Source organism: Kingella bonacorsii (assembly GCF_016623605.1).
GTDB lineage: Bacteria > Pseudomonadota > Gammaproteobacteria > Burkholderiales > Neisseriaceae > Kingella_B > Kingella_B oralis.
Map to the genome: position 1 here is coordinate 708,974 of NZ_JAEHNZ010000002.1, position 40,817 is coordinate 749,790.

Sequence of the window (40,817 nt, forward strand, 5' to 3'; positions counted from 1 at the left end):
CTGAAACACAATTATCAAGGAACGCATGATGACCACTTCTCCCATCCCGCACACGAACATCGCCCTCATCGGCGCAGGCATTATGAGTGCCACGCTGGGCACTCTGCTCAAACAGCTTGCGCCCGAAAAAAGCATCACCGTGTTTGAACGGCTGGGCGCGCCCGCGCTGGAAAGCTCGCAAGAAAGCAACAACGCGGGCACGGGGCACGCCGCGCTGTGCGAACTCAACTACACCCCGCAAGCCGCCGATGGCAGCATCAGCATCAACCGCGCCGTTGCCATCAACGAAAAATTCAGCCTATCGCTGCAACTGTGGGCGCATTGGGCAAAGCAAGGCTGTATCCGGCAGCCTGAAAACTTCATCCGCCGCCTGCCGCACATCAGCTTTGTAACAGGCGAGCGCGACATGCAATTTCTGCGCGCCCGCCATACCGCGCTGGTGCAGCATCCGCTGTTTGCCGCCATGCAATACAGCGAAGACGAAGCCACGCTGCGCCAATGGCTGCCGCTGATGATGCACAACCGCCCCAGCAGCCAAGCCATCGCCGCCACCCGCATAGACCACGGCACAGATGTAAACTTCGGCGAGCTCACCCGCCAGCTTTTCGCCCACCTTGCCGAGCAGCAAGCCGAGTTTCATTACAACACCGAAGTAACCGCCATCAACCGCACCACCGAGCAAAAATGGACGATTGCCAGTCTAAAAGACGGTGTATTGCAGCAACACACCGCCGATTTCGTGTTTATCGGCGCGGGCGGCGGCAGCCTGAATTTGCTGCAAAAAACAGGCATCCCCGAAAGCCAACACATTGGTGGCTTCCCCGTGAGCGGCTTGTTCCTCGTGTGCCGCAACGAAGAATTGATTGCCCAACACCATGCCAAAGTGTATGGCAAAGCCAAAGTGGGCGCGCCGCCGATGTCCGTTCCCCATTTGGACACGCGCTATATTGACGGCAAAAAAGCCCTGCTGTTCGGACCTTTTGCAGGCTTCACCACCAAATTCCTCAAACACGGCTCAATCTGCGATTTGCCTGCCTCGCTCAAACCGCACAACTTGCGCACCATGCTCACCGCAGGCATCAAAAACCGCGCCCTAACCCAATACCTGATTGGGCAAGTGTTGCTCAGCAAAGAACAGCGCATCCAAAAATTGCGCGAATTTATCCCCGATGCACGAGAAGAAGACTGGGAGCTTGCCCAAGCGGGGCAGCGCGTGCAAATCATCAAAGACACCGCCAACGAACACGGCAGCCTGCAATTTGGCACGGAAGTCATCCACGCCCAAGACGGCAGCCTTGCCGCCTTGCTCGGCGCATCGCCGGGGGCATCCACCTCGGTTGCCATCATGCTGGAAGTGCTGCAAAAATGTTTTTCAGGCAGCCTGAAAGACTGGGAAGGCAGCCTGAAAACCATGATACCGTCTTACGGGCAAACCCTTGCCGACCAGCCCGAACTGCTCGCCCGCGTGAACGCGGAAATTGAGCAAGCCTTGTTTGCCAAGCAGAATTAGAACGGTTAAAGCAAAAACAGCCTGAAAACGCCATTTCACGTTTTCAGGCTGCCTTTATTTCACCTCAAATCAATCAAGCAAAAACCAACTCCCCATCGCGCGCTTCCACGCGAATGGTGCTTTCAGGCGCGTAACGCCCTTCCAGCAATGCTTTTGCCAACGGGTTTTCAATCTCGGCTTGAATCGCCCGTTTGAGCGGACGCGCGCCGTAAACAGGGTCAAAGCCCGCTTGCGCCAACACATCCAACGCCGCTTCCGAAACCTCCAAGCGCAGGTTTTGTTCCGCCAAACGTTTTTTCAGGCTGCCTAATTGGATTTGCGCGATGCTGCGGATGTTCGCCGCGTTCAAGCCGTGGAACACCACCACTTCGTCAATACGGTTAATCAGCTCGGGGCGGAAATACGCTTTCACATCTTCCATCACCGCCGCTTTCACCGCATCGTAATCCGACGTGTCGCCCATCGCCTGAATCGCTTGGCTGCCGATGTTGCTGGTCATCACGATGACCGTGTTTTTAAAGTCCACCGTGCGCCCTTGTCCGTCGGTCAAACGTCCGTCGTCCAACACTTGCAGCAGAATGTTGAACACATCGGGATGCGCTTTTTCCACCTCGTCCAGCAAAATCACGCTGTACGGTTTGCGGCGCACTTGCTCGGTCAGATAGCCACCTTCTTCGTAGCCCACATAGCCCGGAGGTGCGCCGATTAAACGCGCGATGCTGTGTTTTTCCATGTATTCCGACATATCAATGCGGATAAGGTGGTCTTCGCTGTCAAACAAGAAGCCTGCCAACGCTTTGCACAGCTCGGTTTTGCCCACGCCGGTTGGACCTAAAAACAGAAAGCTGCCGTAAGGCTTGTTCGGGTCGGCCAAACCGCTGCGGCTGCGGCGGATGGCATCGGACACCGCGCGCACCGCTTCGTCCTGCCCCACCACGCGGCGGTGCAGCACATCTTCCATTTTCAGCAGTTTTTCGCGCTCGCCTTCCATCATTTTGGACACGGGAATGCCCGTCATGCGCGACACGATTTCGGCGATTTCTTCCGCGCCCACTTCGGTGCGGAACAGCGTGTTGGTTTTTTTCAGGCTGCCTGAACGCTCCGCGTCTTTCAGTTGCAGCGTTAATTTGGGCAGCTCGCCGTATTCCAGCTCGGAAGCCAAGCCATAATTGCCCGCGCGTTTGGCTTGCTCGATTCTGGTTTTCAGATTGTCGATTTGCGTTTTCAAATCGCTCATGCTCACGGAAGACGCTTTTTCCGCTTTCCAGATTTCGTCCAAATCGGCGTATTCTTTTTCCAAGCCCGCAATTTCCTCGTCAATCAACGCCAAGCGTTTTTTGCTCGCGTCGTCCGTTTCTTTGGCAACGTGCATTTTTTCCATTTTCAACTGGATAATGCGGCGATCCAGCTTGTCCATTTGCTCGGGTTTGGAATCAATTTCCATTTTGATGCGGCTGGCGGCTTCGTCAATTAAATCAATGGCTTTATCGGGCAAGAAGCGGTCGGTGATGTAGCGGTTGGATAACTCTGCCGCCGCCACAATCGCAGGGTCGGTAATATCTACGCCGTGGTGGATTTCGTAACGCTCCTGCAAGCCGCGCAAAATCGCAATCGTGTCTTCCACGCTCGGCTCGTTCACCAACACTTTTTGGAAACGCCGCTCCAACGCCGCGTCTTTTTCAATGTATTGGCGGTATTCGTCCAAAGTGGTCGCGCCGATGCAGTGCAGCTCGCCGCGCGCCAGAGCGGGTTTGAGCATATTGCCCGCGTCCATTGCGCCGTCGGTTTTGCCCGCGCCCACCAGCGTGTGGATTTCGTCGATGAAAATCAGCGTGTTGCCGTCGTCTTTCGCCAAATCGTTCAACACTGCTTTCAAGCGTTCTTCAAATTCGCCGCGATATTTCGCGCCCGCAATCAACGCCGCCAAATCCAGCACCAGCAGGCGTTTGCCGCGCAGGCTTTCGGGCACTTCGCCGTTTACGATGCGCTGCGCCAAGCCTTCCACAATCGCGGTTTTGCCCACGCCCGGCTCGCCGATGAGCACGGGGTTGTTTTTGGTGCGCCGTTGCAGCACTTGAATGGCGCGGCGGATTTCGTCGTCGCGCCCGATAACGGGGTCGAGCTTGCCGTTGCGCGCGCGTTCGGTTAAATCGGTGGTGTATTTTTTCAACGCCTCGCGTTGGTCTTCTGCGTTTGGATTGTCCACAGTTTGTCCTTGGTTGAGTTTTTCAATCGCTTGGTTGAGCTTGGCTTCGGTTACGCCCGCGTCTTTCAAAATTTTGCCGGTTGCGCCGTTTTCTTGGATTAAACCCAGCAAAAACAATTCGCTGGCAATATAAGCATCGCCGCGTTTCATCGCCGCTTTGTCCATCAGATTCAGCGCGTTTTGCAGCTCGCGGCTGGGGAACATTTCGCCGCCTTGCCCCGACACTTTCGGCAGCGCGTTTAGGGCAGCCTGAACGCCTTGTTTAATCTGCGTGATGTCGCCGCCCGCTTGCACCAAGAGCGCCGCCGCGCCGCTGTCGTTGTCGTTTAACAGCGCCTGCAAAACGTGCACGGCTTCCAAATAGCCGCAATCGCTTGCCATCGCTTGGCTTTGCGCCTCTTGCAAGGCAGCCTGAAATTTGGTGGTTAATTTGTCGTATCTCATGTTTCGTTTTTCCTTAATTAGAATGATTGCATGAATACGATATAAGGCTGGTCTGGCAAAAAAACAAGCGCGAATTTTCAGGCTGCCTGAAATTTGTTTTGTTTGAAAACATGGCGTTGGCTTTTTCAAGCCTTGCCACCTAAAATTTCCTTGCCAGTAATTGTAAAAATTGGTATAGTTCGCCGCTTCAAGACGGAGGTGTGGCAGAGCGGTTTAATGCAACGGTCTTGAAAACCGTCGAGGGTTGATAGCCCTCCGTGAGTTCGAATCTCACCGCCTCCGCCAACAAAATTTTCAACCCCAAGCGGTTTTGCCGTTTGGGGTTTTTTGCGTGCGCGGGCCTCGGGTGGATGGATTAAGGCAGCCTGAAAATGGCGCGGGCGATTGGATTTCGCCCTTCCGTTTCCAGGCTGCCTCTGTGTGGTCAGGCAAAGGCTTCTTCGCTGATGTCCAGCTGGCGGGTGGCCGCCCATGCGGCAAGGCAGGCTTCGTAATCGGCAAGGGGGACGCGGAAAACAAGGCGGCAATCCAGCTGCAATTCTTGCCGGATAAGCGCGGCGCGGTGGGCTTTGCCGATGCGCAGGGCTTCGTTGAGCATGGGGTAACCGCAGCGCAGGTAAACGGTTTTTTCTATGTTTTTTTCCACGATGTCGGCAGCCTGAAACGCCATTTGGCTGGCGGTTTTGTAGGCATGGATGAGGCCGGGCACGCCCAGCAGCGTGCCGCCGAAATAGCGCACCACAATCACCAGCACATCGGTGAGTTCAAAGGAGTCAATTTGCCCGAGGATGGGGCGACCTGCGCTGCCGCTGGGTTCGCCATCGTCGTTGGCGCGAAATTGGTTGCCGTCTGTGCCGATGCGGTAGGCGTAGCACCAATGGCGGGCTTTGTGGTGGGCTTGCCGCTGGGCTTCAACGTGGGCTTTGGCTTCTTCGGCAGTGCGCACGGGATAGGCGTAGGCGATGAAGCGGCTGCCTTTGTCTTTGAACTCGGCGCTGACGGGGGCGGCTAGGGTGCGGTAGGTGGTAGGCGGTGCGGGCATAATGGCTGTTTTCAGGCTGCCTCTGATGGATAGGGCAGCCTGAAAAGGGGAATAACGGTAATAAAAGGCAGCCTGAAAATGACTTGCGTGTTTTCAGGCTGCCTTGATGGGAGGGATTAGTGGTGATGCCCGTGTGCGCCATGCACATGGCCGTGTGCGATTTCTTCTGCGCTGGCTTCGCGCACGGCGGCAACCGTGCCTTTGAAGCGGATTTTCATGCCTGCGAGCGGGTGATTGCCGTCCACCACGGCTTTGCCGTCGGCAACGTCGGTTACGCGGTAGATAATCACGCCGCCGTGTTCGGGGTCGTCGGCTTCAAACATCATGCCGGGCTCCACTTCCACGGGGAACACTTTTACGTCTTCAATGCGCACCAGCTCGGGGTCTTGCTCGCCGAACGCGTCTTCGGGCTGCATGGTGATGTCCACTTCGTCGCCCACGTTTTTATCGTGCAGGGCTTCTTCCACCAGCGGGAAAATGCCGTCGTAGCCGCCGTGCAGGTATTCGATGGGTTCTTGGGTTTTGTCTAACAGGTTGTTATCCGCGTCGTACATTTCGTAGTGCAGCGACACAACGGAGTTTTTTTGGATGCTCATGGGGTTTCCTTTGGGCGAATGCTTGGTTTCAGTTTCGCGGTTGCGAAGCGACGGAGTATAACATAGGCGGATGGGCCGCGCTGGATGTTGCGCGGTGGCAACAGGAACGGCGCGCGGATTGGGTTTGATTTCAGTCGATTATTTCCGCATCGGCGTGTTTTTATGCGGACAAAATCTGTTTCAACACAAATAAATATACGATTTGATTGCGCAGTAGTCTAATTTCATGCACAATGCGCGAGTTTTGTGGCAAGCGAGTAGCTAAATAACATTCATTTTGCTGACTCGTTTTGCTTTTTATTCAACGATAAAAAATATTTGAAGGTGTTAAACATGAAAAAATCACTACTGTCTGTTGCTTTGATGTCTTTGTTGCTGGCTGCTTGCGGCGACAACAAACCTGCTGCCAGCCAAGCGGCTTCTGCGGCGCAAGAAGCGGCTTCTACCGTAGCTGCCGAGGGCGCGTCTGCTGCTTCTGCGGCACAAAACGCGGCTGTTGAAGCGGCTTCTAACGCGCAAGCGGCCGTTAATTCTGCTGCTTCCGAAGCCAAAGGCGCAGCTTCTGATGCGATGTCTGCGGGTGCTTCTATGGTGGAAGCAGCGGCTTCTAAGGTGGCTGCAGCGGCTTCTGCTGCTAAATAATGCAGAAAACCCGTATTCGCGGCTTGCTGTTGAATAGGGGTTTTTAGCTGGTAACAGCTGCGATGCAAAGGCTGGATACTTTTGGGTATTCAGCCTTTTGTTGTTTGGGAAGGGGAGGATGGGCAGCCTGAAACCTTTGCAAAACCCGCAACCCATGGAGCGGCGGCTTGCCGATGTTGCCAACCGGTGAAGCCCTGTTGAATACGCCATTGGGCAACGAGCCGTCGCTGTGCCATTTTGGATTTCAGGCTGCCTCAGGGTTTTTGCAAAGGCGGCAGCCTGAAAAAAGGGATGGTGGCGGATTATGGGTTGGCGGCGGAATGATTGTAAAATGGCAAGTTTGTAGGGGATTTCGGGCGCAATGGCTATTTTGCCAGCAGGATGTTCGGATGCTTGCGGCGCGGGGGATGATGGTTTCGCGGGAAACGGTTGATTGCATGGTTTTCTGCGGATGTTTGTTTAATTTAATGGATTTCAGGCTGCCTGAAATCTTTGCCAAGCGGTTTTTTGGATGGAGGCAATGCGTATTGCAATCCGTCCTTGTCGGCGAGCCGCCGACGCTCCATTGTGTGTTTAAGACTCTTTGGCAAAGATGGTTTCAGGCTGCCTTGCGGTTTAAGGAAGTTGGTATGTTTAAAAATTTGATAAAGCGGGTGCTGCCGAAAAAACGCGCGGCGGGCAAGGTGCATTGCGTGCGCCATGCGGTGAAGCTGGCTGTGCGCAATCAGGCGGCTTTGCGGGTGTTGGAGAGCTTGCATCGGGCGGGGTTTGAGGCGTATTTGGTGGGCGGTGCGGTGCGCGATTTGCTGCTGGGCATCGAGCCGAAGGATTTTGATGTGGCAACCAGCGCCACGCCCGAGCAGGTGCATCGTTTGTTTCGCCGCAGCCGGATTATCGGGCGGCGGTTTCAGATTGTGCATGTGATGCAGGGCAGCGAGACGATTGAGGTGAGCACGTTTCGCAGCGGCGGGCGGGTGATGCAGAATGCGAGCGGGCGGATTATGCGGGATAACGCGTATGGCTCGTTGGAGCAGGATGCGATGCGGCGTGATTTCACCTGCAATGCGCTGTATTACGATGTGGCGGCGCAGCAGGTGCTGGATTTTCACGGCGGCTGGGAGGATGTGGCGGCGCGGCGCTTGGTGATGATTGGCGATGCGGCGGAGCGTTATCAGGAAGACCCTGTGCGGATGCTGCGGGCGGCGCGCTTGTCGGGGAAACTGGGCTTTGCGGTGGAGGCGGCAACGGCGGCGCCGATTGGGGAGATGGGGCTGCTGCTGCGGCATGAGCCTGTGGCGCGGTTGTTTGATGAATTGTTGAAAATTTTGTTGTCGGGCAATGCGGCGGGCTGCTTGGCTGCCTTGCGGCGGCTGGGCTTGACGGAGGCGGTGCATCCTTTGCTCTCGGCGATGTTGCGGGCGGCGGATGGCGGGGCGCAGCATGTTGGGCTGCTGGCTTTGCAGCAGACGGATGCGCGGCTGGGGGCGGGCAAATCGGTGTCGGTGGGGTTTATGCTGGCGGCGTTGTTTTGGCAGGATGTGGACGGGCGCTGGCAGGCTGAAATGGGGCGTGGCACGGGGGCGGCTGCGGCGATGGGCGCGGCGGTGAACGGCTTGCGCGATGATATGGAGCGCGGCTGGGGCGTGCCGCAGCGGTATTCGGCAACAATGCGCGAGATTTGGCTGTTGCAGCCGCAGTTTGCGCATCAGCGGGGTGGTCGTCCGTTTCGCTTGCTGGCGCAGGCGCGGTTTCGCGCGGCGTATGATTTTTTGCTGTTGCGCGCGCAAATGGATGAGGATTTGCAGCCGCTGGCGGATTGGTGGACGCGCTTTCAGCACGCTTCGGATGCGGACAAGCGGGCGATGGTGGAGGCGGCGGGACAACAGAGTGGCGCGGCTGCTGGGGCGGGCGGGGCGAAGAAGAAACGGCGGCGTAGGAAGAAAAGCAGCGGGGAGTAGATGCGTTTCAGGCTGCCTTTGGATGCAGAGGCAGCCTGAAATTTAAAATGGAGCGGCGACGGCTCGTCGCCAAATGCTTGGTTCAACAGGGCTTTACTGATTGGAAAAATGTCGGCGAGCCGCCGACGCTCCATTGGCTGCAAGTTTTGCAAAGGTTTCAGCCCGAAAAGGCTTGAATTGAATGGATTGAGGCAGCCTGAAAACGGTTATACGGTTTTCAGGCTGCCTCAAATTTCGCTTTTAAAATCAAGACAAGCATGGCAAGCAAAAATAAGCCCACGATAATAAATGCCAATCTTTTGTACCAAAGGCTGGCTCGCGCTTCTCGTTTTTCAACGGCGCGCATCTCGTCTTGAAAGCGTTTGAGTGCGTGGTCTGTATGCTTTATTTCTGCGTTCAGCGTTTCTAATATTGCTTGCAGGCGTTGTTCTATTGCTTCTAATTCGCTTGTAATTTGGCGAATGTCGTTGTCGTTTTGGCTGGAGGTGTTCATTTTCTGTTTTTTGTTGATTGGAAACAGGCAGCGGTTGGCTTAAAGCTGTTTATTGCCCGCCATTAAGGCAGCCTGAAAACGGTTTGCGGTATCCAACGCGCGTTATCCGTTTTCGCTTCGCTGAAGCCTTGGGTCTTAGCTTCGCTGAAACTCGCTTCACTCGTTTTCAGGCTGCCGATACACGCATTCGCTGCCCAAGCCGTCCAAATAGGCTTCGTGGGCGGCGGCTTCGTCGGCATCGGCGTGCAGCACGATGAGGCTATCGGCGCGGAAGACGGGCGCGGGGGTGGCGGTTGTTTGGGCGGCGGGCGCGGCGGTTTCTGCTTCGTCTTCCAGCCCGTCGGTCAGGCTGAATTGGTTGCGCGTCATGGCAAGGTACACGCCGCCGAGCAGTTCGCAGTCGATGAGCGCGCCGTGCAGCACGCGGCGGCTTCTGTCCACGCCCAAGCGGTTGCACAGCGCGTCTAGGTTGTTTTTTTGCCCCGGGTATTTGTTGCGCGCCATTTCCAGCGTGTCGATGACGCTGCACACGCTGTCAATCGGGGGCAGCCCGACGCGGGCGAATTCGGCGTTGAGAAAGCCGATGTCAAATTTGGCGTTGTGGATGATGAGTTCTGCGCCTTTGAGAAAGTCAAAGATTTGCTGGGCAACTTGGGCGAAAACGGGCTTGCCTGCGAGCTGGTCTAGCGTGATGCCGTGGATGGCGGCGGCTTCGGCGGGGATGTCGCGCTCGGGGTGGATGTAGAGATGGAGGCTGTTGTCGGTGAGCTGGCGGTTTACCATTTCTAGCCCTGCGAACTCGATTAGGCGGTCGGGGTTTTCGGCGGCGGAGTGGTAGAAGCCTGTGGTTTCGGTGTCTAGGATGATTTGGCGGGGGTGGGCTGGGGTCATGTTGTGTGCTTTCTTGGTTTTGCAGAATGTTGATAAATCGTTTTCAGGCTGCCTAAGTGGGGATGTAGGCAGCCTGAAAACAGGTTGGGGGTTATTGATAGGGGTTTTCTACGCCGGCGACGAGTTGCTGCAAGTAGTCGCGCAGTTGCTGTTCGCTGCATCCCATCAGGAGTGCGTCTTCAAATGCGTCTTGCGCGGCTTGGTAGAGTTCGTTCATGTTTTGGTTCATCACTTTGATTTTTTCGGTGCAGGAGACGGGGCTGCCGTCGTCGCTGAACCATTTGGGCATGGTGGGTTGCGGCATGGTGTGTCCTTGTGGCATTGGGGCAGCCTGAAAACGATAAACGGGCGCTTGGGCTGTTTATGGTTTTCAGGCTGCCTATTGTTATGTGGATTGTGTTATGCGGATTGGGTTTGCCCGAAGCGTGGCAATCGGCTTTCAGGCTGCCTAATTGCGGATGTAGCTTTGCGCGTTGTTGCGTTTCACGCGGCGGGCGGTGGCATAGCGGGCGTTCCAGTATTTGCTGGATAGGCTGGTGATTTCTATGCGTTTGCCTGTGCGCGGGGCGTGGATAAAGCGGTCGTTGCCGATATACATGCCCACATGGGAGATACGCGAGCCGTGGGTGCGGAAGAATACCATGTCGCCAGGGCGCAATTCGCTGCGGCTAACATAGCTGCCCACGGAGGCTTGCGCGGCGGAAGTGCGCGGGAGATTGACGGCAAAGGCTTTGCGGAACACATATTGCATAAAGCCGCTGCAATCAAAGCCTGTGGGCGAGGTGCCGCCGAAGCGGTAGGCTACGCCGATAAAGCCCATGGCGTTGGAGATGAGTTCGTCGGCATCGGCGCGCCCCATTGGCTCGACGTTGGATTTGGGTTCTTCGCGGGTGGCAACGGGGGGCGTTGCCACTTGGGCTTGCTGTTGTTTTTGCTGGATGATGCTGCCGATGGCATCGTGTGAGGGTTGATTTTGGGCGACGGCGGGCGGGGTTTTGCGTTGGATGATTTTGCCGATTTCGTCGTGGTTGGATGGGCGCGTGTCTTTTTTGCTTTCGTGTTTGCTTGTGGCTTTGGCTTCGCGTTTGGTTTCGTGTTTACTGTCGCGCTTTTGGGATTCGGCTTTTTTGTTGTTGCGGCTGTCGCTGGGTTTTTGTTTGTCTTTGATGATTTTGCCGATGGGGTCGGTTTTGGATTTGGATTTTTCTTTGGGTTGATTTTTGTTGGATTTGTCGGATTTGGCTGGGGCGGATTTGCTGGTGGCAGCTTTGGGAGCGGGTTTGGCTTTGGGGGCGGCTTGGGCGATGCTGCCATACGCCAACAGCAGGGCGAGGGCGGCAGTGCGGAGAAGTCGGTAGGTCATAACGGGAATGGGGTTGATACAAATGTGGGGCATTCTAACCGATTTGGGCGAGGAGGCGTAGGGCTGTGTAAGCAAGATTTTGCAAAGGTTTGGGCGGGTTAAGTTAGGTTAGAATGGGAGTACTAGGCAGCCTGAAAAAGGGTTGCTGCTTTGTGGTTGGTTTTGAGTGTAGTTTTACCTTTGCGCCTTATCGCGGCGCGGGCGACTTACTTTCTTTGCTTCGCCAAAGTGTGAACCTGCATTCATCATCCGCGCGACAGCTTTTGCGCCCTAAAAGCATGGCTACGGCGTTGCAAATGCTCGCAAGGTATCCAACCTTGCTGTGCTTTGCGCCTTGTATCCATGCTTTTATGACGCAAAATCTATTCACGCGGATAATGAACACAGGTTCAAAGCAAAAGAAAGGCGACCCCGACGTGCAGGTTTGGCTGCGCCAAACTTCCCTCACTCCGCATCCTTTTTTCGGCGCGTGCGAACTAGTCGCGCTTTGCGCGTCGTCGGACAAGCGCACGCTTTTTCCCGAAAAAAGGATGCTGTGTTCGGCTGGACGTAGGGGAGGGAGCAGTAGCATCAATCGTATCTGATGGATTAGGCAGCCTGAAATCCAAGCTATCCAGCAAAAACCGCGCGGCAGAACATCAAACGGTTTTGTTTTTTTCAGGCTGCCTTTGGCTGTTTAGATGGGTGCTGGTGTTTTTTGCTTGCAAGACAATAAGGCAGCCTGAAAACGCATCAAGCACGTTTCAGGCTGTCTTTGAGGTTGGGTGGGCAGAGGGCATTGGGTTGATATGGCATTGAGGCAGCCTGAAACCGCTTGCTTGACGCTTGCCCCGCGCTATTTCACCAATTTCAGGCTGCGTTTTTTGGTCGGCTCGCTGGTTGCGCTGTTTTCGCTGGCAGGCGTTTCGGGCTGCGTGGGGGCTTCGCTTGGGGTGTAGGGTTCAACTTCAAAGCCCATGCCTTCGCCTGTTTCTTTGGCAAATAGGCTAATCACGTGCCCAATGGGAACCCAGATTTCGTGCGACACGCCGCCGAAGCGGGCATGGAAGTTCACCCATTCGTTGTCAATAAACAGGTCTTTGGTGGCGGTGGGGCTGATGCTGAGCACGATTTGGTCGTCTTGCACATATTGCGCGGGCACGCGGGTGTGTTCGTTTACCCATACGGCGATGTAGGGGGTGTTGCCGTTGTCCAGACACCATTCGTATAGGGCGCGGATAAGGTAGGGCTTGGTGGAGGTGGATTGGGTCATGTGGGTCTCCTGTGAGTATGCAAAACCCCTTTGCGGGTAACAAAGGGGCAGCCTGAAACTTAGAACCTGCATTCACTATTTTCATAGGTATCTTTTATGTCCTAAAAACGCGGCTACTGCGTTAAAAATGCTCGCAAGGTGTCCAACCTTGCTGCGCTTTTTGCCTTGTATCCGCGCTTTTATGCCATAAAATCTACCTATGCAAATAATGAATACAGGTTCTTATTTGCGCATGGCTTTTTCGGCGGGGGTGAGGGCTTCGGCAAACGCGGGGCGTTGGAAGATGCGCTCGGCAGATTTGAGCAACGGCGCGGCGGATTTGCCCAGTTTGATGTCGTAGTGTTCCAAGCGCCAGAGCAGGGGGGCGAGGGCAACATCAATCATGGAGAAATCGTCGCCCAGCACATATTTGTTTTTGGCGTAAGCAGGGGCAATCATGGTTAGACCTTGCGCGATGGCTTCGCGGGCTTTGGCTTGTTCTTTGGCGGTGGCGGCTTGGTTTTCCAGCGTGGCAACGTGAACAAACAATTCTTTTTCTAGGCGGAACAGCACCAGCCGCCCGCGCCCGCGCATCACGGGGTCGGCGGGCATGAGCTGCGGATGGGGGAAGCGTTCGTCTAGGTATTCGTTGATGATGTTGGATTCGTAGAGAATCAAATCGCGTTCCACCAGCACGGGGACTTGGTTGTAGGGGTTGATAACGGCGAGGTCTTCGGGTTTGTTGAAGGTGTCGATGTCTTTGATTTCAAAATCCATACCTTTTTCAAACAGCACAAAGCGGCAACGGTGGCTGAACGGGCAAGTGATGCCCGAATAGAGTGTCATCATGGGGGGATTCCTTGTGAATGGGATGAGGCAGCCTGAAACGCGCGTATCCGGTTCACGGCTGCCTATCGGTTTGACGAAATGCGATGGGGCATAATTATAGTCGATTGTAAAGACAAAAGCGAATTTTTGCGGGTAACGCCATGTTTTATCTAAATAAATAAGGCAGTCTGAAAGCGGATTGCGCTGTTTCAGGCTGCCTTTCGCGTGCGCCTGTTATTTGAAAAACATCATCACCGCCACGCAGCATAAAAACGCGCCAAACGCCTTTTTCAACACCGAAACAGGCAGCCGATTAGCCGCCCTTGCGCCAAAGCGCGAAGTAACCACGCTGGCGCACACAATGCCGATAAACGCGGGCAAATACACAAAGCCCACGGAATACGCGGGCATATCGGCAACATGGCTGCCGCTTAACATAAAGCTAACGGTTGCGCCGATGGCAAGCAGCACGCCGCAGGCGGAGGATGTGCCGATAGCGCGTTTCATGGCAAAGCCGCGACTGTTTAAAAACGGCACAATAAACGCGCCGCCGCCAATGCCCGCAAAGCTGGACAACGCGCCAATCACGATGCCCGCGACGATTTGCACGCGCGCGGTAAGCGGTTTGGCGGGCGGCGCGGTTTTTTGTTTACTGGCGATAAGCATTTTGATGGCAAGCAGCAGCATCATGGCGGCAAACATTTTCATCAGATGCGCTTTGGGCAAGCCTGAAACCAAGTAGCCGCACACAAACACCGATGCCATCAGCGCGGGCACAAGGTAGCGGAACACGCGAAAATCCACATTGCCCAGCTTGCGGTGTTGCCACGCGGATGAAATGGAGGTGAACACGATGGTGGAAAACGAGGTGCCCAGCGCCATCGCCATCACTTGCGCATCGGGCACGCCCGCTTGCGGCAACAAAATCAGCAGCATGGGCACGATAATTGTGCCGCCGCCAATGCCGAACAGCCCTGCGAAAAAGCCTGCGATGGCACCGATAATAAGATAGGCGAGAAAAAGCATGGTTGTGTCCTGTTTTTTAAGGTGAGATGAGTTTCAGGCTGCCTTTGGCGTTGCGATTGGCAGCGGCAGCCTGAAACGGGATTTATGCGAATACGATAATCGGCAACACCGCCGCCAGCGCGGTCGCTGCCCATGCGGTATGGCGCAGCGTGGGCGTGTCGGGATGCGGAAAGCCGTGGATTGGATATTGGGCAAGGGGTTGGCAGGCAGCGCCAAGCCGTAAACAAATTGCACCCAGCCCAGCGCAATCAACAGCAGGGCGGCTCTGGATGACAGCAGCCCGATAAACGCCAAGCCGATGCTGATTTTGAATAACCATTCGCCCACCGCCCAACCTCGCTCGGCATCGTTGCAACGGCGTTCCAGCCAGATATTTTGTTGGCGCAGCAGCGTGAAGGTTGCCAACACAAACATGCCCATCGCGCCGCCGATGCGCGGTCCAAACGACAAATTGCAGTCTTGGGCGCAGGATTGGTGTAGCCAAAAAAGCAGCTTTGCCAACACGCCCATGCCTATCCATAAGGGCAGGCGGCAGCAAAGCGGATGAGGCTGGCGCGGTTTTGGTTGAGCGGGTCGGGTTGGGTGTCGTATTCGGTTACGCCATCGGGGATGTAGGACATTTTCAGGCTGCCGTTTTAGTTTTGCAGCTTAGGCAGCCTGAAAACCTTAAATAGCCGCTAAATCACCGCCGTCCGTTCAATCAACCAATTTTTCGCCGCGCCGCTCACAAACGGCAGCAGTTTCTCGCGCACTTGGGCGTGGTAGGCGTTGAGCCAATCGCGCTCGTAGGGGCGCAGCAGCGTGGCATCCACCAGCCGCGTGTCAATCGGGCACAGCGTTACCGTTTCAAAGCAAAGGTAGTCGCCAAACTGGGTTTCTTGCGGCTGGGCAACAGGCTGGGCAACGACTAGGCTTTCTATGCGGATGCCCCATTGGTTCGGGCGGTAGAGCGCGGGTTCGTTGGATGTGAGCATCCCTTGGTGCAGCGCGTATTCGGGCGTGTTGGGCGCGAAGTAGGAAATGCGTTGCGGCGGCTCGTGCACGTTCAAAAAATAGCCCACGCCATGCCCTGTGCCATGCCCGTAGTCGCGCTGGGCTTGCCACAGCGGGGCGCGGCAAATGGCATCTATCATCGGCGCGGCGATGCCGTCGGGGAACACGGCGCGGGCAAGGGCGATGTGCGCTTGCAACACCAGCGTGAAATCGCGGATTTGCGCGGCGGATGGCGTGCCGATGGGGATGGTGCGCGTGATGTCGGTGGTGCCGCAATGGTATTGCGCGCCGCTGTCTATCAGCAATAGACCATCGCCTGCGATTTTCAGGCTGCCCTTGCCATTTAAATTGTCTGCGGGGGCGGAGTAATGCGGCATCGCGCCGTTGGCGTTGTAGCCCGCAATCGTGCCAAAGCTCTCGGAGACGAAGTGTTCGCGCTGGCTGCGGTGGTGCAGCAGCATTTCGCCGATTTGGTATTCGGTGATGGTGTCGTCTTGCGCGAGGCGTTGTTCCAGCTCGGCGAAAAAGCCGCATAGCGCAATGCCGTCTTGCAACATGGCTTGGCGGATGTTTGCCACTTCGGCGGCGGATTTTTCGGCTTTGAATTGGGTGCTGGGGTTGGCTTGCTCGCGCGTAGCAAGGCTTTGAGGCAGCCTGAAAACGGTAGCCACGGCAACTTTGGCGGGGTCATACATCAGGCAGCCTGAAAGCTGCGCCAGCGCGTCTGCCGCGTGTTCATAGGGCTGGATTTGGATGGCAGCGGTGTTTAAGGCAGCCTGAATGTTGGGCGAGATTTTATCGGGCGCAACAAACAGCGTTGCCGTGCCATCTGCGCCGATGAGCAGGTGCGAGAGAAACACGGGGTTGTAGGCGATGTCGCTACCGCGCAGGTTGGTGAGCCATGCGATGTCGTCGAGCGCGGAGATAAAGTGCCAATCTGCGCCTGCTTCGAGCATGGCTTGGCGCACGCGGTGCAGTTTTTCGGCGGCGGTTTGCGGTACAAACTCGGCTTTTTGCGCGAACACGGGCGCGGTGGGCAGGGCAGGGCGGTCGTTGCCCCATGCTTGGGCGGTGTAATCCAAATCGTGTTTGAGCGCGATGTTTTTCGGCGCAAAGGCAGCCTGAATGCGGCGCAGCTCCGCCACGGAGAGCATATCGGGCGTGATGCCAACGGCGGCGTGTTCGGGCAGCGTTTGCGCGAGGTGGGCGATGTGGTTGCGCCCATTTTCTTGTTTTTGCAACACGATGCCGCTGCCTGCCAACTCGGCTTCGGCTTGCGTCCAATAGCGCGAGTCTGTCCACAGTTGCGCGCTATCTGGCTGCACCACTAGCACGCCTGCCGAGCCTGTGAAGCCTGAAAAATATTGGCGCGATTGCCAATGCTCGGGGATGTATTCGGAGAGATGCGGGTCGGCGGTGGGGAGGATGAGCGCGGCGAGCGCGTGTTGGGAGAGGGTTTGGCGCAGAGGGGTGAGCATAGGGGATGTCCTTAGTTTGTAATCAGTAAAAACGGGGTTTCAGGCTGCCTGAAAGGATAAATGGAGAGCGGATTGGAATGGCGGGGAAACGTGGTTTGGCTTGATTGCGCAGATTGTTGGATGCAATAGGCAGCCTGAAAACGAGCGAAGCTAAAACAGCATTTATATTTTCAGGCTGCCTTATCCCCCTAAATCCGCGCCACGCTCGCCACGCCTTTCACTTCCGCCACGCCCGCCAACACGCGCGGCAATTCGTCCACCTTTTTCATTTCCAGCGTAACGCGCATACTCGCTTCCAAATTGCGCGTTTGCATCTGCACCGCGGTAACGTTCACTTTATAGCGCGCCAGCGCGTCCGACACATCGCGCAGCAAGCCATTGCGGTCATTGGCGCGGATTTCAATATCAATCGCAAACACTTGGTTGGCATCCAACACCGCCCAGCTGGCGGGCAACACTTTTTCGGGCGACTGCTTTGCCAAATGCTCAAAATCGCTGCACCCTTGCCGATGGATGGATACGCCGCGCTCGCGGGTAACAAAGCCGATGATTAAATCGGGCGGCGCGGGTTTGCAGCATTTTGCCAGCGTGGTCAGCAAGCCGCTTTCGCCGTCCACCAACACGCCGTTTTTGTCGCCCGACTGGATTTTGGATTTTTTCACCATGCTGGTGGCGCTAATCGGCGCAGGCGCGGGCTCAACCAACGCGCCGCAGGCTTTTTGGATGGCGCGCGGCGTGATTTCGCCTTGCCCCAACGCGGTAAACAAATCATCCAGCTGCTTGAAGCCCAGCTTTTCGCAAAGCTGCTGCTGATTGGGCTTGGGCGTGATTTTGCTGATGATTTTTTCAAACTGGTTTTTGCCTTCTTCGCGCACCGTTTCCGCATTTTGCGCGCGAATATAAGCGCGGATTTTGCTGATGGCGCGTGGCGATTTTACCCAGCCTTCGTGCAGCCAGTTCACCGATGGATGCCCTTCTTTGGCGGCGATAATTTCCACGCGCTGCCCGTTTTCCAGCCGTGTGGACAGCGGCACAATCTGCCCGTCCACTTTCGCGCCGCGGCAGCGGTCGCCCAAGCTGCTGTGCAAGGCGTAGGCAAAGTCAATCGGCGTTGCGCCCGCAGGCAGCGACAACACTTTGCCATGCGGGGTTAAAACGTAAATCGTGTCGTTAAACAATTCGGTTTTAAAGGCGGCGGCAAGGTCTTCTTTGCCGCTTTCTGCCATGTTTTCGCGCCAATCTAAAAGCTGGCGCAGCCATGCGATTTTTTGCTCATACGCGCTGTCGCCCTTGCCGCCTTCTTTGTAGCGCCAATGCGCCGCCACGCCAAATTCGTTGAATTGGTGCATTTCAAAGGTGCGGATTTGCACTTCAATGCTTTTGTCCTCAGGACCAACAATCACGGTATGCAGCGATTTGTAGCCATTGCCTTTGGGGTTGGCGATGTAGTCGTCAAACTCGCCGGGGATGGGCTGGAACAGGCTGTGGATGATGCCGAGCGTGGCATAACATTCGGGGATGGTGTTCACCAAAATGCGCACGGCGCGGATGTCGTATAGCCCATCAAAATCCAGCTTTTTCTTCACCATTTTTTTGTAGATGGAATAGATGTGTTTGGGGCGGCCCGCCACATCGTATTGAATGCCGACTTTGTCCATTTCGCTGCGGATGATGTTGAGAAAATGGTCAATGTATTCCAAGCGTTCGGTGCGCTTGTCTTCCAACAGCTTGGCGATGCGTTTGTATTCTTCGGGGTTTTGATGGCGAAAGCCCAAGTCTTCCAGCTGCCATTTGAGCTGCCACACGCCCAAGCGGTTGGCAAGCGGGGCGAAAATATCCAGCGTTTCTTTGGCAACGGCGCGTTTTTCGGGGCTGTCGGGCGTTTGCCCTAAAAACTGCATGGTGCGGGTGCGCAGCGCCAGCTTAATCAGCACCACGCGAATATCGGACACCATCGCCAGCAGCATTTTGCGCATGGCTTCGGCTTGGGCGGCGCGCTCTTCGGGCGTTGCCAGCGCGTCCACTTTGGCAAAATGGGTGAGCTTTTGCACTTCGTCTATGCCTTGCACCAGCGTTACCACCGTTTTGCCGCATTGCTCGGACAAGGTTTCTTGCCAGTTGGGCAGATAGCTGGAAATTTCGGCTAACACGGTGGCGGCAACGGCTTCGGGCAGCAAATCCATGTCGGCAACCATTTTGGCGGCGGCAAGCAGATGCTGTAACACGGGTTCACGGGCGATGTGGGTTTTGGCTTCGGGAGGATAATGCTGCGAGGCAAGTTGCAGAGCGGAGACAAGCAGTTTTTGCGCTTGGGGCGATTGGGCGGCGGTGTAGGCTTCGTAGTCTTGCTGGGCTTGGGCTAGGTCGGTGAGTTCGCTCATGGTGGGTTTCCTTTTTTGAGTGTGTGGGACTACATCGGGTCTTATTATAAAGGCAGCCTGAAAACATATTCCAGATGCCGTTTCAGCTTCGCTTGTTTTCAGGCTGCCTTGGGGGCAGTTAAGTATCCATCGCCACATCGTCCCAGTCGTCTTGTCCGTCTATGTCCAGCATCCACCAAAGCCCCGCGCGCCGTTCCATCACCACGCTTTCTTCCAGGCCTTGCAATGGTTCGCTGCCGTTCACCCGCGCATCCACGCACGCCCAGTGGTAGCGGTAAATCAAATCCGCCTCGTCCAAAATCTCGCTCACATCGCGCAGTTTGGCTGCCGCCACCATTTCGTCTAAATGCTTAAATTGCGCCACGATGCCGATTGCCGTTTTGCCGTCAACAATGTGGTCGGGAAAATCCAGCTCGTCCACAAAGCCCAACGCCCACACCAGCGTCCAATAGGCTTCGTATTTCCACACCGCGTTGATGCGCTCCTGCGCGCTCGCTTCGCCCGCGATGACCACGCGCTCGGCGGGCGTTAAGGCAGCCTGAACGCCGAAATCGTTGATTTTGGATTGGATGAATGCGCGCTCGTTGTCGTAATTGCCGTTTTCCTGCTCCAACGCTGCCAGCGTGGTAAACAGCGAAGCCACCGCCCGCGTGGCGATTTCGCGCGCGCTGCGGATTTTCACTTCGTTTTGCTCGTTCAGATAGGGCAGCTCGGGGGAAAAGTGAATGCCGCGCGCTTGCAATTTGGCGTTGTTTTCGGCGCGACGTTGGATGGCGGATTTCATTTGCGTGCTCCTTATAAGCGGGGGAATGGCGGGGAATATAGCATTGTTTGAAGGGGAAGGCAGCCTGAAAACGGGGGCGGCGGGTTTCAGCGCGGCGGTTATGTTTTGTTAAGACGAAATGATTAAAATATTTACCAAAATATACAATAATTAAATTAATTTAAAAATTAGATTTTTCAACCTAATCCGTCTTGTCCCGCAGAAAGGAAATCACCATGTCTTTAAAACAACTCGGTTCGCTCACTTTGGTTGCGCTTTGTTTGGCGGCGTGCAGCAGCGGCGGAGGCGGCAGCGGCAGTTCAAACAATCTTAATGTGCCGGGCACAAGTAACAACAATGCCAACAATAACCGCGCTGATTTCAGCGTGCCCAAGCTGGTTAAAGTTTCTGATATGAGAAATGATTTACAGGACTATGTGCAGAGTTATTTGGACCCATCAGCCAATCTATCTTCATACGCTTTTAAAATGAATGGGAAAACCTATACCAGCGGCAATATTGATTTGGCTACGCTGGGCAATGGTTTGAAACAGGTTGATTTTGTTGAAACCGCATCCGCCAAAATCAACGGGCAAACTCAAAACATAACCCAAACCGGCAAATTTCATCTGTATCAACAACTTTATTCGATTGTACTTTCTATGCCAAGAACAGGTGGTCAAGTTGGTAATTTGAGACAAATTGAAAAAGACGATTTTGAAGTTACTTACATGGATGGTCAGCCAACTAAAACGCTTCCCAGCGCAGGCTCGTTTAACTATAAAGGCGTTGCCTTTACCGAAAAAGAACAAGGAAATTTGAATTACACCATCAACTTTGACACTAAAAAAGGCGCAGGTTCCATTAGCGGCATCAATCAAACAGGCAACATTACGCTGCATGAAAGCGATATTGTGAAAGTTCAAGATGGTGTGGCATTTAAAAATAATTCCGCCTTTACTTATGGTGAGAAAAAAGATGTCTATGGTGTGCTCAATGGCGCAGCAACCACTGAAAAACAAGGCGTGGCAAGTTATGAATTGGGTATTTTTGGACCGAATGCCGATGAAGTGGCTGGGGCAGTTTTCCAAGAGCATGATGAAGGTACAGTCGGCTTCGGCGGCAAAAAACAATAACCCCTTATCGGCTGTTTAACTTTAAAAGGTAGCCTGAAAACGTGTTGCAAGCTGGGTTTTGGCTTTGCTAAAACCCACCCCGCACGTTTTCAGGCTGCCTTATGGCACTCCACACTCCCACCCAAATGAATAAACTCCCTTTGCTCCTGCTCCCCCTTTCCTTGCTTGCCCTTGCCGACACGCGAACCGCGCTGAACGGCGCGCCGCCTGCGCACCGAATCGCCAACGAACCGTCTGCCAACGCCCCCGCCCCCCTTTTCTTTGACGACCGCGAAATCGCCCTTATCCCCAACGAGATGCTGCCCCAGCCCGCCGCGCCGGCCGCAAGCCTTGCCGACAACGCGACCGAAGACGACAACACGCTGGAAGCGCAAATCAACCGCGCCATCATCGCCCGCGATTGGGCAACGCTGCCCGCGCTGCTGGAACGCTACCACGCCGAGCCGCAGCACGACCCAACGCTTTACGATTACGCGCTGGGCGCATTGCGCCGCTCGCAGTTGCGCCACAATGAAGCCACCGCCCTGTATCGCGGCATTGTGCAAAGGCAGCCTGAATTAGCCTATCCGCGCTTTGATTTGGGCGTGATGCTGTTTGAAGACAAGCAATACAACGAAGCCAAACGCGAGCTGGAACGCGCCAAGCCCGATTTGTCGCCCGCCATGCAAGCCGTTGCCGAGCGTTATCTTGCCGCCATTGCCCAAGCGCAAAATTGGCAGCCTGAAATGTCGCTGCAATACGAAACCACCGATAATGTGAACAACGCCGCCGATGCGCGCGAAATTGAAATCAACGGGCGCATTTGGCGCAAAACCGAAGAAAGCCTGCCGCAAAGCGCGCAAGGTTTGCGCTATGGCTTGGACGTGGAGCGCGAGCGCAATTTAGGCGGGCACCATTTTATTTATGGGCGCGTGCATGGCGATGGCGTGGCTTATTGGGATAAACATGAATACGACGAGCAAAGCGTGAATATCGCGCTGGGCTACAAAAACCGCACCGTCAAACGCGCGTTGGGCATCGTGCCGTTTTTTGAGCAAAACTGGCTGGGCGGCAGCCGATACAGCCACAACGCAGGCGTGCAGGTCGATTTTTCGCACCAGTTGGGCAAACGCTGGCGCGTGATGCTGAACGCGGGCTATGTTGCCAAGCGATACGATGAGCCCTCCACCGCACAGCGGTACAACGGCAAAATGCCGCTGGCAAGCGCCACACTGATGTATTACGCGCCGCAAAATTGGCTGCTGTATGGCGGGGTGGATTGGTCGCACGACATCACGCAAGATGCGGAGCAGGCTTCGGTGCGCAAAGGCGTGCGGCTGGGCATGGCAAAAACGTTTGCCAATGGGCTGGGGCTGCGCACCCATTTGCGCTACACGCAGCGCACGTTTGATAAGGCGGGAACGCTGGTTTATTTATACACGCGCAAAGATGATGAATATCAGGCGAATGTGTCGCTGTGGCACGATAAGCTGTCGTGGAAGGGTTTTACGCCGCATGTGAATTTCCGCTATTTGGCGATTGACAGCAATATGAAAGGGTTTTATTCGCGCAAAAACGCGCAATGGTTTTTAAGCGTGGAGCGGGGGTTTTAGCAATAGACGGATAGATAGAAGGCAGCCTGAAAACGCCTTGGGGCGGTCTTCATAGCGAAGCGGAGTGGCGATGCCAAGAATAAGAAATGCCGTTTTCAGGCTGCCGCAGACCCCATAAACGCAACAAAACCTAGCTTCGTTAAAAAAGCTAGGCTTTTGTATTTTTGGTCGGAGTGAAAGGATTCGAACCTTCGACCCCTTGCACCCCATGCAAGTGCGCTACCAGACTGCGCCACACTCCGACTGAAAGACGCGCATTATAAGCAAATCATCACGCGTTGGCAAGCGCGGAATCGATTTTCGCCAGCATTGAAGCCAACTCATCGCGCATTTCGTTCGCGCCAATCACGGGATTGCCGCGGCTGTCTAATGCGCCGCGGGCAAAATAATCGCTGATGCTGTGGCTCAACTGGCGCAGCTTAATCACATCCAAGCGGGTGAGCGTGTTTGCGCCTTTGCCCAACACATTGCCTTCTTGCTGCTGCCATTCATGCAACTGCTCCACATCAATCCCCGCCAGCCGGCAGGCTTCGGGGATGCTGAAATAACGCTTGGCAGGAATGGCAGGCAAATTTGCATTATTTATCATGTAGATGCTCCACCATGCCTTTTAATTTTTGGCTGGCATGAAACGTTACCACACGGCGGGCGGTGATGGCGACTTCTTCGCCGGTTTTTGGGTTGCGCCCAGGGCGTTGCGGTTTGTCGCGCAGCTGGAAGTTGCCGAAACCTGAAATTTTAATTTCTTCGCCGCGCTCCAATGTGGTGCGGATTTCTTCAAAAAACAATTCAACAATTTCTTTGGCATCGTGCTTGCTGATGCTGCTTACTTTTTCAACCAGAATATCGGCCAATTCTGCCTTGGTGAGAGTCATGTTTTTATTACCTTTGCGTTTCAAAAAATAAGGGCGGATTATCTTAAATAATGTATTAAAAATCAAGAGAGTAGTGGGATAAAATTTTCATCTTTACACAAAAAGCAGCCTGAAAATGCTTGATTTTACGTTTCAGGCTGCCTCCATTCTGTGGTGCAAAATCTCTAACGCAACTTCGCCCCCACGCCTTCCGCCGCTGCAATCAGCTTCGCCACAATCGGCTCAACGGCTTCATCGGTCAGCGTTTCGCTGTCGCTTTGCAGGATAATTTTTACTGCCATGCTCTTAGTATTTTCAGGCAGCCCTGCGCCGCGATACACGTCAAACAGCGCAATCTCACGGATTAGCGGGCTGCGTACCGTTTTCAGGCTGCCTTCCAGCTCGGCATACGACACGCTTTCGGGCAACACAAACGCCAAATCGCGCCGCGCGGGCTGGAATTTGGACACCGTCTGATAGCGCACCTTCTCGCACGCCAACACCGCCGCCATATCCAGCTCAAACACCAACGCCGCTTGCGGCAAATCGTATTTTTGCAGCCATTGCGGATGCAATTCGCCGATAAAGCCTACCGCCGTGCCGTCTACGCGAATTTCCGCGCTGCGGCCGGGGTGCAGGGCAGGGTGTTCCGCGCGGACAAATTCCGCCGTTTTGCCCGCGAGCAAACTTTCCACATCGGCTTTCAAATCGTAAAAATCCGCTGCCCGCGCCGCTACGCCCCATTGCTCGGGTAACGCGCTGCCATACACCAACGCGCCAAGGCGTTCAGGCTGCCCAGTCGGCGTTTCATCGCGGAAAATCCGCGCAATTTCAAACACGCGCACGCGGTTTTGTTTGCGGTTCAGATTGTTTTGCAGGATTTCAATCAAGCCGCCAATCAGCGTGGAACGCATCACGCTATACTGCGCTGCCAGCGGATTTTGCAGGCGCACGGGCGATGTGTTGGCGGCAAAATCGCGCTCCCAATCTTCGTTTACAAAGGCATAGCTCACGACTTCTTGGAAGCCGCGTTCCGCCATTTTGCGGTAAATCGCGGCGCGAGAACGGCGCGTTTCAGGCAGTGCAAGCATGGCTAATTTGCCCGCCGTGTGGTCGCTGGGGATATTTTCGTAGCCGTGTACGCGGGCGATTTCTTCAATCAAATCCGCTTCAATTTCAATGTCAAAGCGGAAGCTGGGCGAGCGCACGGTAAAGCCGTCTGCGCTGGCTTCGGGCTGCAAACCCAAGCCGCGCAAAATTTCGCCGATGCGTGCTGCGCCGATGTCCACGCCTAAAATTTGGGCAACGCGAGCCGTGCGCACGCTCACTGTGTGGTTTTCAGGCTGCTTACCCGCTGCGGACACGATTTCGCCCGCCGCGCCGCCGCAAATTTGCAATACCAATTCGCTGGCGCGTTCAATCGCATCGCGCTGAATTTGCGTGTCCACGCCGCGTTCAAAGCGGAACGAGCTGTCCGAGCCGAAGCCATATTGGCGCGATTTGCCCGCGATGATGCCGGGCGCGAACCATGCCGATTCCAGCACAATGTTTTGTGTGTCGTCCGATACCGCGCTGGCTTCACCGCCCATTAAACCCGCGATGCTCAACGCGGCGGATTCGTCTGCCACCACCAAAGTATTGTTCGCTAATTCAACGGTTTTACCGTTAAGGCACGCCAGCGTTTCGCCGTTTTGCGCGCGGCGCACGGTAAGGCAGCCTGAAAGTTTGTCTGCATCAAAAACGTGCATCGGCTGCCCAATTTCCAACATTACATAATTGCCGATGTCCACCAGCGCGGACACGCTGCGAATGCCGCACCGCGCCAAGCGTTGCACCAGCCAATCGGGCGAAGCGGCACGGGCGTTCACGCCTTCAATCACGCGCGTGAAAAACACGCCGCAATCATCGGGCGTGGCGATTTTGATCGCTTGCGTTTTGGCTGATGAAACAGGCATTTGCTTGATTTCAGGCTGCCTAAATGCGCAACCCGTGAGCGCGGCAACTTCGCGGGCGATGCCTTTAATGCTCAAACAGTCGGCGCGATTGGGCGTGATTTTCAGCGTGAACAGCGTGTCGTCCAAGTCCAAATAATCGCGGATATTCATGCCTACGGGCGCATCATCGGGCAAAATCAACAAGCCGTTTACGCCGTCATCGTTGCCTAACTCTTTGGCAGAACACAACATGCCGTTGGATGCCACGCCGCGCATTTTGGTCGACTTGATTTTGAAATTTTCAGGCAGCACCGCGCCCGCCAAAGCGCACGGCACTTTCACGCCCACGCGCACATTGGGCGCGCCGCACACAATTTGCAGCAGCTCACCCGTGCCCGCGTCCACTTGAGTAACGTTGAGGCGGTCGGCATCGGGGTGTTTTTCAACGGATTTGACTTCGGCAACGACTACGCCGCTAAATGCGGGCGTGGCAGGCGCGGTTTCTTCCACTTCCAAGCCCGCCATGGTGAGCAGATGGGCGAGTTGGTCGGGGGATAGGTTGGGGTTGGCGTGTTGGGTTAGCCATGAGTGGGGGAATTGCATGGTGTTGTCTCGGTAAGTTGTTTTATATTTGGTTTGAATACAATAATTTAATTTTGAACGGTTATAAATGAAAAGGACTGCATGGCAACTTAGAACCTGTATTCACTATTTGCATAGGCAGATTTGACGGCATCATCAAAGCGCGGATACAAGGCAAAAAGTGCAGCAAGGTTGGACATCTTGCGGGCATTTTTAACGCGGTAGCCACGTTTTTAGGACATACTAAAGATACCTATGCAAATAGTGAATGCAGGTTCTTAATATATCGCAAGCCGCCATAAATAAAGCCGCGCCTTTTTCGCAGCGCGGCATTATAACCGATTTCAGGCTGCCTTTTTCAGGCTGCGTGTAGCTGGTTTACGCGTTCCACTTCCTCTTTGCTGCCCAGTATTACGGCAACGCGCTGGTGCAAATCGCTGGGTTGTATGGACAAAATGTCTTGATGGGCGTTGCTGGCTGCGCCGCCTGCTTGGGCAACCAGCAGGCTCATGGGATTGGCTTCGTACATCAGGCGCAGTTTGCCCGCTTTGCTGGGGTTGCGGTTGTCTTTGGGGTAGAGAAACACGCCGCCGCGCATCAGGATGCGGTGGACTTCTGCCACCATGCTCGCCACCCAGCGCATATTGTAGTTTTTGCCGCGTGTGCCATCTTTGCCTGCGAGTAGCTCGGCGATGTAGCGCTGTGTAGGCGTTTCCCAATGGCGTTGATTGGATGCGTTGATGGCGAATTCGGCGGTTTGTTCGGGGATTTTTGGGGTGTGGGTTAGGATGAATTCGTTGTTTTCGTTTAGCGTGAAGCCGTATACGCCGTGTTTGAAGGTGAGCATCAGCAGGGTTTGCACGCCGTATAACACATAGCCTGCGGCGATTTGGGCATTGCCTTGCTGCAAGAAAGATTCGGTTTTCAGGCTGCCTTGTGGCTTGGGCAGGATGGAAAATATGGTGCCGATGGAAATGTTGACATCAATATTGGACGAACCGTCCAATGGGTCAAACAACACGAGATGGCTGCCGTTTTCGTTGCAGGCGATAAAGGTGTCTTCCTCTTCGCTCGCCAGCCCTGCCACGCTGGGCGTGGCTTGGAGCGCGGCAATCAACAGTTGGTTGGCGAGTACGTCTAAATTTTTTTGTGTTTCGCCTTGAATATTGCCCGTGCCCGCTTCGCCGAGCACGCCGGACAGCGCACCCAAGCGCACGCGCGCGCTGATTTGGGTGCAGGCTTGGATGATGCTGGAAACGGTGGCGATTAAATCGTGTGGGATGGCGTGTTGCGCGGCGTGGTCGCGCAGAAATTGGGCGAGTGTGGTCATGGTTTTGCTCGTGTAGTGAAATGTAGGAAGCGCGAGTATAGCATTTTCAGGCTGCCTTTGGCGGGCGGGTATAGGCAGCCTGAAAATCAGAAGCAGGATAAAATGTCCAAAAAATGCATACCTGTACAAATAGAATTCAAAATCTGCTTGCCAATTTGTCCAATTCTTGTATAATCTGCCCATCTTTATCACCTGTTAGACAAACCGCTATGCAATTAGACATTGACCGCTTAATCGCCTACTTTGGCGGCGTAAACGCGCTTGCCGAAGCCTTAAAACAACAAGACCCTGAAAACGCCGCTTCCACCGCAGCCATTTATAAATGGCGCACACGCGGCTCGTTGCCCTTGAATCAGTTGCAAAAATTAACCGCTCTGGCACAGGCACAGGGGCGGCCTTTGGATTTGAACGCTTTTATCCACCAACAAGCAGAATTGGAAAAAAACACCATGAACACAAACAACCGCGTCATCATATTCGACACCACCATGCGCGACGGCGAACAATCGCCCGGCGCATCCATGACCAAAGAAGAAAAGCTGCGTTTGGCGCGCCAGTTGGAAAAACTGGGTGTGGACGTGATTGAAGCGGGTTTTGCCGCCGCCAGCGAAGGCGACTGGGAAGCCGTGCACGAAATCGCCAAAACCGTGAAAAATTCCACCGTCTGCTCGCTGTGCCGCGCGGTGGAAAACGACATCCGCAAAGCAGGTGAAGCGCTTGCCCCCGCACCCAAACGCCGCATCCACACCTTCATCGCCACCAGCCCCATCCACATGGAACACAAGCTGAAAATGAAGCCGAAGCAGGTGGTGGAAGCCGCGGTGAAAGCGGTGAAAATCGCCAAAGAATATACCGATGACGTGGAATTTTCCGCCGAAGACGCCGTGCGTTCCGAACACGATTTCTTGGTGGAGATTTTTACGGCCGTTATCGAAGCGGGCGCCACCACCATCAACATTCCCGATACCGTGGGCTATTCGATTCCCTCTGCGTGGTATGAACGCATCCGCGCCATCATCAACAGCGTGCCTAACAGCAGTAAAGTCGTCTGGTCGAGCCACTGCCACAACGATTTGGGCATGGCGGTGGCCAATTCGCTGGCGGCGATTCAGGCGGGCGCACGCCAAATCGAATGCACCATCAACGGTTTGGGCGAACGTGCGGGCAATGCCAGCTTGGAAGAAATCGTGATGGCGCTGAAAGTACGGCATGATTTGTTCGGTTTGGAAACCGGCATTGACACTGCGCAAATCGTGCCGACCTCCAAACTGGTTTCCACGATTACGGGCTATCCTGTGCAGCCCAACAAGGCGATTGTGGGCGCAAATGCCTTCTCGCACGAAAGCGGCATTCACCAAGATGGCGTGTTAAAACACCGCGAAACGTATGAGATTATGTCTGCCGAAAGCGTAGGCTGGGCGGCGAATCGTTTAACCTTGGGCAAGCTCTCGGGGCGCAATGCGTTCAAAACCAAATTGCAAGAATTGGGCATTGAATTGGGCAGCGAAGAGGCTTTGAACGCAGCATTTGCGCGGTTTAAAGAGTTGGCAGACAAAAAACGTGAGATTTTTGACGAAGATTTGCACGCGTTGATTTCGGATGAAATGTCCAATTTGGCGCCAGACCGTTATAAATTCATCTCGCAACGCATTGTTACCGAAACTGGCGAGCCGCCCATCGCACAGATTGTGTTTAGCGTGGATGGCGTGGAACAACACGCCGAGGCAACGGGTTCTGGGCCTGTTGATGCGGTGTTTAAAGCGATTGAAAGCGTGGCAAACAGCGGCGCAACGCTGGAATTGTATTCGGTGAACGCGATTACCAAAGACACGGAAAGCCAAGGCGAAACCACAGTGCGCTTGTCTAAAAATGGCAAGATTGTGAACGGGCAGGGCGCGGATACCGATGTGTTGATTGCGACCACGCGGGCGTATTTGTCGGCGTTGTCCAAATTGGACAAAGACGCGAAAGTGAAAGCGCAGGGGATTTAGTTCTGTGATAGAGGCAGCCTGAAAATGAGTTTCAGGCTGCCTTTGGTTCTTTTTACTTTTACGTGAGCAATACCCCAATCGCAAACAGCGCATTCACCGCAAAATGCAGCATTACCGCCGCGCCCAATTCCGCGCCTGCTTCGGCTTCGCTGCGCGCGGCTGCCACGTGGCGGGCATGGTGCAGAATCATCGGCAGCGCAAGCAGCCACAGCAAACTTTGCCACGCAAACACGGCATACAGCGCGTAACACACCAATCCCGCCAGCAACAAGGCACGGTGCATTTTCAGGCTGCCTGAAAAGCCAAGTTTATTTGCCAGCGTGTGTTTGCCCGCTGCCCAATCGCTGGATAAATCGCGTATATTGTTGATATGCAACACATTTGCTGCCAATAATCCACTTCCTGCGGCGGGCAGCAACACGGCGGCAGGCAGCGTGTGCGTTTGCAAATACACATTGCCGCATACTCCCAGCAAGCCAAAACTCAAAAACACCGCCACTTCGCCCAAAGCGCGATAACTATACGGTCGCCGCCCCAAGGTGTATGCCAACGCTGCCGCAATCGCCAGCGCGCCCAGCAGCAAAAACACCAGCCAATCGCGCCAGCCATGCAAACACACCAGCAGCAACGCCACGCCACTTGCCGTTGCCGCCAGCGTAGTCGCCACCAGCCAACGCCGCACCGCCGCCGTGCCCAACTGCCCCGAAGCTACTGCCCGCGTGGGCGCATTTTGGCTGCGATTGGCATCTGTGCCGCGCAAGGCATCGCCGTAATCGTTGGCGATATTGGACAAAATTTGCAGCAGCAACACCGTGAGCAGCGATAGCGCAAACGGCAGCCACGCAAACGCGCCCATTGCCGCTGCCAGCGCGTGCGCCGCCAGCACTACGCCCAGCGTGAGCGGCAAAGTGCGCGGGCGAATCAATAGCCATAAAGCCATTATCTGCATTTCTTTTGTATTCCTTTTGCATCAAGGCGATATGTTACAATCCGCCCGTTTTTTTCAGCCGAAACCGCGTTTCAGGTTGCCTTTAAACTCAACGTAAATCCAAAATTGTACTGCTGTTATACAACAAGCGCGGTGCCATTTCCCGCCAGCCCGCAATAGGCAGCCTGAAAATGCGTTTCAGGCTGCCTTTTTGCTATGTGGCAGCCTGAAATTAAAGTCTAAACTCACATCCCTCCTCCTTTTGGTGTACACTCATTATTTTCAACCGCCTAGATAAAAGGAGTTAATCATGGCAACTTTCCGCAAAACCCTTATCGTCGCCGCGCTTGCCAGCGCATTTGCCGTCCCCATCGCCCAAGCCGCGCCTGTGTTGGGCGATGGCAATCCCGCCACGCCCGAAACCGTTTCTTTGAAAACCGCCAATTCTTGGCTAGAAATTGATGCCGCCGCGTTTGGGCGCAATTTGGAAGCCGTTAAAAAAATGCTGGGCGGGAAACAAAAAATTTGCGCCGTAATCAAAGGCGATGCCTATGGCAACAGCATTGAATTGTTGATGCCGCAAATCATCAAACACAAAATCCCTTGCGTGGGCATCACCAGCAACGATGAAGCCCGCGTGGTGCGTGCCAGCGGCTACAAAGGCGCGGTGGCGCGGCTGCGTACCACCACATTAGGCGAAATTGAAGACGGCTTTCAATACAACATTGAAGAATTGTTTGGCAACCTGAAAGCCGCCCAGCTTGCCGATGCTGCCGCTGCCAAACGGGGCAAAAAACTCAACATCCATCTGGCGCTTAACGCAGGCGGTATGGACAGAAATGGCTTGGCATTAGACACCGAATCGGGCAAAGCCGATGCGCTGGCGATTGCCAAGCTGCCGCATTTAAACATTGTAGGCATTATGACGCACTTCCCCGTTGAAGACGTGGCAGACGTGAAAAAAGGCGTGCAACGCTTTGATGAACAAAGCAAATGGCTGATTCAGGCTGCCAAATTAGACCGCAGCAAATTAACCCTGCATACCGCCAATTCGTTCACCACCGTTTCTGTGCCAGAAGGGCGGTTTGACATGGTGCGCCCCGGGGCATTGCTGTATGGCGAGCCGATTGGCGGCAAACAGTTGGAATATGTGATGGCGTTTAAATCGCGCGTGGGCAGCGTAAACAGCTATCCCAAAGGCTCGACGGTGGGCTATGACCGCACGTTCACGCTCAAACGCGATTCGCGCTTGGCGAATTTGCCCTTTGGCTATTCGGATGGCTACCGCCGCGCGTTTACCAACAAAGGGCACGTGTTGATTCGCGGGCATAAAGTGCCCGTGGTGGGCAAAATTTCCATGAACACCACCATGGTGGACGTAACCGATTTTCCCGACATCCAAGCCAATGATGAGGTGGTGATTTTTGGTAAACAGGGCAAGGCGGAAATCAAACAATCGGAGATTGAAGAGATTGCCGATGTGTTGTTTGCCGATATTTACACCATGTGGGGCAATTCCAACCCGAAAATTTTGAAGAAATAAGGGAATGCATTAAGGCAGCCTGAAAACGAGCGAAGCGAGTTTCTGCCAAGCTAAAACGCAAAGGCAGCCTGAAAACGCCATAAACACGTTTTCAGGCTGCCTTTTTATACGCGCCAACTGCTTATTTCTGATTGGCTTTAATCACTTCTTCCAACTGCGGCAACGGCGCAAAACCGCTTTGCACTTGCCCGTTGGGGAACACAATGGTGGGCGTGCCGTTAAAGCCAAAACTTTCGCCCAGCGCAGTGGTTTCGGCGACATGGTTGGCGCATTCTGCCACGCTGGCGGGCATTTTGCCCTCGCGCATCCATTCAATCCAAGCCTTGGTGGCATTGGGCTGGCACATAATCTGCACCGATTTGCGCGCTGCATCGGGGTGCAGCTGCGGAATCGGCATCATAAAGTTGTAGATGGTGATGTCGGTCATCTTGCCAAATTCGTGTTCCAGCTTTTTGCAGAACGGGCAATCGGGGTCGGAGAACACCGCCACTTGCAGCTTGCCATTGCCGCGCACTTCTTTAATCGCCTTGTCAAACGGCAGCTTGTCGTAATCAATCTTGTTCAACACGGCTTTGCGCTCTTCGGTGAGGCTTTTGCCATCTTGGGTGGAAATTAAATCGCCCACCAGCATATATTCCGCGCTCGCGTCCACATACACTAAGTTTTTGCCGTTTACCACCACTTCATACCAGCCTGCCACGGGCGCGGCGGCGATTTCTTCCACTTTCAATTTGCGATCGGCATAGCGCGATTCCAGCTTGCTGGTGATGGTTTTTGCCACATCATCGGGCACATTTTTATTGGAAACGGCGGCGGCTTCCGCAGGTTTGCTTGCAGCAGAAGCGGCTTTTGCGTTTGCAGATGCGGGTTTGCCATTTGCCGCAGGGGCTTCGCCGCAGGCTGTCATCGCTAAAACCACCGCAGCGGCAAGGGTTGAACGAAATTTCATGTGCTTTCTCTCGGGTGAATAAAAGGCGCGTAATATAACCAATAAAACAAGCAAATAGCAAATAGATTTGCTCAAAATATAGTGAAAACATATTTTAAGCAGCCTGAAAATGTGTTTGAATGCTGTCTAACCTTGTTTCAGGCTGCCTATCTTTATTTAAGCCATTTCACTCTATTTATCACAGAAAGCCCGCCATGACTCCCATCCTCGTTTTTGATATTGAAACCATCCCCGATATTCCCAGCATCCGCCTGCTGAACGAACTGCCCGCCGCGCTATCGGACAACGAAGTTGCCGAATTTGCCTTTCAACAACGCCGCGCTAAAACGGGCAGCGAATTTATGCCGCACCATTTACAACGCATTGTTGCCATTTCTTGCTGCCTGCGCTGGGGCGACAAAATCCACATCGGCACGCTGGGCAAGCCAAGCAGCGGCGAAGACGAAATCATCGCCGAATTTTTCAACCTCATCGCCAAATATACGCCCCAGCTGGTGAGCTGGAACGGCGGTGGCTTTGATTTGCCTGTGTTGCATTATCGCGCGCTGGTGCATGGCATCGCCGCCCCGCGCTATTGGGACATGGGCGAGGGCGATTTTCGCGACAGCCGCGATTTCAAGTTCAACAATTATCTGAACCGCTACCACACGCGCCATTGCGATTTGATGGATTTGCTGGCGATGTACACGGGGCGCGCCAATGCGCCGCTGGATGAGCTGGCGAAAATGTGCGGCTTCCCTGGCAAGCTCGGCATGGATGGCGGGCAGGTGTGGCAAGCCTATCAAAACGGCGAGATTGAAAACATTCGCGATTACTGCGAAACCGATGTGGCGAATACTTATCTGGTGTACCAACGCTTTCGCATGATGACGGGCGCGCTTTCGGGCGATGAATACGAAAACGAAGTGGAAAAGCTGCACGAATATTTGTTTTCGCTGTCCGAAGATAAGGAACATTGGGGCGTGTTTTTGGATGCTTGGGGGTAGGCAGGCTGAAAAAACCGTTTGGTGTTGCGCCAAACGGTTTTTTATTGGTTGGATAAGGTTTCAGGCTGCCTATGTTTACCGCATAGGCAGCCTGAAATGTTGTAGGGTGCGACTTTGCTACGCATCGTTTAGCCATGCTTGTGTGATGGTGCGTGGCAAAGCCATATACCCTACGCGCCGATTATTTCCCACCAAAGGCAGCCTGAAACGCGGGTGCAATCGTAGCAGCCTGAAAACGCTTGTCCCGCGCCCCTACGGCTTGCTTGCAAGCCGTGCGCTGGCAAAATAAAAATAACGGGCAAGATGGTAGGGCAACTGGGCTTTTCAGGCTGCCTATGTTCACACGACAAGGCAGCCTGAAATCCATCCTGCCCACGTTTTCCCATTTTCAGGCTGCCTATTCACGCGGCGGCACAACCCGCCCAAATCCAAAAGCCACCCCTATTTGCGCTATAATCGCTCCCTTTTGTTCACATCAGCAAACACCATGAAACACATCCACATCATCGGCATCGGCGGCACCTTTATGGGCGGACTCGCCGCCATCGCGCAACAAGCAGGCTTCAAGGTAACAGGCTGCGATGCCAAAATGTATCCGCCCATGAGCACGCAGCTGGAAGCGCTCGGCATCCGTGTACACGAAGGCTTTGATGCCGCGCAGTTGGATGACTACCGCGCCGATGTGTATGTGGTTGGCAACGTCGCCAAGCGCGGCATGGAAGTGGTGGAAGCCATTCTCAACCGCAACCTGCCCTATATTTCGGGGCCGCAATGGCTTGCCGAAAACGTGTTGCACCAGCATTGGGTGCTCGCCGTGGCAGGCACGCACGGCAAAACCACCACCGCGTCCATGCTTGCGTGGGTGCTGGAATACGCGGGCTTGGGCGCGGGCTTTCTGATTGGCGGCATCCCGCAAAACTTTAACGTTTCTGCCCGCCTGCCGCAAAACGAATCGCCCTTTTTCGTGATTGAAGCCGACGAATACGACACCGCCTTTTTTGACAAACGCAGCAAATTTGTCCACTACCGCCCGCGCACTGCCATTCTCAACAATCTGGAATACGACCACGCCGACATATTCCCCAATCTCGCCGCCATAGAAACCCAGTTCCACCATCTTGTGCGCACCATTCCCAGCGAAGGTTTAATCATCGCCAACGCCCGTTCGGGCAGCCTGAAAACCGTGTTAGACCAAGGCTGCTGGACACCCGTCGCCCCCTTTGGCGACAACGCCCATTGGCAAATCGCCAACGTGCAGCCCGACGGCGCGTTTGACGTGCAATATCAAGGCGAAACCGTTGGGCACATCGCATGGGATTTGCTCGGCAACCACAACCGCCTGAACGCCCTTGCCGTGATTGCCGCCGCGCAACACGTCGGCGTGCGCGTTGAGCACAGTTGCCAAGCATTGAGCCAGTTTAAAAACGTGAAACGGCGCATGGAAATTAAAGGCATCGCCAACGGCATCACCGTGTACGACGACTTCGCCCACCATCCCACCGCCATAGAAACCACCCTAGCGGGCTTGCGCCAAAAAGTCGGCAGCGCGCGTATTATCGCCGTGCTAGAACCGCGCTCCAACACCATGAAACTCGGCACCATGTCCGCCGCCCTAGCAGGCAGCCTGAAAGATGCCGACCAAGTGTTTTGCTACGCAGGCGGCGTAGATTGGGACGTTGCCGCCGCGCTCGCCCCGCTGGGCGATAAAGCCCACATCGGCACGCAGTTGGACGATTTTATCCGCCGCATCGCCGCCGCCGCCCAAGCAGGCGACCATATTTTGATTATGAGCAACGGCGGCTTCGGCGGCATCCACGAGAAACTGCTGGCGCAGTTGGCAGCCTGAAAGCAATTTCAAGAAGCTATCTGTTGCTTCATCGCCCCACATCGTTTTCAGGCTGCCTTATCCATCTGAAGCAGCCTTGCTCTTTTGTCCAAATCTTTGATTTGGGTATAAGTGAGCATCTAAATCTTTGATTTAGCCATGCAAACTTATGCAAAGCCAAAAGGGTATGCCGCAGCGTAGCGGAGGTTGAAAATCTATTGCGTCGTGCATTTGCCATTTCACGCGTTGCGCCGCGTACCACGCCGTGTAGCCCAACCCTGCCGGCAAGCCCCAAAGGCAGCCTGAAACCCCGTTTTGGTTTAAAATATCCCTTTTCACAAATTAACAAAACAAGGAAAAAGCATCATGTTAGACATCCAACTACTGCGCAACGATTTGGCAGGCGTGGCGGCGCGATTGGCCGCGCGCGGCTTTGAATTGGACACCGCCGCGTTTGAACAGCTGGAACACCGGCGCAAAACCCTGCAAGTGCAAAGCGAGGAAGCGCAGGCAAAAGTGAACACGCTGTCCAAGCAAATCGGCGAGCTGATGAAGCAGGGCAAGCGCGATGAAGCCGAGGCGGTGAAAGTCGAAGTGGCGCAGGTGAAAGCCCTGCAAGAGCAGCTCAATCAGGATTTGCCGCAAATTCAGGCTGCCTTGGACGATTTGCTGCTGCGCATCCCCAATCTGCCGCACACGAGCGTGCCCGTGGGCAAGGATGAAACCGAAAACGTGGAAGTGCGCAAAGTCGGCACGCCCAAAACCTTTGATTTTGAAGTGAAAGACCATGTGGACTTGGGCGCGGCGCTGGGCTTGGATTTTGAGAAAGCGGCAGAATTGTCGGGCGCGCGGTTTAGCCTGATGAAAGGCAAAGTGGCGCGGCTGCATCGGGCGTTGGCGCAGTTTATGCTGGACACGCACACGCAGCAGCACGGCTACACCGAATGCTACACGCCGTATATCGTGAGCGATGCCGCGCTGCTGGGCACGGGGCAGCTGCCCAAGTTTGCCGAGGATTTATTCCACGTTACGCGCGGCGGCGATGAGAGCAAATTGTCGCAATACCTGATTCCCACGGCGGAGGTTACGCTCACTAACATCGTGCGCGACGAGATTGTGGCGGAGAAAGATTTGCCGTTGAAGTTCACCGCGCATTCGCCCTGTTTTCGCAGCGAAGCGGGTTCGCACGGCAAGGACACGCGCGGCTTAATCCGCCAGCATCAGTTTGACAAGGTGGAGATGGTGCAAGTGGTGCAGCCTGAAAACTCGTATGCCGCGCTAGAAGAGATGGTGTCGCACGCGGAAAATATTTTGAAGCTGCTGGAATTGCCGTATCGCGTGATTACGCTGTGCACAGGCGATATGGGCTTTGGCGCGGCGAAAACTTATGATTTGGAAGTGTGGGTGCCCGCGCAAAACACCTACCGCGAGATTTCAAGCTGCTCCAACTGCGAGGATTTCCAAGCGCGGCGCATGAAAGCCCGCTTTAAAGGCGAAGACGGCAAAAACCGCTTGCTGCACACGCTCAACGGCTCGGGCTTGGCGGTGGGGCGCACTTTGGTGGCGGTGCTGGAAAACCATCAAAACGCCGATGGCAGCATCAATATTCCGCTAGCGTTGCGCCCTTATCTGGGCGGTTTGGAAAAACTAGAACCCTAAAATCTGCATATTAAAACCCCAAAGGCAGCCTGAAAACGTTTCGCAGAAACTCGCTGCATCCGTTTTCAGGCTGCCTCATACATACACAAACATCATGAAAAACATCACACTACTTTATTTCGCCGCCTTGCGCGAAGCCACAGGCAAAGACCAAGAAACCTGCACCACCGCCGCCCACACCGTTGCCGAACTCTATGCCGAGCTGCAACAGCGTTACCCCCTTCCCGCCGTGCCCCTGCGCGCGGCGCGCAATCATGTGTTTTGCGATTGGCACGAAGCCCTTGCCGACCAAGACACCATCGCGTTTATCCCGCCCGTGGCAGGAGGCTAGCCATGTTTGCCCTCACCGACCAAGCCATCAACGTCCAAGTCCTGCGCGAACAGCTCACGCAAAACGAGCGTTGCGGCGCGTTCAACAGCTTTGAAGGCTGGGTGCGCCGCCATAACGACGGCAAAACCGTGGATTACCTCGTTTACACCGCCTACGCCCAGCTCGCGCAAAGCCAAGGCGAAGCCATCATCGCCCAAGCCAAACAACGCTTCGCCATTGAAGATGCCGTCTGCGTGCACCGCGTGGGCAAGCTCGCCATCGGCGAAATCGCCGTATTCGTGGGCGTTAGCGCCGCGCACCGCGATGCCGCCTTTGCCGCCTGCCGCTTTATTATCGACACCGTTAAAGCCGAAGTGCCGATTTGGAAACAAGAGTTTTACACCGACGGCAGCGCGGAGCAGCTGCCCGCGTGGTTAGCAAACGCCGAAGCGTTAGCGAAATGATTTCAGGCTGCCTATGCGTGTTGCGTCAGGCAGCCTGAAAACAGGATACAGGATGGGGCAGGGGCTGGCGCTATGCAAGCCCGCGGGTGAAGCGTATCGCGTAAAACATAAAAAGGCGGCCTGAAACGACATTTCACGTTTCAGGCTGCCTTTGTCTCAACCGCATCAAGCCGCTGCTTGCTCTTCTTGCGCTTGGCTAAACATCGCTTCAAAGTTAATCGGAGCCAGCAACACAGGCGGGAAGCCCGCGCGCGTAACCGTTGAAGAAACCACTTCGCGCGCGTAAGGGAACAGAATGTTCGGGCAAGCCACGCCCAGCAACACGTTCACATCATCCTCAGGGATGTTTTCCAAACGGAAAATGCCCGCTTGGCTCACTTCGTTTAAGAAAACCACGCGGTTATCCGCCAATTTAGCGGTAACGGTAACGGTAACCACGCATTCAAAAAAGTTTTCTTCAATTTTGGAAGCGGTGGTGTTAATGCGCATGTCCACTTCGGGCGTTTCTTGTTCCAAGAAAATTTTGGGCGCGTGGGGCACTTCCAAAGACAAATCTTTCACATACAATTTTTCTACGCTGAACACAGGTTGTGCAGACGCGGTTTCTTGTTGCGGAGCGGGATTTTTCTCACTCATGATGATTCCTTTAATAACGTGGTTAAAAATAAATTATTCAGCTTGAAGCAAAGGCAGCAAACCGCCTTTTTGATGCAACGCATATAAATCAGTAAAACCGCCAATGTGTGTTTCGCCAATAAAAATTTGCGGCACAGAGCGCAGCCCTGTTAATTGCTGCATTTGGGCAAAATCGGCAGGTGAGCGGCTGACATTGATTTCTTCAATTTCATCCACGCCTACTTGTTTGAATAATTGCTTTGCCATCGTGCAATAAGGGCAAAAAGTGCCTGTGTACATTTTCACATGCTGCATCGTGTTCTTTCGTTCTACAAATTGCAAAAAACTGGATTCTTAAAAAGATTTAAGAACCCAGTTTCAAATCATTTTAACAACCTATTATTGCGCAGCAGGAGCGGGAGCAGCTACTTCGCGTTGAACTTCGCGTGTTACCAAAGAATCAACTTGGATGTCTACGCGACGGTCAGGTTCAATACATGCGATAAGTGCTGAACGTTTTTTAGCTTTGGATACTTTTTTACCCAATTTAGCTACTTCTGCTTGACATTGTTCAGTCATGCGTGCTTGGGTTTCACCCAAACCAACAGCAGAAATGCGGTCAGCAGGAACACCTTGTTGTACCAAGTAGTTAGCAACAGTATTGGCACGACGCTCAGACAATGCTTGGTTGTATTTGTCTGAACCCATAAAGTCGGTATTACCTTCTACACGCACTGATTGTACGTTGCTTTGAGACAATTTAGCAGACAAGTCGTTCAGAGTAGTGATGGCTTCTGGACGCAAGTTGTATTTGTCAAAACCGAACAGGAATTCAGATTGCAGAGAAATGGTTTCGTGTGCTTGTTCGGTAACAACTTGAGGAGCGGGTGCATCTGGGGCTTTGTCGCCGCATTCAACCAAGCCGTTAGTGGCTTTGTCTAAATAGGTGTTTTCCCAACATTCGCCGTAGTTGTTGCGTACAACTTCGCCTGAACCTTGGCTGGTAGTATAACCGTGCACTGAGTGTGCCATTGCACCTGTGGAGGCCATCAGGGCTACGATTAATGCGCTTAATTTGATTTGTTTAGTCATGTTATTCCCTCATCAAGAAAATGATTTTGGCAGGTTTTGTGTTTGCCACGTTGAGATTTCAGGCTGTTGCTTGAATGAAACTTCGGCGCGAACCCAAATTTTTACCAATGCTTACTATAAGAATTTGGGGCTGTCCTGTCAATGTTTTTTGCGTTTGACTGGTTGCGCGTTGCGGTTTAACGATACCCAAGTATCTGTTCTTTGTCATATATTTTTGTGTTTGTGGGGCGGTGTAGTTGCATAAATGCAACAAGATGGTGTGGTTTTTTGGCTGCTGGGGCGGGGTTAGGCGGTGGTGTGGGGCTTGTTTTTGCGTTGTATTGGGGGGCGTGTTACATTTGTGTGTTTTTGTTTTTGGAATGATGTGATGAAGTTGCAGCAGTTGCGTTATGCGGTGGAGGTGTTTCGCCATAATTTGAATGTGTCGGAGGCGGCGGAGGCGTTGTTTACTTCGCAACCTGGGGTGTCTAAGCAGATTCGGTTGTTGGAAGATGAGCTGGGGGTGCAGATTTTTATTCGTAGCGGCAAGCGGATTGTGGCGGTTACGCAGGTGGGGATGGCGGTTTTGGAGACGGCGGAGCAGGTGTTGCGGGGGGTGCGCAATATTAAGAATATCGGGGGGGAGTTTGCGAAGACGGAGAGCGGGTCGTTTACGCTGGGGGCGACGCATGATTTGTTGCGTTTCAGGCTGCCGAGTGTGTTGGCGGGGTTTCGGGCGTTGTTTCCTGATGTGCATTTGGTGTTGAAGCAGGGGAGTCCTGCCGAGCTGATGGGGATGGTGTTTAACGGGGAGGCGGATTTGGCTTTGACGATGGATGTGGCGGGGAATGGGGAGGATTTGCGCAAGCTGTCGTTTGGGGAATGGCGGTATGTGTTGGTGTTGCCGCGCGGGCATGAGCTGGCGAGCAAGGGGGAGATTTCGTTGGCGGATGTGGCGGCGTTGCCGCTGTTGACTTATGGTTTTGCGTTTGACGGGGGGGCTTTGGCGGCGCGGGCGTTTGCACGGGCGCGGTTGTCTTGGCATACGGTGTTTGAGTCGGATGACGGGGGGGTGTTGTTGGATTATGTGCGTTTGGGCTTGGGGGCTGTCTCTTTTACACCTCTGACGCTGCCGACGGCCCCTTTCGGGTGGGGGCTGGGGGGGGGCGGGGTCGTTAAAAAATAAAAAAGAACAACATCTAG

38 protein-coding genes and 2 tRNA genes are annotated in these 40,817 nt (G+C 54.4%); 14 read left to right on the plus strand and 26 right to left on the minus strand.

Annotated elements, in window-relative coordinates:
- Positions 1-25 precede the first annotated feature (25 nt).
- Positions 26-1,510, plus strand: coding sequence for a malate dehydrogenase (quinone) (mqo, locus tag JDW22_RS08665; protein ID WP_200522684.1), 1,485 nt, complete (start codon positions 26-28; stop codon positions 1,508-1,510).
- A gap of 73 nt (positions 1,511-1,583) precedes the next feature.
- Here the strand turns inward: mqo and clpB are convergent, their stop codons facing one another.
- On the minus strand, positions 1,584-4,160 hold the full coding sequence (gene clpB / locus JDW22_RS08670; RefSeq protein WP_200522685.1) for an ATP-dependent chaperone ClpB: 2,577 nt from the start codon (positions 4,158-4,160) through the stop codon (positions 1,584-1,586).
- 194 nt (positions 4,161-4,354) lie between these two features.
- Between clpB and JDW22_RS08675 the strand changes: the two genes are divergently transcribed.
- Positions 4,355-4,445, plus strand: a tRNA-Ser gene (locus JDW22_RS08675).
- 139 nt (positions 4,446-4,584) lie between these two features.
- Here JDW22_RS08675 and JDW22_RS08680 read toward each other — a convergent pair.
- Both JDW22_RS08680 and JDW22_RS08685 read right to left on the minus strand, forming a co-directional pair.
- Positions 4,585-5,202: an IMPACT family protein gene (locus JDW22_RS08680; protein WP_200522686.1), complete on the minus strand. Its 618-nt coding sequence runs from the start codon at positions 5,200-5,202 to the stop codon at positions 4,585-4,587.
- Between the two features lie 116 nt (positions 5,203-5,318).
- Positions 5,319-5,798: an FKBP-type peptidyl-prolyl cis-trans isomerase gene (locus JDW22_RS08685; protein WP_003798192.1), complete on the minus strand. Its 480-nt coding sequence runs from the start codon at positions 5,796-5,798 to the stop codon at positions 5,319-5,321.
- Positions 5,799-6,131: 333 nt separating this feature from the next.
- Here JDW22_RS08685 and JDW22_RS08690 point away from each other — a divergent pair, with 333 nt between their 5' ends.
- Positions 6,132-6,440, plus strand: coding sequence for a hypothetical protein (locus JDW22_RS08690; RefSeq protein ID WP_003798189.1), 309 nt, complete (start codon positions 6,132-6,134; stop codon positions 6,438-6,440).
- A 464-nt stretch (positions 6,441-6,904) separates the two neighbouring features.
- Here JDW22_RS08690 and JDW22_RS13925 read toward each other — a convergent pair whose 3' ends face one another.
- A complete protein-coding gene (locus JDW22_RS13925; protein ID WP_268884220.1) occupies positions 6,905-7,030 on the minus strand; it encodes a hypothetical protein in 126 nt (41 codons plus the stop codon).
- A gap of 39 nt (positions 7,031-7,069) precedes the next feature.
- Here JDW22_RS13925 and pcnB point away from each other — a divergent pair, with 39 nt between their 5' ends.
- Entirely contained in the window at positions 7,070-8,398 is a 1,329-nt protein-coding gene (gene pcnB, locus JDW22_RS08695) for a polynucleotide adenylyltransferase PcnB (RefSeq protein WP_200522687.1), read from the plus strand.
- A 217-nt stretch (positions 8,399-8,615) separates the two neighbouring features.
- Here pcnB and JDW22_RS08700 read toward each other — a convergent pair whose 3' ends face one another.
- The 11 genes from JDW22_RS08700 to JDW22_RS08750 all read right to left on the minus strand — a co-directional run bounded on the left by JDW22_RS08700 (position 8,616) and on the right by JDW22_RS08750 (position 19,866).
- The gene (locus JDW22_RS08700) at positions 8,616-8,891 is read right to left on the minus strand and encodes a hypothetical protein (protein ID WP_200522688.1); all 276 of its coding nucleotides are present in this window, start codon (positions 8,889-8,891) and stop codon (positions 8,616-8,618) included.
- A gap of 156 nt (positions 8,892-9,047) precedes the next feature.
- Positions 9,048-9,782 carry a DNA polymerase III subunit epsilon gene (gene dnaQ, locus JDW22_RS08705; RefSeq protein WP_200522689.1) on the minus strand — a complete coding sequence of 245 codons (735 nt, stop codon included), beginning with the start codon at positions 9,780-9,782 and terminating at the stop codon, positions 9,048-9,050.
- Between the two features lie 91 nt (positions 9,783-9,873).
- Positions 9,874-10,086 (minus strand): hypothetical protein, encoded by a 213-nt coding sequence (locus tag JDW22_RS08710; protein ID WP_200522690.1) that lies wholly within the window; start codon positions 10,084-10,086, stop codon positions 9,874-9,876.
- Between the two features lie 144 nt (positions 10,087-10,230).
- Positions 10,231-10,734 (minus strand): C40 family peptidase, encoded by a 504-nt coding sequence (locus tag JDW22_RS13705; protein WP_289005370.1) that lies wholly within the window; start codon positions 10,732-10,734, stop codon positions 10,231-10,233.
- Positions 10,735-11,980: 1,246 nt separating this feature from the next.
- Positions 11,981-12,397 carry a ClpXP protease specificity-enhancing factor gene (locus JDW22_RS08720; RefSeq protein WP_200522691.1) on the minus strand — a complete coding sequence of 139 codons (417 nt, stop codon included), beginning with the start codon at positions 12,395-12,397 and terminating at the stop codon, positions 11,981-11,983.
- Positions 12,398-12,619: 222 nt separating this feature from the next.
- Positions 12,620-13,225, minus strand: a complete 606-nt coding sequence (locus tag JDW22_RS08725; RefSeq protein ID WP_003798177.1) for a glutathione S-transferase N-terminal domain-containing protein — start codon at positions 13,223-13,225, stop codon at positions 12,620-12,622.
- A gap of 213 nt (positions 13,226-13,438) precedes the next feature.
- Positions 13,439-14,230: a sulfite exporter TauE/SafE family protein gene (locus tag JDW22_RS08730; RefSeq protein WP_200522692.1), complete on the minus strand. Its 792-nt coding sequence runs from the start codon at positions 14,228-14,230 to the stop codon at positions 13,439-13,441.
- A gap of 33 nt (positions 14,231-14,263) precedes the next feature.
- Positions 14,264-14,731 (minus strand): hypothetical protein, encoded by a 468-nt coding sequence (locus tag JDW22_RS08735; RefSeq protein ID WP_200522693.1) that lies wholly within the window; start codon positions 14,729-14,731, stop codon positions 14,264-14,266.
- 176 nt (positions 14,732-14,907) lie between these two features.
- Positions 14,908-16,701, minus strand: a complete 1,794-nt coding sequence (locus tag JDW22_RS08740; protein WP_200522694.1) for an aminopeptidase P family protein — start codon at positions 16,699-16,701, stop codon at positions 14,908-14,910.
- Between the two features lie 188 nt (positions 16,702-16,889).
- Positions 16,890-19,082 carry a RelA/SpoT family protein gene (locus JDW22_RS08745; RefSeq protein ID WP_200522695.1) on the minus strand — a complete coding sequence of 731 codons (2,193 nt, stop codon included), beginning with the start codon at positions 19,080-19,082 and terminating at the stop codon, positions 16,890-16,892.
- 118 nt (positions 19,083-19,200) lie between these two features.
- Positions 19,201-19,866 carry a DUF4272 domain-containing protein gene (locus tag JDW22_RS08750; RefSeq protein WP_200522696.1) on the minus strand — a complete coding sequence of 222 codons (666 nt, stop codon included), beginning with the start codon at positions 19,864-19,866 and terminating at the stop codon, positions 19,201-19,203.
- Positions 19,867-20,081: 215 nt separating this feature from the next.
- On the opposite strand from JDW22_RS08750, the gene JDW22_RS08755 reads away from it, so the two are divergent.
- The gene (locus JDW22_RS08755; RefSeq protein ID WP_200522697.1) at positions 20,082-20,981 is read left to right on the plus strand and encodes a factor H binding protein domain-containing protein; all 900 of its coding nucleotides are present in this window, start codon (positions 20,082-20,084) and stop codon (positions 20,979-20,981) included.
- Positions 20,982-21,106: 125 nt separating this feature from the next.
- On the plus strand, positions 21,107-22,573 hold the full coding sequence (locus JDW22_RS08760; RefSeq protein WP_200522753.1) for a surface lipoprotein assembly modifier: 1,467 nt from the start codon (positions 21,107-21,109) through the stop codon (positions 22,571-22,573).
- Positions 22,574-22,738: 165 nt separating this feature from the next.
- Here JDW22_RS08760 and JDW22_RS08765 read toward each other — a convergent pair.
- The 5 genes from JDW22_RS08765 to JDW22_RS08785 all read right to left on the minus strand — a co-directional run bounded on the left by JDW22_RS08765 (position 22,739) and on the right by JDW22_RS08785 (position 27,273).
- Positions 22,739-22,815 (minus strand) — tRNA-Pro (locus JDW22_RS08765).
- A gap of 29 nt (positions 22,816-22,844) precedes the next feature.
- The gene (locus JDW22_RS08770; RefSeq protein ID WP_003798168.1) at positions 22,845-23,162 is read right to left on the minus strand and encodes a hypothetical protein; all 318 of its coding nucleotides are present in this window, start codon (positions 23,160-23,162) and stop codon (positions 22,845-22,847) included.
- Entirely contained in the window at positions 23,152-23,448 is a 297-nt protein-coding gene (locus JDW22_RS08775) for an integration host factor subunit alpha (RefSeq protein ID WP_040559049.1), read from the minus strand. Before JDW22_RS08775 ends, JDW22_RS08770 begins: the two co-directional genes overlap by 11 nt.
- Before the next feature lie 164 nt (positions 23,449-23,612).
- Positions 23,613-25,964 carry a phenylalanine--tRNA ligase subunit beta gene (gene pheT, locus JDW22_RS08780; protein WP_200522698.1) on the minus strand — a complete coding sequence of 784 codons (2,352 nt, stop codon included), beginning with the start codon at positions 25,962-25,964 and terminating at the stop codon, positions 23,613-23,615.
- A gap of 337 nt (positions 25,965-26,301) precedes the next feature.
- A complete protein-coding gene (locus tag JDW22_RS08785) occupies positions 26,302-27,273 on the minus strand; it encodes a class 1 fructose-bisphosphatase (protein WP_200522699.1) in 972 nt (323 codons plus the stop codon).
- A 209-nt stretch (positions 27,274-27,482) separates the two neighbouring features.
- Between JDW22_RS08785 and JDW22_RS08790 the strand changes: the two genes are divergently transcribed.
- Entirely contained in the window at positions 27,483-29,264 is a 1,782-nt protein-coding gene (locus JDW22_RS08790) for a 2-isopropylmalate synthase (RefSeq protein WP_200522700.1), read from the plus strand.
- Between the two features lie 58 nt (positions 29,265-29,322).
- Here the strand turns inward: JDW22_RS08790 and menA are convergent, their stop codons facing one another.
- The gene (gene menA / locus JDW22_RS08795) at positions 29,323-30,204 is read right to left on the minus strand and encodes a 1,4-dihydroxy-2-naphthoate octaprenyltransferase (RefSeq protein WP_200522701.1); all 882 of its coding nucleotides are present in this window, start codon (positions 30,202-30,204) and stop codon (positions 29,323-29,325) included.
- Positions 30,205-30,502: 298 nt separating this feature from the next.
- Here menA and alr point away from each other — a divergent pair, with 298 nt between their 5' ends.
- Positions 30,503-31,735 (plus strand): alanine racemase, encoded by a 1,233-nt coding sequence (alr, locus tag JDW22_RS08800; RefSeq protein ID WP_200522702.1) that lies wholly within the window; start codon positions 30,503-30,505, stop codon positions 31,733-31,735.
- 121 nt (positions 31,736-31,856) lie between these two features.
- Here alr and JDW22_RS08805 read toward each other — a convergent pair whose 3' ends face one another.
- Positions 31,857-32,684, minus strand: coding sequence for a DsbC family protein (locus JDW22_RS08805; protein WP_200522703.1), 828 nt, complete (start codon positions 32,682-32,684; stop codon positions 31,857-31,859).
- A gap of 194 nt (positions 32,685-32,878) precedes the next feature.
- On the opposite strand from JDW22_RS08805, the gene JDW22_RS08810 reads away from it, so the two are divergent.
- The gene (locus JDW22_RS08810; RefSeq protein WP_200522704.1) at positions 32,879-33,670 is read left to right on the plus strand and encodes a 3'-5' exonuclease; all 792 of its coding nucleotides are present in this window, start codon (positions 32,879-32,881) and stop codon (positions 33,668-33,670) included.
- A gap of 170 nt (positions 33,671-33,840) precedes the next feature.
- Here the strand turns inward: JDW22_RS08810 and JDW22_RS08815 are convergent, their stop codons facing one another.
- A complete protein-coding gene (locus tag JDW22_RS08815) occupies positions 33,841-34,056 on the minus strand; it encodes a hypothetical protein (protein ID WP_200522705.1) in 216 nt (71 codons plus the stop codon).
- Between the two features lie 101 nt (positions 34,057-34,157).
- Here JDW22_RS08815 and mpl point away from each other — a divergent pair, with 101 nt between their 5' ends.
- The 4 genes from mpl to JDW22_RS08835 all read left to right on the plus strand — a co-directional run bounded on the left by mpl (position 34,158) and on the right by JDW22_RS08835 (position 37,928).
- Positions 34,158-35,516 carry a UDP-N-acetylmuramate:L-alanyl-gamma-D-glutamyl-meso-diaminopimelate ligase gene (mpl, locus tag JDW22_RS08820; protein ID WP_200522706.1) on the plus strand — a complete coding sequence of 453 codons (1,359 nt, stop codon included), beginning with the start codon at positions 34,158-34,160 and terminating at the stop codon, positions 35,514-35,516.
- A 345-nt stretch (positions 35,517-35,861) separates the two neighbouring features.
- Complete coding sequence (serS, locus tag JDW22_RS08825; RefSeq protein WP_200522707.1) at positions 35,862-37,154, plus strand: serine--tRNA ligase; 1,293 nt, start codon at positions 35,862-35,864, stop codon at positions 37,152-37,154.
- 94 nt (positions 37,155-37,248) lie between these two features.
- Positions 37,249-37,485 (plus strand): MoaD/ThiS family protein, encoded by a 237-nt coding sequence (locus JDW22_RS08830; RefSeq protein WP_200522708.1) that lies wholly within the window; start codon positions 37,249-37,251, stop codon positions 37,483-37,485.
- Between the two features lie 2 nt (positions 37,486-37,487).
- Positions 37,488-37,928: a molybdenum cofactor biosynthesis protein MoaE gene (locus JDW22_RS08835; RefSeq protein WP_003798125.1), complete on the plus strand. Its 441-nt coding sequence runs from the start codon at positions 37,488-37,490 to the stop codon at positions 37,926-37,928.
- 165 nt (positions 37,929-38,093) lie between these two features.
- Here JDW22_RS08835 and secB read toward each other — a convergent pair whose 3' ends face one another.
- The 3 genes from secB to JDW22_RS08850 all read right to left on the minus strand — a co-directional run bounded on the left by secB (position 38,094) and on the right by JDW22_RS08850 (position 39,635).
- Positions 38,094-38,564 carry a protein-export chaperone SecB gene (gene secB, locus JDW22_RS08840; RefSeq protein ID WP_200522709.1) on the minus strand — a complete coding sequence of 157 codons (471 nt, stop codon included), beginning with the start codon at positions 38,562-38,564 and terminating at the stop codon, positions 38,094-38,096.
- A gap of 33 nt (positions 38,565-38,597) precedes the next feature.
- The gene (grxC, locus tag JDW22_RS08845) at positions 38,598-38,858 is read right to left on the minus strand and encodes a glutaredoxin 3 (RefSeq protein ID WP_200522754.1); all 261 of its coding nucleotides are present in this window, start codon (positions 38,856-38,858) and stop codon (positions 38,598-38,600) included.
- 84 nt (positions 38,859-38,942) lie between these two features.
- Positions 38,943-39,635 (minus strand): OmpA family protein, encoded by a 693-nt coding sequence (locus tag JDW22_RS08850; protein ID WP_200522710.1) that lies wholly within the window; start codon positions 39,633-39,635, stop codon positions 38,943-38,945.
- Between the two features lie 367 nt (positions 39,636-40,002).
- Between JDW22_RS08850 and JDW22_RS08855 the strand changes: the two genes are divergently transcribed.
- Positions 40,003-40,800, plus strand: a complete 798-nt coding sequence (locus tag JDW22_RS08855) for a LysR substrate-binding domain-containing protein (RefSeq protein WP_235965105.1) — start codon at positions 40,003-40,005, stop codon at positions 40,798-40,800.
- Positions 40,801-40,817 lie beyond the last annotated feature (17 nt).

Coding starts and splice junctions, on each gene's coding strand:
- dnaQ (WP_200522689.1), bottom strand. CDS start 9,782: ATGACCCCAGCCCACCCCCGCCAAATCATCCTAGACACCGAAACCACA.
- JDW22_RS08745 (WP_200522695.1), bottom strand. CDS start 19,082: ATGAGCGAACTCACCGACCTAGCCCAAGCCCAGCAAGACTACGAAGCC.
- JDW22_RS08755 (WP_200522697.1), top strand. CDS start 20,082: ATGTCTTTAAAACAACTCGGTTCGCTCACTTTGGTTGCGCTTTGTTTG.
- pheT (WP_200522698.1), bottom strand. CDS start 25,964: ATGCAATTCCCCCACTCATGGCTAACCCAACACGCCAACCCCAACCTA.
- JDW22_RS08720 (WP_200522691.1), bottom strand. CDS start 12,397: ATGACCCAATCCACCTCCACCAAGCCCTACCTTATCCGCGCCCTATAC.
- secB (WP_200522709.1), bottom strand. CDS start 38,564: ATGAGTGAGAAAAATCCCGCTCCGCAACAAGAAACCGCGTCTGCACAA.
- JDW22_RS08730 (WP_200522692.1), bottom strand. CDS start 14,230: ATGCTTTTTCTCGCCTATCTTATTATCGGTGCCATCGCAGGCTTTTTC.
- mqo (WP_200522684.1), top strand. CDS start 26: ATGATGACCACTTCTCCCATCCCGCACACGAACATCGCCCTCATCGGC.
- JDW22_RS08855 (WP_235965105.1), top strand. CDS start 40,003: ATGAAGTTGCAGCAGTTGCGTTATGCGGTGGAGGTGTTTCGCCATAAT.
- JDW22_RS08680 (WP_200522686.1), bottom strand. CDS start 5,202: ATGCCCGCACCGCCTACCACCTACCGCACCCTAGCCGCCCCCGTCAGC.
- pcnB (WP_200522687.1), top strand. CDS start 7,070: ATGTTTAAAAATTTGATAAAGCGGGTGCTGCCGAAAAAACGCGCGGCG.
- JDW22_RS08790 (WP_200522700.1), top strand. CDS start 27,483: ATGCAATTAGACATTGACCGCTTAATCGCCTACTTTGGCGGCGTAAAC.
- serS (WP_200522707.1), top strand. CDS start 35,862: ATGTTAGACATCCAACTACTGCGCAACGATTTGGCAGGCGTGGCGGCG.
- mpl (WP_200522706.1), top strand. CDS start 34,158: ATGAAACACATCCACATCATCGGCATCGGCGGCACCTTTATGGGCGGA.
- JDW22_RS08785 (WP_200522699.1), bottom strand. CDS start 27,273: ATGACCACACTCGCCCAATTTCTGCGCGACCACGCCGCGCAACACGCC.
- grxC (WP_200522754.1), bottom strand. CDS start 38,858: ATGCAGCATGTGAAAATGTACACAGGCACTTTTTGCCCTTATTGCACG.
- JDW22_RS08725 (WP_003798177.1), bottom strand. CDS start 13,225: ATGATGACACTCTATTCGGGCATCACTTGCCCGTTCAGCCACCGTTGC.
- JDW22_RS08830 (WP_200522708.1), top strand. CDS start 37,249: ATGAAAAACATCACACTACTTTATTTCGCCGCCTTGCGCGAAGCCACA.
- JDW22_RS08740 (WP_200522694.1), bottom strand. CDS start 16,701: ATGCTCACCCCTCTGCGCCAAACCCTCTCCCAACACGCGCTCGCCGCG.
- JDW22_RS08810 (WP_200522704.1), top strand. CDS start 32,879: ATGACTCCCATCCTCGTTTTTGATATTGAAACCATCCCCGATATTCCC.
- JDW22_RS08750 (WP_200522696.1), bottom strand. CDS start 19,866: ATGAAATCCGCCATCCAACGTCGCGCCGAAAACAACGCCAAATTGCAA.
- clpB (WP_200522685.1), bottom strand. CDS start 4,160: ATGAGATACGACAAATTAACCACCAAATTTCAGGCTGCCTTGCAAGAG.
- JDW22_RS08685 (WP_003798192.1), bottom strand. CDS start 5,798: ATGAGCATCCAAAAAAACTCCGTTGTGTCGCTGCACTACGAAATGTAC.
- JDW22_RS08815 (WP_200522705.1), bottom strand. CDS start 34,056: ATGGGAAAACGTGGGCAGGATGGATTTCAGGCTGCCTTGTCGTGTGAA.
- menA (WP_200522701.1), bottom strand. CDS start 30,204: ATGGCTTTATGGCTATTGATTCGCCCGCGCACTTTGCCGCTCACGCTG.
- JDW22_RS08760 (WP_200522753.1), top strand. CDS start 21,107: ATGAATAAACTCCCTTTGCTCCTGCTCCCCCTTTCCTTGCTTGCCCTT.
- JDW22_RS08850 (WP_200522710.1), bottom strand. CDS start 39,635: ATGACTAAACAAATCAAATTAAGCGCATTAATCGTAGCCCTGATGGCC.
- JDW22_RS08690 (WP_003798189.1), top strand. CDS start 6,132: ATGAAAAAATCACTACTGTCTGTTGCTTTGATGTCTTTGTTGCTGGCT.
- JDW22_RS08700 (WP_200522688.1), bottom strand. CDS start 8,891: ATGAACACCTCCAGCCAAAACGACAACGACATTCGCCAAATTACAAGC.
- JDW22_RS08775 (WP_040559049.1), bottom strand. CDS start 23,448: ATGACTCTCACCAAGGCAGAATTGGCCGATATTCTGGTTGAAAAAGTA.
- JDW22_RS08710 (WP_200522690.1), bottom strand. CDS start 10,086: ATGCCGCAACCCACCATGCCCAAATGGTTCAGCGACGACGGCAGCCCC.
- JDW22_RS08805 (WP_200522703.1), bottom strand. CDS start 32,684: ATGAAATTTCGTTCAACCCTTGCCGCTGCGGTGGTTTTAGCGATGACA.
- JDW22_RS08835 (WP_003798125.1), top strand. CDS start 37,488: ATGTTTGCCCTCACCGACCAAGCCATCAACGTCCAAGTCCTGCGCGAA.
- alr (WP_200522702.1), top strand. CDS start 30,503: ATGGCAACTTTCCGCAAAACCCTTATCGTCGCCGCGCTTGCCAGCGCA.
- JDW22_RS08770 (WP_003798168.1), bottom strand. CDS start 23,162: ATGATAAATAATGCAAATTTGCCTGCCATTCCTGCCAAGCGTTATTTC.